This is a genomic window from Bradyrhizobium sp. TM233 (assembly GCF_036247965.1).
In the GTDB taxonomy this organism is placed as follows: Bacteria; Pseudomonadota; Alphaproteobacteria; order Rhizobiales; family Xanthobacteraceae; genus Bradyrhizobium; species Bradyrhizobium ottawaense.
Map to the genome: position 1 here is coordinate 801,085 of NZ_BTIG01000001.1, position 53,623 is coordinate 854,707.

General features: G+C 65.5%; 60 protein-coding genes, 2 tRNA genes and 1 pseudogene (2 of these 63 running past the window's edge). 14 read left to right on the forward strand and 49 right to left on the reverse strand.

The features are described 5' to 3' along the window. From AABA86_RS03765 to AABA86_RS03775, 3 genes are all read left to right on the forward strand, one after another. Positions 1–993, forward strand: the 3' portion of a protein-coding gene (locus AABA86_RS03765; protein ID WP_338305771.1) for an aldo/keto reductase. The gene continues 30 nt to the left of window position 1, outside the view; only the last 993 of its 1,023 coding nucleotides appear in the window; its start codon lies off the left edge, out of view; the stop codon is at positions 991–993. Positions 994–1,008: 15 nt separating this feature from the next. Beyond that, positions 1,009–2,322 carry a tetratricopeptide repeat protein gene (locus AABA86_RS03770; protein WP_338305772.1) on the forward strand — a complete coding sequence of 438 codons (1,314 nt, stop codon included), beginning with the start codon at positions 1,009–1,011 and terminating at the stop codon, positions 2,320–2,322. A gap of 195 nt (positions 2,323–2,517) precedes the next feature. After that, entirely contained in the window at positions 2,518–3,114 is a 597-nt protein-coding gene (locus AABA86_RS03775; protein ID WP_338305773.1) for a hypothetical protein, read from the forward strand. 16 nt (positions 3,115–3,130) lie between these two features. Here AABA86_RS03775 and AABA86_RS03780 read toward each other — a convergent pair whose 3' ends face one another. After that, positions 3,131–4,735: an oleate hydratase gene (locus AABA86_RS03780; protein WP_338305774.1), complete on the reverse strand. Its 1,605-nt coding sequence runs from the start codon at positions 4,733–4,735 to the stop codon at positions 3,131–3,133. A gap of 51 nt (positions 4,736–4,786) precedes the next feature. Next, positions 4,787–6,610, reverse strand: a complete 1,824-nt coding sequence (locus AABA86_RS03785; protein ID WP_338305775.1) for an AMP-dependent synthetase/ligase — start codon at positions 6,608–6,610, stop codon at positions 4,787–4,789. Between the two features lie 221 nt (positions 6,611–6,831). On the opposite strand from AABA86_RS03785, the pseudogene AABA86_RS03790 reads away from it, so the two are divergent. Next, a pseudogene (locus tag AABA86_RS03790) lies at positions 6,832–7,402 on the forward strand (cysteine hydrolase family protein). A gap of 167 nt (positions 7,403–7,569) precedes the next feature. Next, a complete protein-coding gene (locus tag AABA86_RS03795) occupies positions 7,570–7,893 on the forward strand; it encodes a hypothetical protein (protein ID WP_212245968.1) in 324 nt (107 codons plus the stop codon). Between the two features lie 70 nt (positions 7,894–7,963). On the opposite strand, the gene AABA86_RS03800 is transcribed toward AABA86_RS03795, so the two are convergent. The 4 genes from AABA86_RS03800 to AABA86_RS03815 form a co-directional block, all read right to left on the reverse strand. Further along, entirely contained in the window at positions 7,964–9,235 is a 1,272-nt protein-coding gene (locus AABA86_RS03800) for a flavin monoamine oxidase family protein (protein WP_338305776.1), read from the reverse strand. 9 nt (positions 9,236–9,244) lie between these two features. Next, a complete protein-coding gene (locus AABA86_RS03805) occupies positions 9,245–9,955 on the reverse strand; it encodes a RibD family protein (RefSeq protein ID WP_338305777.1) in 711 nt (236 codons plus the stop codon). A 21-nt stretch (positions 9,956–9,976) separates the two neighbouring features. Next, the gene (locus AABA86_RS03810) at positions 9,977–10,639 is read right to left on the reverse strand and encodes an FABP family protein (RefSeq protein WP_338305778.1); all 663 of its coding nucleotides are present in this window, start codon (positions 10,637–10,639) and stop codon (positions 9,977–9,979) included. 176 nt (positions 10,640–10,815) lie between these two features. Then, positions 10,816–10,995, reverse strand: a complete 180-nt coding sequence (locus AABA86_RS03815) for a hypothetical protein (protein WP_212245974.1) — start codon at positions 10,993–10,995, stop codon at positions 10,816–10,818. A 150-nt stretch (positions 10,996–11,145) separates the two neighbouring features. Here AABA86_RS03815 and AABA86_RS03820 point away from each other — a divergent pair, with 150 nt between their 5' ends. Next, positions 11,146–11,292, forward strand: coding sequence for a hypothetical protein (locus tag AABA86_RS03820; protein WP_338305779.1), 147 nt, complete (start codon positions 11,146–11,148; stop codon positions 11,290–11,292). A 44-nt stretch (positions 11,293–11,336) separates the two neighbouring features. Here AABA86_RS03820 and AABA86_RS03825 read toward each other — a convergent pair whose 3' ends face one another. The 13 genes from AABA86_RS03825 to AABA86_RS03885 form a co-directional block, all read right to left on the reverse strand. After that, entirely contained in the window at positions 11,337–11,585 is a 249-nt protein-coding gene (locus AABA86_RS03825; protein ID WP_212245975.1) for a hypothetical protein, read from the reverse strand. Positions 11,586–11,851: 266 nt separating this feature from the next. Beyond that, the gene (locus AABA86_RS03830) at positions 11,852–14,407 is read right to left on the reverse strand and encodes a bifunctional diguanylate cyclase/phosphodiesterase (protein WP_338305780.1); all 2,556 of its coding nucleotides are present in this window, start codon (positions 14,405–14,407) and stop codon (positions 11,852–11,854) included. Positions 14,408–14,761: 354 nt separating this feature from the next. Continuing rightward, entirely contained in the window at positions 14,762–15,541 is a 780-nt protein-coding gene (locus tag AABA86_RS03835) for a DUF2182 domain-containing protein (RefSeq protein WP_246550047.1), read from the reverse strand. 60 nt (positions 15,542–15,601) lie between these two features. Continuing rightward, positions 15,602–16,234: a DUF1326 domain-containing protein gene (locus tag AABA86_RS03840; protein ID WP_338305781.1), complete on the reverse strand. Its 633-nt coding sequence runs from the start codon at positions 16,232–16,234 to the stop codon at positions 15,602–15,604. Between the two features lie 249 nt (positions 16,235–16,483). Further along, a tRNA-Phe gene (locus AABA86_RS03845) sits at positions 16,484–16,559 on the reverse strand. 174 nt (positions 16,560–16,733) lie between these two features. Then, positions 16,734–16,916: a DNA gyrase inhibitor YacG gene (gene yacG / locus AABA86_RS03850; protein WP_338306143.1), complete on the reverse strand. Its 183-nt coding sequence runs from the start codon at positions 16,914–16,916 to the stop codon at positions 16,734–16,736. Positions 16,917–17,059: 143 nt separating this feature from the next. Further along, complete coding sequence (locus AABA86_RS03855) at positions 17,060–17,689, reverse strand: Maf-like protein (RefSeq protein WP_338305782.1); 630 nt, start codon at positions 17,687–17,689, stop codon at positions 17,060–17,062. Positions 17,690–18,004: 315 nt separating this feature from the next. Next, positions 18,005–18,472 (reverse strand): arsenate-mycothiol transferase ArsC, encoded by a 468-nt coding sequence (locus AABA86_RS03860; protein WP_338305783.1) that lies wholly within the window; start codon positions 18,470–18,472, stop codon positions 18,005–18,007. Positions 18,473–18,543: 71 nt separating this feature from the next. Beyond that, entirely contained in the window at positions 18,544–19,041 is a 498-nt protein-coding gene (locus AABA86_RS03865) for a UPF0262 family protein (RefSeq protein WP_104463562.1), read from the reverse strand. Then, positions 19,038–20,333: a histidinol dehydrogenase gene (gene hisD / locus AABA86_RS03870; protein WP_338305784.1), complete on the reverse strand. Its 1,296-nt coding sequence runs from the start codon at positions 20,331–20,333 to the stop codon at positions 19,038–19,040. The genes AABA86_RS03865 and hisD overlap by 4 nt, the downstream gene beginning before the upstream one ends. Before the next feature lie 145 nt (positions 20,334–20,478). Continuing rightward, a complete protein-coding gene (locus tag AABA86_RS03875) occupies positions 20,479–20,928 on the reverse strand; it encodes a DUF2948 family protein (RefSeq protein WP_212245986.1) in 450 nt (149 codons plus the stop codon). Positions 20,929–21,010: 82 nt separating this feature from the next. Next, positions 21,011–21,670 carry an NAD-dependent epimerase/dehydratase family protein gene (locus AABA86_RS03880; RefSeq protein WP_338305785.1) on the reverse strand — a complete coding sequence of 220 codons (660 nt, stop codon included), beginning with the start codon at positions 21,668–21,670 and terminating at the stop codon, positions 21,011–21,013. A 26-nt stretch (positions 21,671–21,696) separates the two neighbouring features. Next, entirely contained in the window at positions 21,697–22,635 is a 939-nt protein-coding gene (locus tag AABA86_RS03885) for an SDR family oxidoreductase (protein ID WP_338305786.1), read from the reverse strand. 84 nt (positions 22,636–22,719) lie between these two features. Here AABA86_RS03885 and AABA86_RS03890 point away from each other — a divergent pair, with 84 nt between their 5' ends. After that, positions 22,720–23,361 (forward strand): TetR/AcrR family transcriptional regulator, encoded by a 642-nt coding sequence (locus AABA86_RS03890; protein WP_338305787.1) that lies wholly within the window; start codon positions 22,720–22,722, stop codon positions 23,359–23,361. A gap of 6 nt (positions 23,362–23,367) precedes the next feature. On the opposite strand, the gene AABA86_RS03895 is transcribed toward AABA86_RS03890, so the two are convergent. From AABA86_RS03895 to AABA86_RS03915, 5 genes are all read right to left on the reverse strand, one after another. After that, complete coding sequence (locus tag AABA86_RS03895; RefSeq protein WP_338305788.1) at positions 23,368–24,192, reverse strand: alpha/beta fold hydrolase; 825 nt, start codon at positions 24,190–24,192, stop codon at positions 23,368–23,370. 129 nt (positions 24,193–24,321) lie between these two features. Further along, positions 24,322–24,831, reverse strand: a complete 510-nt coding sequence (locus AABA86_RS03900) for a hypothetical protein (RefSeq protein ID WP_212245990.1) — start codon at positions 24,829–24,831, stop codon at positions 24,322–24,324. Positions 24,832–25,122: 291 nt separating this feature from the next. Then, complete coding sequence (locus AABA86_RS03905) at positions 25,123–25,431, reverse strand: EthD family reductase (RefSeq protein ID WP_100175035.1); 309 nt, start codon at positions 25,429–25,431, stop codon at positions 25,123–25,125. 125 nt (positions 25,432–25,556) lie between these two features. Next, positions 25,557–27,263 carry an FAD-dependent oxidoreductase gene (locus AABA86_RS03910; protein WP_246550078.1) on the reverse strand — a complete coding sequence of 569 codons (1,707 nt, stop codon included), beginning with the start codon at positions 27,261–27,263 and terminating at the stop codon, positions 25,557–25,559. A gap of 39 nt (positions 27,264–27,302) precedes the next feature. Next, complete coding sequence (locus tag AABA86_RS03915; protein WP_338305790.1) at positions 27,303–27,491, reverse strand: hypothetical protein; 189 nt, start codon at positions 27,489–27,491, stop codon at positions 27,303–27,305. Between the two features lie 316 nt (positions 27,492–27,807). On the opposite strand from AABA86_RS03915, the gene AABA86_RS03920 reads away from it, so the two are divergent. Further along, a tRNA-Thr gene (locus AABA86_RS03920) sits at positions 27,808–27,882 on the forward strand. A gap of 76 nt (positions 27,883–27,958) precedes the next feature. Then, on the forward strand, positions 27,959–28,309 hold the full coding sequence (locus tag AABA86_RS03925) for a RidA family protein (RefSeq protein ID WP_212245997.1): 351 nt from the start codon (positions 27,959–27,961) through the stop codon (positions 28,307–28,309). 1,021 nt (positions 28,310–29,330) lie between these two features. On the opposite strand, the gene AABA86_RS03930 is transcribed toward AABA86_RS03925, so the two are convergent. From AABA86_RS03930 to AABA86_RS03960, 7 genes are all read right to left on the reverse strand, one after another. Further along, positions 29,331–29,807 (reverse strand): cyclic nucleotide-binding domain-containing protein, encoded by a 477-nt coding sequence (locus AABA86_RS03930; RefSeq protein ID WP_212245998.1) that lies wholly within the window; start codon positions 29,805–29,807, stop codon positions 29,331–29,333. A gap of 151 nt (positions 29,808–29,958) precedes the next feature. Then, a complete protein-coding gene (locus tag AABA86_RS03935) occupies positions 29,959–30,597 on the reverse strand; it encodes a ferric reductase-like transmembrane domain-containing protein (RefSeq protein WP_212246000.1) in 639 nt (212 codons plus the stop codon). A gap of 12 nt (positions 30,598–30,609) precedes the next feature. Further along, a complete protein-coding gene (locus AABA86_RS03940) occupies positions 30,610–31,113 on the reverse strand; it encodes a Twin-arginine translocation pathway signal (RefSeq protein WP_338305792.1) in 504 nt (167 codons plus the stop codon). A 127-nt stretch (positions 31,114–31,240) separates the two neighbouring features. After that, on the reverse strand, positions 31,241–32,005 hold the full coding sequence (locus AABA86_RS03945) for a M48 family metalloprotease (protein WP_212246003.1): 765 nt from the start codon (positions 32,003–32,005) through the stop codon (positions 31,241–31,243). A gap of 6 nt (positions 32,006–32,011) precedes the next feature. Further along, positions 32,012–32,551, reverse strand: coding sequence for a hypothetical protein (locus tag AABA86_RS03950; RefSeq protein ID WP_338305793.1), 540 nt, complete (start codon positions 32,549–32,551; stop codon positions 32,012–32,014). A gap of 87 nt (positions 32,552–32,638) precedes the next feature. Next, the gene (locus tag AABA86_RS03955) at positions 32,639–32,923 is read right to left on the reverse strand and encodes a hypothetical protein (protein ID WP_338305794.1); all 285 of its coding nucleotides are present in this window, start codon (positions 32,921–32,923) and stop codon (positions 32,639–32,641) included. 3 nt (positions 32,924–32,926) lie between these two features. Continuing rightward, a complete protein-coding gene (locus tag AABA86_RS03960) occupies positions 32,927–34,084 on the reverse strand; it encodes a hypothetical protein (protein WP_338305795.1) in 1,158 nt (385 codons plus the stop codon). A gap of 525 nt (positions 34,085–34,609) precedes the next feature. On the opposite strand from AABA86_RS03960, the gene AABA86_RS03965 reads away from it, so the two are divergent. Then, complete coding sequence (locus tag AABA86_RS03965) at positions 34,610–35,617, forward strand: LLM class flavin-dependent oxidoreductase (RefSeq protein WP_338305796.1); 1,008 nt, start codon at positions 34,610–34,612, stop codon at positions 35,615–35,617. Positions 35,618–35,695: 78 nt separating this feature from the next. Here AABA86_RS03965 and AABA86_RS03970 read toward each other — a convergent pair whose 3' ends face one another. The 6 genes from AABA86_RS03970 to AABA86_RS03995 are packed head-to-tail and all read right to left on the reverse strand — an operon-like array spanning position 35,696 to position 40,302. Next, a complete protein-coding gene (locus AABA86_RS03970) occupies positions 35,696–36,571 on the reverse strand; it encodes an amidohydrolase family protein (RefSeq protein ID WP_338305797.1) in 876 nt (291 codons plus the stop codon). 11 nt (positions 36,572–36,582) lie between these two features. Further along, entirely contained in the window at positions 36,583–36,978 is a 396-nt protein-coding gene (locus AABA86_RS03975) for a RidA family protein (RefSeq protein ID WP_212246013.1), read from the reverse strand. A gap of 25 nt (positions 36,979–37,003) precedes the next feature. Beyond that, positions 37,004–37,807 carry a 2-oxo-hept-4-ene-1,7-dioate hydratase gene (gene hpaH / locus AABA86_RS03980; RefSeq protein ID WP_338305798.1) on the reverse strand — a complete coding sequence of 268 codons (804 nt, stop codon included), beginning with the start codon at positions 37,805–37,807 and terminating at the stop codon, positions 37,004–37,006. A 3-nt stretch (positions 37,808–37,810) separates the two neighbouring features. Next, complete coding sequence (locus tag AABA86_RS03985) at positions 37,811–38,671, reverse strand: fumarylacetoacetate hydrolase family protein (RefSeq protein ID WP_338305800.1); 861 nt, start codon at positions 38,669–38,671, stop codon at positions 37,811–37,813. Positions 38,672–38,715: 44 nt separating this feature from the next. After that, positions 38,716–39,333 carry a flavin reductase family protein gene (locus AABA86_RS03990; protein ID WP_212246019.1) on the reverse strand — a complete coding sequence of 206 codons (618 nt, stop codon included), beginning with the start codon at positions 39,331–39,333 and terminating at the stop codon, positions 38,716–38,718. 3 nt (positions 39,334–39,336) lie between these two features. Continuing rightward, positions 39,337–40,302, reverse strand: coding sequence for a Bug family tripartite tricarboxylate transporter substrate binding protein (locus AABA86_RS03995; RefSeq protein WP_212246020.1), 966 nt, complete (start codon positions 40,300–40,302; stop codon positions 39,337–39,339). A gap of 127 nt (positions 40,303–40,429) precedes the next feature. Between AABA86_RS03995 and AABA86_RS04000 the strand changes: the two genes are divergently transcribed. From AABA86_RS04000 to AABA86_RS04010, 3 genes are all read left to right on the forward strand, one after another. Then, positions 40,430–41,221 (forward strand): IclR family transcriptional regulator, encoded by a 792-nt coding sequence (locus tag AABA86_RS04000; protein WP_338305801.1) that lies wholly within the window; start codon positions 40,430–40,432, stop codon positions 41,219–41,221. A gap of 384 nt (positions 41,222–41,605) precedes the next feature. Continuing rightward, a complete protein-coding gene (locus AABA86_RS04005; RefSeq protein WP_338305803.1) occupies positions 41,606–42,901 on the forward strand; it encodes an O-acetylhomoserine aminocarboxypropyltransferase in 1,296 nt (431 codons plus the stop codon). Between the two features lie 4 nt (positions 42,902–42,905). Continuing rightward, entirely contained in the window at positions 42,906–43,688 is a 783-nt protein-coding gene (locus AABA86_RS04010; RefSeq protein WP_338305804.1) for an alpha/beta fold hydrolase, read from the forward strand. Between the two features lie 13 nt (positions 43,689–43,701). On the opposite strand, the gene AABA86_RS04015 is transcribed toward AABA86_RS04010, so the two are convergent. The 11 genes from AABA86_RS04015 to phnG all read right to left on the reverse strand — a co-directional run bounded on the left by AABA86_RS04015 (position 43,702) and on the right by phnG (position 52,306). Beyond that, entirely contained in the window at positions 43,702–44,655 is a 954-nt protein-coding gene (locus tag AABA86_RS04015) for an aliphatic sulfonate ABC transporter substrate-binding protein (protein WP_338305805.1), read from the reverse strand. 22 nt (positions 44,656–44,677) lie between these two features. Further along, complete coding sequence (locus tag AABA86_RS04020) at positions 44,678–44,899, reverse strand: hypothetical protein (protein ID WP_212246025.1); 222 nt, start codon at positions 44,897–44,899, stop codon at positions 44,678–44,680. A 472-nt stretch (positions 44,900–45,371) separates the two neighbouring features. Further along, positions 45,372–45,983, reverse strand: a complete 612-nt coding sequence (locus AABA86_RS04025; protein ID WP_338305807.1) for a pyridoxamine 5'-phosphate oxidase family protein — start codon at positions 45,981–45,983, stop codon at positions 45,372–45,374. 22 nt (positions 45,984–46,005) lie between these two features. Further along, the gene (phnN, locus tag AABA86_RS04030; protein WP_338305808.1) at positions 46,006–46,602 is read right to left on the reverse strand and encodes a phosphonate metabolism protein/1,5-bisphosphokinase (PRPP-forming) PhnN; all 597 of its coding nucleotides are present in this window, start codon (positions 46,600–46,602) and stop codon (positions 46,006–46,008) included. Beyond that, positions 46,599–47,756 carry an alpha-D-ribose 1-methylphosphonate 5-triphosphate diphosphatase gene (locus AABA86_RS04035; protein ID WP_338305810.1) on the reverse strand — a complete coding sequence of 386 codons (1,158 nt, stop codon included), beginning with the start codon at positions 47,754–47,756 and terminating at the stop codon, positions 46,599–46,601. The genes phnN and AABA86_RS04035 overlap by 4 nt, the downstream gene beginning before the upstream one ends. Before the next feature lie 11 nt (positions 47,757–47,767). Then, complete coding sequence (phnL, locus tag AABA86_RS04040) at positions 47,768–48,466, reverse strand: phosphonate C-P lyase system protein PhnL (protein WP_212246222.1); 699 nt, start codon at positions 48,464–48,466, stop codon at positions 47,768–47,770. Positions 48,467–48,488: 22 nt separating this feature from the next. Further along, positions 48,489–49,286, reverse strand: coding sequence for a phosphonate C-P lyase system protein PhnK (gene phnK, locus AABA86_RS04045; protein WP_212246030.1), 798 nt, complete (start codon positions 49,284–49,286; stop codon positions 48,489–48,491). After that, positions 49,279–50,175 carry an alpha-D-ribose 1-methylphosphonate 5-phosphate C-P-lyase PhnJ gene (locus AABA86_RS04050; RefSeq protein ID WP_212246033.1) on the reverse strand — a complete coding sequence of 299 codons (897 nt, stop codon included), beginning with the start codon at positions 50,173–50,175 and terminating at the stop codon, positions 49,279–49,281. The genes phnK and AABA86_RS04050 overlap by 8 nt, the downstream gene beginning before the upstream one ends. After that, the gene (locus AABA86_RS04055; protein WP_212246035.1) at positions 50,172–51,275 is read right to left on the reverse strand and encodes a carbon-phosphorus lyase complex subunit PhnI; all 1,104 of its coding nucleotides are present in this window, start codon (positions 51,273–51,275) and stop codon (positions 50,172–50,174) included. The genes AABA86_RS04050 and AABA86_RS04055 overlap by 4 nt, the downstream gene beginning before the upstream one ends. A 4-nt stretch (positions 51,276–51,279) precedes the next feature. Beyond that, a complete protein-coding gene (gene phnH / locus AABA86_RS04060; RefSeq protein WP_338305812.1) occupies positions 51,280–51,888 on the reverse strand; it encodes a phosphonate C-P lyase system protein PhnH in 609 nt (202 codons plus the stop codon). Between the two features lie 4 nt (positions 51,889–51,892). Further along, entirely contained in the window at positions 51,893–52,306 is a 414-nt protein-coding gene (phnG, locus tag AABA86_RS04065; protein ID WP_445083429.1) for a phosphonate C-P lyase system protein PhnG, read from the reverse strand. Between the two features lie 170 nt (positions 52,307–52,476). On the opposite strand from phnG, the gene phnF reads away from it, so the two are divergent. Beyond that, the gene (gene phnF / locus AABA86_RS04070; RefSeq protein ID WP_338305814.1) at positions 52,477–53,205 is read left to right on the forward strand and encodes a phosphonate metabolism transcriptional regulator PhnF; all 729 of its coding nucleotides are present in this window, start codon (positions 52,477–52,479) and stop codon (positions 53,203–53,205) included. 121 nt (positions 53,206–53,326) lie between these two features. Here the strand turns inward: phnF and phnE are convergent, their stop codons facing one another. Then, a protein-coding gene (gene phnE / locus AABA86_RS04075) for a phosphonate ABC transporter, permease protein PhnE (protein WP_338305815.1) crosses the window boundary here: on the reverse strand, positions 53,327–53,623 show its 3' portion. It continues 549 nt past the right edge of the window; only the last 297 of its 846 coding nucleotides appear in the window; the start codon falls outside the window, past its right edge; its stop codon occupies positions 53,327–53,329.

Here is a 53,623-nt window from a genome sequence, read left to right on the forward strand (position 1 = left end):
CTGAAAGTGTCGCCGATCTGTTTGGGCACCATGATGTTCGGGGGGCCGACCGATGAAGCCACGTCAAAACGGATCATCGCCAAGGCGCGGGATGCCGGGATCAATTTCATCGACACCGCGGACGCCTATTCCAAGGGCGGCTCCGAGGAAGTCGTGGGGCGCGCCATTGCCAGCAACCGTCACGCCTGGGTGCTCGCCACCAAGCTTGCCAACCCCATGAACACTGGGATGGGCGACGATCCCAATCGCGCTGGCCTGTCGCGGCGCTGGGTGCTGCAGGCCGCCGACGAAAGCCTGACGCGGCTCGGCACCGACCACATCGACATCTACTATCTGCACAAGGAAGACCATGCGACGCCGCTGGAAGAGACGGTGCGCGCGATGGGCGATTTGATCCGCGCCGGCAAGGTGCGCTATTTCGGCGTGTCGAACTACCGCGCCTGGCGCGTTGCCGAGATCTGCAACATCTGCGACCGCCTCGGCATCGACCGGCCCGCGGTGAGCCAGCCTTATTACAACGCGATGAACCGCATGCCCGAGGTCGAGCACTTTCCGGCCTGCGCCTATTACGGCCTCGGTATCGTGCCCTACAGCCCGCTCGCGCGCGGCGTTCTCACCGGCAAGTACAAGCCGGATGCCGCCCCCGACAAGGAGACGCGCGCGGGCCGCAACGACACCCGCATGATGCAGACCGAATGGCGGCCGGAATCGCTTCAGCTCGCGCAGGAGATCAAGACGCACGCCGAGAAAAAGGGCATCACCGCCGGCCAGTTCGCCGTCGCCTGGGTGCTCAACTCCGCCTTCGTCTCCTCGATCGTCGCAGGTCCCCGCACCGAGGAGCAGTGGGACGGCTACATCAGCGCGCTCGACTACCGCTTCACAGCGGATGACGAGGCGCTGATCGACCGGCTGGTCGTGCCGGGCCATCCCTCGACGCCGGGCTACAACGATCCCGCCTACCCGATCGAAGGCCGGCGCGCGCGGACGGCGTGAGACCGGGAGATCACGATGGCGCTTGATGACCGCTACGGCCTGGCGCTCTCCACCACCTCGCACGAGGCGGCGTCCGCCTATCGCGAGGGTGTCGACCTCATGCTCGCGGGCTGGACCGGCATGGCGGAGATGCTGGAGCGCGCGATTGCGGCTGACCCGGATTTCGCGCTTCCCCATATCGCCCGCGCCCGCGTGCACGCCTTCTATCAGCAGGGCGACCTCGCCCGGGGCAAGGCGGCGCTCGCACGCGAGCTGGTCGCCAAGCGCGGCACCGAGCGCGAGCGCTCGCACGTCGAAACGCTGGCGCTTGCGATCGAGGGCCGGCTACCGGAGGCGATCGCATCCACGCTAAGGCATGTCGAGAGCTGGCCGCGCGATGCCTTGGTGCTGTCGCTGCCGCTCGGCGCGTTCGGTCTGTTCGCCTTCTCCGGCATGGCCGACCACGACCGCGCGCGGCACGAGCTGTGCGAGCGGCTCGCGCAGCATTATGGCGAGGACTGGTGGTTCCTGACCATGGCCGGCTGGGCGATGACCGAGAACGGCGATGTCGCGCGCGGCCGCGCCATGACCGAGCGCGGTTTCGACCTCCGCCGGGCCAATGCCCACGCCGCGCATGCGGTGCTGCATGCGATGTTCGAGGACGGCTCGATCGACGCGGCCGACCGCCTCGTCGACGACTGGATCCCCTCTTACGACCGCGCCGGAATTTTGCACGGCCATATCCGCTGGCACCAGGCGCTCGGCGCGCTCGAGCAGGGCGATGCGACACGCGCGCTCGCGATCTATGCCGACGTGCTCCAGCCCACGGCCACGCAGGCGCCGCCGCTCAACGTCATCACCGACGCCGCCTCGCTGCTGTGGCGCCTGTCGGCGTACGGTCACACCGTGCCGAAGGCACTGTGGGTGGAGGCCGACACCGCCGCGCAAAAACTGTTTCCGAAGTCGAGCCTGTCCTTCGCCGACGTCCACATGGCGCTGTTCGCGGCGGCGACGCAAAACCACGCGGCGCTCAGCGCGCGCCTTGCGGTGATCGAGCAGCGGCTCGCCGAGGGTAAGCTGCCGGCCGGCCCCGTGGTGCCGGCGATCTTCCGCGCGCTGGCGGCCTTCGCGGACGAAGACTACGCCTCATGCGTCAAAACGCTCGCGCCTGTCCTCGCCGAGGTCGTGCGGATCGGCGGCAGCCACGCCCAGCGCGAACTGGTCGAGGACACCTATATCGTCGCACTCGTGCGCAGCGGCGAGTTGCCCCGCGCCCGCACCCTGCTGGACGCCCGCCTGCACCGCCGGCCCTCACTTCGCGATACGCGCTGGCAGGCGGCGATGGCCTGAGTTCCGCCACGAAAAAAACACCGGCCTGACGGCAAGTGCCGGCGGACGGTTTGGGCGATTTGGACAAATCGCCGTCGGGGTGGCGCGGTGGTATTCCAGGCGGGACTTGCAGGACAAACGGGATCGCAACCAATGTGCGGTTCGATGGTTATGGTGCGGAACCTGTCCATGGTTCCCTGGCACGTGAGCCTTCCAATGCGCCTCTGCCGATCGCCGCTGGCCGCGACCCTTGTTTTCACGGCCACCCTTGCCGCTTTGGCAAGTCCTTGTTTTGCCGAGACTTCCAAACCAATTCCGGTCAACAATCCGCCGGCGCCGCAGAATGCCTTCATCGACCTGCTGGCGCTGATGTCGGGCCACTGCAAGACCTTCAAGGTCGCAGGCCGCACCTTCGCCTGCAAGACGGTGGCCTACGCCCACGGTGACAAGGGCCGGGTCAATTTCGCCGTCGCGGTCGACGATCCCACCGACGACAGCCACGTCGTGTCGTTCTCCGGCGAGAACGGCAAGCGCGCCGACGACAATTCCTACGAGCTGCCGATCGACCGCATGCTGCTCAACTCCAAGGACCGCCCCAGGGTCGACGGCCTGCCGGTGCCGGCCGAGCAGACCTCCACCGGCCTCTGCCGCCAGACCGGCAATTTCGCCGCCAGGAAGGTGACTGACGTCACCTGCTCGGCCACCGACAGCGAGGGCCGGCGCTACGAGTTGCTGTTCGTCTCCGACGGCACCCCGGTCAGCGTGCGCCGCATCCGGCAATCGGCGCCGTCGATCCAAGATCCCTTCAAGTAACCCGTTCAAGTAGCGATCACGCGAACGCCTTCTCCAGCGTCGCGAAGATCACCGCGAGCGACTTGTCGTGGCGCGTCACCGGCGGCACCGGACGATCGATCTTCATCAGCTGGTAGACCGCCATCTGCGCCGCGCGCACCGAATATTCGACGGTGAACACGACGTCGTCGGGAATCTCGACGAACTGGCTGACGAAAGCGAGGTTGACGGAGTTCTTCGGCACCGGCAGCGGCCGGTCGGCCAGATTGCGCGGCATGAACATGCTGGTGATGTAGGGCATGCGGCAGGGAACGCAGATCGCATCCTCGAACACGGCCCCGTCGAAATTCAAATGGCCACACAGCTCCTTCAGGATCTCCGCGCCGCCGCATTCGGACATCGGCTTGCCGACGAAATTGCCGACACGGTCGGGATGCAACCCATAGCCCCAGAACACCTGCAAATTGTTCGGCTGACCGACGAAATGCGGCTGGTGATAGAGCACGACCGACATCAGCCAGTTGGAATCCTTGAACGTGACGAGACCGCCGGTGCCGGCCCGGTTGCCGGAGAACGCCTCCATCCGGTCGAAGAAGAGCGGATCGCGGCAGGTGACGGTGAAGGACAGCCAATAGGATTCGGGGATCGAAGTGTTGAACGCGGAGGGATTGCCGAATTCGGGACGCTCCTTCGCGATCGTCTCCCACAGCGCCCAGCCCTGGCTGTCTTTCTTGGTCAGATGCGGCGCCGGCTCGGTCATGGTGCCGAGGCTCGAGGCGTCCGTCATCGAGCCGTTCTGGAAGAACACGAGATCGCCGTCCTCGAGCCGGACATTGGCGATGCGGCCGTCGCGGTCGAGCACGAGCTGACGCACCCGCAAGCGCCCGTCCTCGTTCTCGAGTCCCATGTCCGTGACGCGCGTGCCGCGCACGAACTGCACACCCTGCTGCTTCAGCCAGTCGACCAGCGGCCGCACGATCGCGTCATACTGGTTGTAGACCGTGCGCTTGACGCCGGCGAGCGTCTCGATGCGCGGAAACTCGCTCATGAAGCGGTGCAGATAGCGCTTCAGCTCGACCGCGCTGTGCCAGGGCTGGAACGCAAAGGTGGTCTGCCACATGTACCAGAAATTGGACTCGAAGAATTTCGGCGAGAGCCAGTCGGTGATGCGGCTGTTGCCGAGGGTCTCCTCCGAGGCCTCGGTGAGCCGCAGCAGCTCGAGCCGGTCGCGCGCGGAAAAGCCCATATGCGAGACGTCGACCTTGAAGCGGTTGCGGTCGACGAGCCGCGCCTGCGAGTGCGCCGGGTTCTCCAGATTGAACGCGATGGTCTCCTCGCGCACGCTGAGGCCGGGATGCTCGAGCGAAGGGATGCTGGAGAGCAGATCCCAGGTGCATTCGTAGTGGTCGGTGGTCAGCATGCGCCCGCCGCGCAGCGAATAGGCGCCGTTCGCGAGCAGCGCGCCGTCGAGGCTGCCGCCGACCAGCGGCTGCGCCTCGTAGATCACGATGTCACGCCCCGCCTGCTGCGCGTCGCGGATCAGGAACGCCGCGCCCGCGAGCGATCCAATGCCACCGCCGATGAAATACGCCTTCATGACTTGCCTCGATTGCCGTACGAATTTTCGCTGGCGACACTGCATCCGGAGGCGCTAACTGAAGTTGCGCTGGATCAACCGCGGGAAGAGGCGAAATCACGTCGGCGTTATCGCCGCGGGCTTCTTCGCATAGACGTGTTCGATCTCGTCCGCGAAGCGGCGTTCGAGCGCGGGCCGCTTGTTCTTCAGCGTCGGCGTGAGCAGGCCGCTCGCAATGGTCCACGGATCCAGCGTCCACCACACCGCGCGCGGCGTGGCGTAGGACGGATAGGCCTTCACGGCCGCCGCGATCCTGGCCAGCAGCGCAGCCCGTTCCGCCGCGCCGCCTTGCTTGCCGCTGGCAGCTAGCCTTTCCTTCTCCTCGACCCAGGCTTTTGCATTCAGCACGACCAGCGCGGTGAGGAACGGCCGCTGCTCGCCGACCACCAGAGCCTGCTCGAACAGGGGATCGGCGAGGATCGCGGTCTCCAGGTCCACCGGCGCGATCTTCTCGCCGGTCGACGTGACCAGGATGTCCTTGATGCGGCCGGTGATGGTGATGCGCCCGTTCTCGATGCGGGCCTGGTCGCCGGTGTGCAGCCAGCCGTCGGCGTCCTTGACACGGCGCGTCTCCTCCGGCTTGTGCCAATAGCCGAGCATCACGCTGGGGCCGCGCACCAGCAATTCGTCGTTCTCGCCTAGCCTCACCTCGACGCCGTCGAGGACGTGGCCGACCGAGTGCGGATCATTGTCATCGATGGTGTTGACGGAGACCACCGGCGAGGTCTCGGTCATGCCGTAGCCCTGGAGGACGTCGAGCCCGAGCGCGAGAAACAGGCGGATGACGGGCTCCGCGATCGGCGCGCCGCCCGAGACCGCGACGCGCAGGCGGCCGCCGAGCTGCGCCAGCACTCTGTCGGCGACGAGCCGCTTGAGAAGCGGCCAGGCCAACCGGTCGAGCAGCGACGGCGCGCCATGCCGCTGCCGCGCATCGAAACGCCGCCCGCCGACGGTGATGGTGAGGTCGAGCAGCGCGCGCTCGATCCAGCCGGCTGATGCGCGATGCTGCATGATCAGCGCGTAGATGCGCTCGTAGATCCGCGGCACCGAGACCAGCACTGTCGGCCGCACGTGCTTCAGGTCCTCCGAGAGTTGCGGCACCGAGCGGGCATAGGCGACACAGGCGCCGGCCGCGATCGGGTAGTAATAGCCGCCGGTGCGCTCGAAAGTGTGCGAGAGCGGCAGGAAGGACAGGAAGACGTCGTGCGGTTCGGCGGCGATGCGGTGCGCGATCGCCTTCACATTGGCGACGACATTGCCATGCGACAGCATCACGCCCTTCGGCCGCCCGGTCGTGCCCGAGGTGTAGACGATGGCGGCGAGATCGTCCGGTTCGATCAGGACATCGGCCAGCGCCGCGGTCGCGCCGGGTGCTTGTGCGAGCCAGTGGTCAAGCCCGACGATGCGCGCGTCCGGCGTGATGAGCCCGCCTGCATCCGCGCAGACGATGCGCTTGAGATGGTCGAGCGGCTGGCCGGTCGCCACGATCGCCTGCCACCGCTCCAGCGTATCGACGAACAAGAGCAGCGCGCCGGAATCGACAAGGACGTAGGCGATGCTGTCGGGGTTGTCGACGGCATGCATCGGCACCGGCACCAGGCCGCGCGACAGCGCCGCCTGGTCCATCGCGATATGCGCAATGCCGTTCGGCATCAGGATGGCGACGCGTTCGCCGGGCGCGAACTCCTCCGCGGCGAGCGAGCGCCGCCACAGCTCGAATTCCGCATCGATCTCGTGCCAGGATTGGCTCACCCAGCGCCGCGCGGTCGCATCGAAATGACGATAGGCCTCCGCCGCCGGCGTCGCTTTGACGCGCCAGCGCAGCAGCTCCGGCAGCGTCCTGATTCCGGCAAGTCCGTCCGGTTGACTCAGCCCCTGCATGGCGTCCTCTCGCATCTCATCGATTCCCAAACATTTGGTGCCGCGACACTAGGCCGGCCAGTCCTTGCCGCTTTGATCCTCAGCAAGCCGGCCATGCAGGGAAGAGACGCTGCGCTGCGTCCAGGGCACGAAAGCTGTCGCGAAACGAGGGAAGATCGGCATTGCGCACCGTCCCTGTCGCCTCGCATATTCGCCACCACACCCGCCCGAAAGGTCCGATCATGCCCGCCCCCTTCCCCGCCCTCATCGTCGTCGACGTCCCAGCGCGCGTTCGACGAATGGGAGGCGGCGGGACAGCGGCGCAACAATCCGGATGCGGTGGCGCGCATCGGCGATCTGCTGCAGGCGTTCAGGGCGCGCGGCGCCCCGATCTTTCATATCCGCCACGAGGGAACGAAGCCGAATTCGTCGTTTCTGCCGCAAGGCTCCGGCTACGCCGTCAAGGACGAGGCGCGCGAGCAGCCGGGCGAGACCGTGATCGTCAAGCGCGTCAACAGCGCCTTCATCGGCACCGACCTGGAACAGCGCCTGCGCGCGGCCGGCATCGGCACGCTCGTGATCTGCGGCGCGACCACCAATCATTGCGTGGAGACGACGACGCGGATGGCCGGCAATCTCGGTTTCGATGCGCACCTCGTGCGCGATGCGACATGGACCTTCGATCGCATCGGGCCCGACGGCGACAAGCATTCCGCTGAGGAGATCCACGCGATGACGCTGTCGAACCTGAACGGCGAGTTCGCGCGCATCGTCACCAGCGACGACGTGATCGCCTCATTCGCGGCCAAGTGATGGCAGCCATGCGATCAATGCGGATGATGCGACAATAAATCTCACGACCCACACGCACGCGCGCGAATCGGACGTCGCGATCCTGCGTCGTTTCGACGCCCGCACTGGCCGGAACGCGGGAAGCGCCCATCTGTTGTCACACGACATTCAACTGGAGTGATGACACCATGAAGTATCTTATTGTCGCGATGGCGGTCGGTGCTGCGGCGCTTGCCGGCGGATCGGCGGCGAACGCGGCCAATAATTCAAGCGCGAAGCAGAACGCGCCAGCCAGCCAGTCGACCGACATCAGCGCGCAGCACCGGCACCACGGCCATCGCCACCATCATCACTGGCGTCATCATCACCACCATCACGGCTACTATCGTCCGCACCATAGGAACTACGGCTACTACCCGCGGCATCACGGCTATTACGGCGGCGGGCCGTACGGTTATTACGGCGGCGGCGGTCCCGCCGTGACGTTCGGCTTCGGCGGTAGCCGCTGGTAAGAGGAAAGGCCCGCGATGCGGGCCTTTTTTCCGTCAACTCGTCATGACCCGGCCATGACGACAAACCTCCTCAAACGCGCAAAATCATCTCGGCCGTCTCCAGGCCGCTCGCCAGCGCCGCTTCCACCGTGCCCATGTCACGGCCGCGATAGAGCGCTTCGCCGGAAAACAGCACCAGGCCGTCGGCGCGCGCGAGGATCACTTGCGCCGCGCGCGTCCGCGGCGTCGCCCAGGAATAGGCACCGCGGGCGAAGGGATCATGCGCCCAGTTGGTCGCCGTGGCCGCCACGAGCTCGCGCGCGACGTCCTCGCGCGACAGCTTGAAGATGGCGGCGAGCGAATCGAGCCCGGCATCAATCAGTCCTTGCGGATCGAGGTTGTCCAGCTCCGCCGTGCGCGGGCCGCCGAACCAGCCGGTGAGCACGGCCTGCCCACTCGGATATTGCGTCCACCACACCGGGATGGTCCGGTCGGACAACAGGAAGGTCATGTCCGCGAGATCCTGTTGCCGCTCGCGCCACCATGGCTTCGCGAAGCGCAGCAGGATCTTGATGACGTTGCCGAAGCCGATGTCGCCCACCGCAGCAAGCCTCGCGCGCGCGCTCGCCGGGAAGGCCATCTCGCGCAGCAGCGGCAGCGGCACGGTGAGGATCACGCGATCGCAGCCGTAGACATCGCCGCCGCCGCAGCGAACGGACGCCGTGTCGCCGTCCTCCGCGATCGCCGAGACCACGCAGCCGAAATGGATGGTCACGCCGAGCCTGCGGCAGGCGGCCGCCAGAAAGTCGATCAGCGCGCCATAGCCGCCATCGATGCGCGCCTGCGCCGCGTGCCCGCCATCCATCCATTCCTCGCGCAGCGCCAGCGTCGAGGCACGCTCGGGGTCGGCCGCGTCATAGCCCTCGACCATCCGCTCGATCGATTGGCGCATCGGCGCATAGTCATCCCCGGCGAAATGCCGGCGCAGGAACTCGGCGACGGAGAGATCCTCCTTCAAGTCCCTCAGCACGGCCTGAAGCTCCGCCTCATGCGGATCGTCGCGTTCGTCGCGCGAGAGCTTCGTCCCGTCAAAGCTCCACTGCTCGCCTGCGATCTCGTGAAGGGCCAGCCCGGCCTCGCGCAGCAGTCCGCGCGTGACCGGCGCCTCGCCATGGACGAATTCGGCGCCGCCCGCGGCGGGGTAGCCGAACTCTTCAACCGGCAGCGGAAGGATGCGGCCGCCGCAGCGCTCGCGCGCCTCCAGCACCGTCACCTTGCGGCCGGCCCGCACCAGCGCGCGCGCCGCCATCAAGCCGGCCGCGCCGGCGCCGACGATGACGATGTGCTCTGTTATCCCGGGCATGGCCGCGCGTTACCGGCTCGCAGCTTGCGGATCGTTCTTGATCAGATAGCGCAGCAGCAGGACACCGCCGCCGAGATCGCGTGTGCTCTCGAGCGTCATCGCGGTGATCGGCGCGCGCTTGTCGCTGTCCGCCTCCGTTGACGAGAACACGAAGGGCGCGCCCGTTGCGCCATCGATCGCGGGACTGAGGATCAGGTTGAACTCGTCGATGAGACCGGCGCGCAGGAACGCGCCATTGGCGACGCCGCCGCCCTCCACCAGCAGCCGCTTCACACCGAGCTCGCGGCTGAGAATGTCCAGCGCCATCGCCAGATCGAGCTCGGACTTGCCGGCAAAGATGTAGGACACGCTCTCGCCCCGGAGCCCTGCGAGATGCGAATCCGGCACGCTCTCGGTCAGCACGACGACGATCGGATCGCCGCCGATGTCCGAGCGGCCCCAGCCGATCTTGCCCTGCGCATCGAGCACGATTCCATAGGTCTTGGCGTCCCGCCGCGCGAACCAGTTTTCACGCGGCAGCTTCGCGTCCTTCGTCGCAGGGTAAGGCTGACCCTTGGCGAACTCCGAGCCGGTGACGCGGCCGATCACCCAGGCATCGCCGCCGAGTTCGTCATGAATCTTCTCGAACCAGTCCGTGCCCGCCCCCTTCGGGCGCCAGCGGCTGGGATGGGTGCGGCCGTCGAGGCTGGAGTGCATCAGACAGATGACATAGGGCTTCATGCGATTCTCCGACGCCGCGCCTCACACTGCCGGCCCATTGTCCTTGGTGCGATCGTTCACGATCACCGCGAGCGGATTGAGCTTCGGTGGCGCGACCAGCTGCAGCGTGTTGGTGTCGCGATGATCGAACGGCGCGCCGCGGACGAACAACTCGGTCTGGATCAGATAGGTCCAGCTGCCGTCGTCGTTGAAGGTGATGTCGCAGCGGTAGGAATCGGTGCGGAAGGCCTGTTCCAGAAAGTCGGTCGAGCAGATGCCGTAGGCGGTGTCGCCCCGCTTCGCGGTAACGGAGATCGTCCTGTCGTCGGGCCCGGCCTTGCCCGAAGCCAGCAGCACCTGCCCGCGCGGAATCGCCAGCGTCTGCATGATCAGCCCGGTCGCGGGCTCCCACAGCCAATAGCCGACCTGGTCGTGGAAGGTGATGTCTTCCTCGGGCGTGTTGATGTGGATGTGATAGCGCAGCCCGTACAGCAGCTGCGGCCCGTTGGCCTGCGGATCGATCGGGTCCATGCGGATGCGCTCGATGAAGGTCCGCCGCTCCGGCCCCTCCGCCTTCGGATTGATGTCGATGCCCTTGTCCGCCTGCCAATGCCCTGCGAGACGGCGGAGCGGGCCGAGGTTGGCAAGGCCGTCGGGCGAGACGTCCTCGGGCTCGGTGAAGATATCGGCGGGAATGGGGAGCATGGCGGCCTCGCGGGAAGTTGCGGGAACAGCCATAGCATGGCGGCGGGAACCTGGCGCGTGCTCAGGCCTCACAATCGCGAATGGACGTCGGCGCTGCGTGCGCAGCGATTGTCGGGCGTTTAGGAAAAAACAACGGTGGAGCCGAGCCTGTCCGGCTCGGCTCCACCGGCACACGCTTAGTGGCGGTGGTCGCGGACCTCGGGCTGGGTGCGGTGGTCCCTGACGATGGTCTGATTGCGATGGTCGCGCACGATGGGCGGGTCGCGATGATCGCGGACGATGGTCAGCGCGCTCGCGGGCGTCACCGCGCCTGCCAGGGTGATCGCTGCGAAAGCCGCAAGGATGGTATTGCGCATAAGGCTTGTCCTCTTCCTGGTGGATCACTGCGAACCACCTGACTGCAAGCTAGATCGACCAGCTGGAATGATATGTGTCGCCGATCACGCGGCGATGATCGGGACGTCGGCGATCACGCGTCATCCGCAGCACGACGCCCGCGTGGCGGCTTGTCCGTCGAGCTCATCTGGGAAGGACGGACGCGCGACGTGATCTTCGCAACGCTCGGCGTGTCCGTCAGCACCGTGAAGAGCCATCTCATTCACGACAGGCTCCGCGGTCATCTCGAAGGACGAGGCGCGCGCTCAGCCGGCTGAGAAGGCCATATGCGATTGCCCTCCAGTGTAGCCGGAGACTGCGCTCAAGCCGCTTCCGCCACCGATTTCGCGCGCTCCTCGAGCACACCGATCGTGGAGACCAGATTGTCGCGCCGCGCTCGAAGGTTGAGTGCAAGCAACGGATAGGTCGGCTGAAGCACGTCGAACACGCCGGCCTTGGCTTCCTCCTCGAGAATATCGGTATTCAACAGCCGAACGCGCCACCACAAATCGGCGATCAGCGCATCGAGCCGGAGTTCGCCAGCAGTACCAGAACGGGACATTTCTTGCATCGCATGCCTCAACCTGAAACGGACCTCTCTGCCGAGGCCCGGCTTTGGTCATGACTGAGCAAGCAGGGTGCCAGGATCGGCGGGTGCGATGTGGCTCGGGAATTGGCTCCGCGGTGCGGTCCTTCGGCTCTCAGCGGAAGTTGAACGTGCCAGGGCGGACCACCAGGTCTTGCCCCCTTCCAAACTGTTAATAGGGAGGCTTCACCTGCTCAGCTTTCCTGCTTTTGGGCGGCGGGCGATGATGACAGACGCCGGAGGCATTCAGCTCACGCCGCCCGCTGTTTCCGTCGCGCCGGGGGGGCCTGCCACGAGAGGCCGGCGAGCGGCACGGGCTTGCTGAAGTGAAATCCCTGGCCGAGCGGGATGCCGAGTGACTGAAGCCGTTTAGCCTGCTCGAAGGACTCGACCCCCTCAGCGACGATCGAGAGCTTCAACGTCTTCGCGAGCTGCACGATGGACTTCAGCACGGCGACGGTCTCGCAGCGATCGATCCTGTCGATGAACGATTTGTCGATCTTGACCTTGTCGAAAGGAAAGGCCGTCAAATAGGACAAAGACGAGTATCCGACACCGAAATCGTCGAGGGCAATGGAGACGCCGAGCGCCTTGAGGCGCTGGAGTGTCTTGAGGTTCTCCTCGGTGTCGGCGAGAAATACGCTCTCGGTGATCTCGAGCTCGAGCCGGGTTTGCGGAAGGCCGCTCTGCGCCAACGCAAACGTCACGGTGTCGACGAGATTGGTGCCGGCAAATTGCAGGGCAGAGAGATTGACGGCGACCTTAACGTCGGCCGGCATGCTCATCGCATCGCGACAGGCCCGGGCAAGCACCTGATTGCCGAGCTCGACGATCAAGCCCCCCGCCTCCGCAACCGCAATGAACTCAGCCGGAGGAATGTAGCCCCTGGTGCCGTGATGCCAGCGCGCCAGGGCTTCGACCGATTTTACCCGGCCGGTGCCGAGCTCGATCACGGGCTGATAAAACACCTCCAGCTCCTCGCGCCAGATCGCTTCGCGCAGTTCGATCTCGAGCACGTTGCGCTGATCCGCTTCCGCCTTGAGCTCCGCTGAATAGAGGTGGAAGCAGCTTCGGCCGGCATTCTTCGACCTGTAGAGCGCAAGATCGGCGTTGCGAAGGATCTCATCGACCCGCGTGCCGTGCTCGGGCACGAGCGCAAGGCCAATGCTACAGCCGATCACGACGGGATGGCCATCGATGTGATAGGGCTCGGCAATGGCCTGGACCAGCCGCTCGGCCAGGCTTGCAGCGCCGTCGCGCATCGCGGCCACGATCACGGCAAACTCGTCGCCGCCAATTCGCGCCGCCGTATCGGCATCACGAATCTGCGCCTTGATCCGGTCGGCAACCTGCTTCAGCAACGCGTCGCCGCATTGATGGCCGAGCGCATCATTGACGGACTTGAACTTGTCGAGATCGAGCAGGAGTACGGCGAACGCAGGCTCCAGCCGGCGCGGGCTGGCCAGCGCCTCGTCGAGGCGCTCCTTGAACAGGTTGCGGTTGGCAAGGCCGGTCAGGCTGTCGTAATGCGCCAGCCGCTCGATGCGGTCCGCCGACGCCTTGCGCTCGGTGATGTCCTCATGAGTAGCGACCCAGCCGCCACCCTCGCGCCGGCCGTAGGAGATGTAGACGACCCGCCCATCGGGAAACTGCACCGTGTTCGAGATCTGCTCCGACCGGGTGAGCCGGTTCTTTAAATCGACGAGATAGGTCTCGACGTCGAGCACGGCGGTCTGTTTTGCGAATATATCCCGGAAATGCATGCCGATCCGAATGTCTTCCGGCAGGAGACCATAGAGTTCGAGCCATTGCGGGTTGAATGCGATCAGGCGGTCGCGGCCATCGAACATGCTCAAGCCCTGAGGAAGGTTCCGGAGCGCATCCTCGAACTTGCTGGCAAAATCGCGCCGCTCGCGGTGAGCGCGATCCAGCGCCTGCTGCCGTCGCCAATGGAATGTCGTCGCGGCGAGAATAATGAACGTAAGCAGCAGCGCGCCGCCGAGATAGACCTTCTGCCTGAAGGCGGAGCGGGAATAAATCTCCTGCTCCGAAATGCCGACGGTGAAGATGAGCGGAAACGCGCGCGACCTGCGCGCCGTGATCAGCCGGTCGCTGCGGTTCGGTCGGTTCTCGTTCCAATATTGCACATAGAAGCCGTCACCGAGCTCGCCCTCGACGCGGCTGGGTGTGCGTTGTCCCAGCACGGAGCCCTGGTCCACGCCCCGGGCGGCGAGCACGACGTAATTGGCATTTCTGAGCACCAGTGTTCCTCCGACGCCGAGCTTTGCCGTGTCGTAGAACCTGCCGACCACGTCGACGCTGATCGAGCCGACGATCACCCCGGCCGGATTCCCCTCGAGGTCGAACAACTTTCTTGCGAGCTGGATCGTCCATTTGTTCGAGGCCCGTCCCAGCACCGGCTTGGCGACGTAGAGGCGATCGTCGGCTTGCGCCATGACATTGATGAAGTGCTCGCGATCGCCAAGATAAAGCGGCGGACCGGAATAGCCCGCGGTCGTCTCGATCATGTATCCGCCCGATCCGATCAATGCGAGCTGAACCACGTCGCCGGTCGCAATGCGGGCCTTGTCCGACCATGACTTCAAGCTGAAGGTGAGCGGATCCTGGGCGTAGAGCGCTCGTACCACCAGCAATGACTGATCGACGCGCTCGAAGATGCGTTCGGTGTTTTCCTCGAACAGTTCGGCGACGCTGTCGCCGTGCGACCGCGCCTGCTCGACCGCGTCCATCCGCTCCGACGCGGTGATGGCGAAATAGCCGATCCAGACCAGGGGCAGAAAGAACAATGCGATCTGCAGCGGACCATTCCGCAGGATCGTTCTTCCGGCTTTGCGGACTGCCCCTGCGGGAATCACGACGCGCACCCCCGCTTCGGCCGCCAGGGCAGAACTGCGCTCGCCCGCAGTATTGGCATCGCCTTGTCTCCGCCTCGACTGCACAGGGACACCCGCGGCCGAAAGCGGCGCGGGTGCTGCTCATAGCGCAAAGGTAGCTGAAACAGCCTTAAGTTTGTGTTTGGGCAAAGCTCAATTCTTCAGCTTAAAGCATCCGTATCATCACGGAGGTCGGCTGGCCTTGAGCAATCAGGTACATGGGCATGTCGAAAGCGGCACATTTCCAGCCGCCTTTGGACCGGCTTTTCAGATTGCGCGCGCAAGAACGATCGCGCCGGACAGGATGAGGACCCCGCCTGCCGCATAGCTCAATCTTCGGCCGAACGGCAGCAGCTTCTCGCCGGCGACATAGAGCGCGATGCCGATGATCCAGGCGAGGTTCATTACGCCGCCGACGAACAGCAATACCATCAGAAACCAGCAACAGCCGACGCAGTAGCTGCCGTGGCGAAGTCCCATTCGCAATGCGCCGCGTGTGCCGGGCCGCCAATGTCGGCTGAGAAACAACAGCGGGCTCTCGCAGTAGCGCAGACACGCCTGTTTGAGCGGCGTGAACTGATAAACCCCTGCTGCAATCAGAACGCCGCCGCCCAGAAACGCGCTGGTGCTTGCCATCGCCATCGACAGCAATCCGAAGCGTTCGAACGCTCCTTGCACCAGGACCGCGGCAAGACTGAACCCCGCCCACGTCACGAGATAGCCGGCGAGAAAGATCCAGGTATCGATTGCGGCGCGGGAGGCAGTCTCCTGCTTGCGCTTGACGGTCGCATACAAGAGAAGGGTGAGCACCGCGCTCGGCGCCATCATCGCGACCATCATCACCCACCACATCACGAACAGCAGCACGCCATAGAATGGCGTCCACGGCATCGGCGCCATGTCCGGCATGTCGGTCATCATCTCGGTGTCCATGCCGGCGCCCGCGGCGAGATAGGCCCAGGCGAGCACCACCACTGCGGCAGTCCCGATCGCGACGATCAGCCGGTCGCGGTGGAGCAGGTGTTCCAGTATCGAGCGCCCCTGCATCGACTTGTCCATAGCGATGAGGAGCTGACACCGAGGTCTTGTGTCGGTGTCAGCGCCCTATCATGCGGCAACCCCCTCGGGCGTCTGCACAACATTGGCGAGCGAGCTATGCGTACCCCGGGTCTCGAACGGGATCGCGCCGGTCGAGCGGATGTTGGCGGATGCGACCTCGGCCGCCCGATGTTCGAACCCCTCGGGCATGACCACCTGGATGCGGTGCGGATCACCGGTCACCGGATTCTTGATCGGCTCGACATCGGTCTCGAGCACGCCCCTGGCGACGAGTTTTGCGACGCGTCCTTCTTTGTCGAAGGAAAACTCGAACGGCGCAAACACCGGATCGTGGATCTTGGTAACGATCATGCTGACGATCTGGAAAAGCGTGCCTTCGGCCGAATGCTTACCGGAAAAGATATCGAACAACGCCTGACGCTGCTCCGCCGTGGCGCGTTCGTCGATGATGGGCTGGATTGTCCCATTGCCCTCATGAAGCGGCCCAGGAAAGTCGACCGTGATCGCAAAGCAGAGACCATCGAGCCTGGTCCCTTCGAAATGTCCCCTGGCGATCCGCATGGCGACCATTCCCTTGCAATAGCCTTGGGTCGGCCGTGCGTTGAAATCGCAGGGACAGCCAAACGCGCAGGTGCAGTTCTTCATCCATTCGCCTTCGAGACGCCAGTCCGATGCAGCCATGGCACATCTCCCAATGTGAGCGGGGACGCGGCAGCCATTGACGATTTGTTCAGCGTTCTTGTCGAGGCAACGCGAAGAGGCGCGAGCGGGATCGAGGTCCGATCAGAAGGCCGGCATCGCAGAAAAAGTATGATGGCGAGCTGCCGTTTACCGTCCAACGATCATATCAGCGGCCGCCGGCCACGTATAGCGAACGAGGGTAGTGCCTCAGGAGCAGCCACATCTCGGGGATGTCCGACGTCAGGGGAATGGTGCCCAGGGGCGGAATCGAACCACCGACACTGCGATTTTCAGTCGCATGCTCTACCAACTGAGCTACCTGGGCATGCTCCAAGAGAGGGGCCAAAGCCCATCGAGCGGGCGGTTTATAGTGGGCTAGGGGCGGCCTGTCCACCCGGCTTCGCCAAGTGGCTTCGCCGGGCGCGGCCCGGCTGTGCACAAGCTGCCGCGGCTGGGGCGCGGCGGCTCGCGTGAGCCGCTAAACGTTTGATATTGCTGTTTATTCCAGGTCCTCCAAATCGTCGTCGCGACCGGGGATGACGTAGGAGCCTTTCAGCCAGCGGTTCAGATCGACGTCGCGGCAGCGCGGGGAGCAGAACGGACGGGTGGCCTCGGACTGCGGCTTGCCGCAGATCGGGCAGGTTTTAAGCGGGCTGACGGGCTTTTTGATGGGGTCGTCCATGATGTCGGCGGCTTGCATGGGGTGGAGGGGTTCAAGAACCTGTCGGCAAACGGGTTCCTTGGGCGGCGGCGCGTGCGCCCCGTCAGGCCATTCTACTGTGCATGGGGTTATTTTCGCGATTTTGTTGGGCCGTAGCCTTCGGCTCACACCGCGGTGGCGTTGAGCCAGCCGAAGCGGATCGGAAAGCCCTCGCCGCCGAGCAGGGTCGTGGTCTCGTAGAGCGGCAGGCCGACGACGTTGGTGTAGGACCCCACCATCTTCACCACGAAGGAGCCGGCGATGCCCTGCACGGCGTAGCCGCCGGCTTTGCCGCGCCATTCGCCGGAGCCGATATAGGCTTGGATGTCGTCCTCCGAGAGGCGCTTGAAGCGGACGCGGGTCTCGACCAGGCGCTGGCGGAAGGCCTCGCGCGGCGTCACCAGGCAGATCGCGGTGTAGACGCAGTGGTTGCGGCCCGACAGCAGCCGCAGGCACTGCGCGGCCTCGTCGACGAGATTGGCCTTGGGCAGGATGCGGCGGCCGACCGCGACCACGGTGTCGGCGGCGAGGATGAAGGCGCCGCGCAATTCGTCATCCAGCTGCACCGATTTGAGCGCCGCGTCCGCCTTGGCCCGCGCGAGGCGATTGGCACAGGCGCGCGGGAGCTCGCCCCGCTTCGGCGTCTCGTCGACGTCGGCCGGCCGGAGCGCGTCCGGCTCGATGCCGGCCTGGTTGAGCAGCGACAGGCGCCGCGGCGAACCGGAGGCAAGTACGAATTTGGGGCGGCCAAGCATCAGGTGATTTGGGGGATGAGCAGGGGGTGAATTGCGCGCGGAACCTATCGGAAGGGGGCTGATTTCACAACCCGGGAACCCGAGGTTTGGTGATTCGAGGGGATGCCGAGATGCGTGTGCCTGCGGTGTGTGACGCGGGTGTTACGGGACGTCTCGTGTCCCGGACGCGGCACGGCATGAAATGCTGCGACGCTGAGCCGGGACCCAGGAGCTTGCGCTTGCGGTGAGATGGGCCCCGGCTCTGCAGCGCCATAGCGTGTCGAAGACGCGCGTAAACGCGCTTTTAGCACGCTGCGCTGTGTCCGGGGCACGAGATCAATCTGACGCCGCACCCGTCCTCGCAAACCGCTTGCGGATACGCATCAATAGCTGGTCGCAGACGTCGCGATAGGCCGCCAGCTTCTGGTCGCGGCTGCCCTCGATGGTGGTCGGATCCTGCGTCGGCCAATATTCGACGTCGGCCGCGAGGGTCCGCGTCAGCTCCAGCGCCTTGTGGTGCGCCTCGGGCGAGAGCGTGATGATGAGGTCGAAATTCAGCCCCTCCCAATCCTCCAGCTCCTCGAAGGTCTGCGGCTTGTGGGCAGAGATGTCCTGGCCGAGCTCGGCCATCACGGACACTGCGAACGGATCGAGCTCGCCGCGCCTCGCGCCGGCCGATTTCACGTAGAGGCCTTGCGGAAACATGTGCTGCAACAGGCTCTCGGCCATCGGCGAGCGCACGCTGTTCATCGCGCAGGCGAACAGCACCGATTGCGGATCGCGTGCGCGTGGCGGCGCCGCCATCGCGCTTAGCCCTTTCTAAAAGAGGGCATGGCCTTGTCGGAAAACCGCTGCACACTTTTCCGGGCCATGCCCTAACCCTTCCAGTGCAGGACGGTAATGAGCGTGAACAGCCGGCGCGAGGTCTCGAAATCGACCCGCACCTTGCCCTTCAGCCGCTCCTGCAGCGTGCGCGATCCCTCGTCATGGATGCCGCGCCGGCCCATGTCGATGGCCTCGATCTTGTCGGGGGTCGCGGTACGGATCGCCTGGTAGTAGCTGTCGCAGATCATGAAATAGTCCTTCACGATCCGCCGGAACGGCGTCAGCGACAGCAGATGCGCGACGACGGGCGTGCCGTCCTCGCGGCGGATGTCGAACATCAGGCGGTTGCCGGTGATGCCGATATGCAGCGTGAACGGGCCCTTCCCGTCGGCGCCGTCGGGTGCGAACAGGTTCTGCTCGATCAGATCGTAAATCGCGATCGCGCGCTCATGCTCGATGTCAGGCCCGGAACGGCCGATCGATTCTTCGTCGAGCGTGACGCCGACGATGCGATTGGTCGAGTCGTCCTGTTCGGGCAGCACTGTCATGACAGATTGAGGCGCAATCCAATCGAACGCGAATGAGCGTCCAGGCCCTCCGCTTGTCCGAGCGTCATCGCGGCGGGGCCGAGCGCACGCAGTTGATCCGGGCCGCATTTCAGGATCGAGGTGCGCTTCATGAAGTCGTGCACCGACAGGCCTGAGGAGAATCGCGCCGAGCGCGCCGTCGGCAGCACGTGATTGGAGCCGCCGACATAGTCGCCGATCGCCTCCGGCGTATGGGGCCCGAGGAACACCGCGCCGGCATTGCGAATCCTCGCGGCAAGCCCGTCGGGATCCACCGTCATGATCTCGAGATGCTCGGCGGCGATGGCATCCGCGAGCGGGATGGCGTCGCTGAGGTTCTTCACCATGATGATGGCGCCGAAATCGGCCCAAGACGCGCCGGCAATCGCGGCGCGCGGCAGCGTCTTCAACTGCGCCTCGACCGCCTTTTCGACGTCGGCGGCAAGGCGCGCGGAATCGGTGATCAGGATCGACTGTGCGCTGGCATCGTGCTCGGCCTGCGCCAGGAGATCGGCGGCGATCCAGTCGGCATTGCCGGTGTCGTCGGCAATCACCAGCACCTCGGAGGGGCCGGCGATCATGTCGATGCCGACCTTGCCGAACACCAGCCGCTTGGCGGCGGCGACATAGGCATTGCCGGGGCCGACGATCTTGGCGACCGGCGCGATCGTCGCGGTGCCGTGTGCCAGCGCCGCCACGGCCTGCGCGCCGCCGACACGGTAGATCTCGGTGACGCCGCCGAGCGAGGCCGCGGCCAGCACCAGCGGATTGAGCTTGCCGTCGGGCGAGGGCACCACCATCACCAGGCGCGAGACGCCGGCGACCTTTGCAGGCACCGCGTTCATCAGCACCGAGGATGGATAGGCGGCGGTGCCGCCGGGCACGTAGAGGCCGGCGGATTCGATCGCGGTGTAGCGCCAGCCGAGCTCGACGCCGAGCGGGTCGGTGAAGCGCTCGTCCTGCGGCAGCTGCCGACGATGATAGATCTCGATGCGGTCCCGCGCGAGCTTGAGCGCATCCAGTGTCGCCGCATCGCAGGCCTTGTTCGCGGCCTCGATTTCGGCGGCCGAGACGCGCAACGAGGCCGCATCCAGCCTCAAGCGGTCGAACTTGGCGGTGGCCTCGAGCAGCGCGGCATCGCCCCGCTTCGCCACGTCGTCGACGATGGCGCGCGCGGCGGCCTCGACGTCGGCCGAGACCTCGCGTTTGGCGGCGAGGAAGGCCGCGAATCGCTGGTCGAAATCGGCGCTGCTGCGGTCGAGGCGAACGGGCATGTCTGGCTTGGCTTCTGGCTGGTCTTTGGGGCGGATTGGCGCACCAGGTCCCCTGCTCAATGGCGCGGCGGGGAAGCGGCGTCAACCCTCGCAAGGCGCCGTTCTGGCGCAGGCCTGAGCCGGCGCGGCTGGTATACAGGTCACCTCATGCCTCCCCTTCGATCTCCAACCCCGTTCCCAGCGCGTCGGCCCCGAGGTCGGTCAGCTCACATTCCAGGCATTCGACGTCGAGCCGGATGGCACCGCCCTCGGCGAACAAGAGCAGGGCGCTGCCGCCGGGCTCCTCGTCGCGGCCGTCCCGGGGATGAAATTCGATCCCGACGAGGTCCAGGACCTTGTCGGGAGCCGCAAGCTCGATGTTGCGCGACTTGCAGGCGAGCACGCGGTCGAAGCGGAGCGCGGCGACCAGCCGGCGCGGCTCGGCTTCGCCCTCCAGCGTCTGCTCCCAGTCCAGCCGGCTCATCCCGACCACAAGCCGCTTCTCGCTTTGTCGCCAGATGATGTCGGAGGCCTGGACACGGGCGTCCTGGACATGGGTCGAGATCACGGCGAGGTCGTCGGCGTCGAGTGCGATCAGTTTGAGCTGGGGCGACATCGCCGACGCTTCTCCTTCGGAATGGACAGGGCTCAACGCGCACAGGCCCCAAAATTTCCGCTCAAACTAACGGGCCGGCAGGCTAGAGGCTATTGATATCCTCCATCTCCAGCACCTTCCGCGGATACCCCTCCCGGGCGACGCGGATCATGGCGCGGCCGATCTGCTCGGTCGAGGTGACGAGCCGGGGCGAGAGCCGGCGCAGCACCGACCAGAGCGGCCCGGTTGCGGAATAGACCGCCTGCACCCAGACGGTCTTGGAACGGGCGCCGTGCAGCGGCTGGATCGCGCCGGGCCGGAACATGTAGGCGGCCCTGAACGGCAGCTTGAGGAGATCGTTCTCGGTCTTGCCCTTGATCCGCGCCCACATCCGCGAGCCCTGCTCGGTGGAATCGGTGCCGGCGCCGGTGACGTAGGTGAAGACCATCTGCGGATTGAGGCGCGCCAGCGTCGTCGCCGCCGCGAGCGTGAGGTCATAGGTGAGGTGGCGGTAGCGCTGCTCGCTCATGCCGATGGAGGAGACGCCGAGGCAGAAAAAGCAGGCATCGAAGCCGGTGAGCTGGGTTTCGATCGACGAATAATCCAGGAAATCGTCGTGGATGATCTCGGTGAGCTTGGCGTTGCGCACCCCGGTCGGGCTGCGACCGACCACGAGCACGCGGTCGATGCCGGCATCGACCAGGCATTCGCGCAAGACGCCCTGCCCGACCATGCCGGTGGCGCCGAAGATGATGACTTGCATCGGGATGTTCCTGGCAGGCTCGCGGCTCATGCGGCGGCCGCGATCTCGTCGAAGGATACACCGGTCAGCGTCGCCGAAGCATCCCACAGCATGGCGGCGGTGGCAAAATCCCTGGCGTGCGGCATGATCCGCGCCGGCGCTGGCGCCCCCTTCATCTCGTAGAATCCGTTCGGACCGTAATAGCCGCCGGGCTCCGCTGTGGGCGACGTCGCGGCGAACAGCGTCGGCAGCGCGCCCTCGGCGGCGGACTGGCTGAACAGCGGCTGGAGCAGCCGGCCGACCCGCCACTGGAACGTGTTGGCGCCGGGACCGTTCGCGATGAGATCGGTGCGCGCAAAGCCGGGATGGGCGGCAATGCTGCTCACGCCCCAGCCGGCCGCATCGCTGCGGCGCTGCAATTCGAGCGAAAACATCAGCATCGCCAGCTTGGACTGGCAGTAGGCGCGCCACGGACGATAGGAATGCCTGGCTTGCAGATCGTCGAAATTGATCGCGCCGGAGCGGTGCGCAAGACTGGAGAGATTGACGACACGCGACGCCTTCGCGCGGCGAAGCTGCGGCAACAGCTGCGCCGTCAACGCGTAGTGACCGAGATAGTTGGTGCCGAGCTGCATCTCGAAACCGCCCTCGGTCTGCTGTCGTTTCGGCAGCGCCATCACGCCGGCATTGTTGACGAGGAGATCGAGCTGCTCGTTGCCGGCGGCAAAGCGCCGGGCGAAATCGGCGACGGAGGCGAGGCGGGCGAGATCGAGAGGCTCGTAGGCGATCAGCGCATCGGGAAATCGCTCGCAGATGCCTTCGATCGCCCGCAGGCCCTTTGCGTCGTTGCGTCCGGTGAGTATGACAATGGCACCGGCGCCCGCCAGCGCCATCGCCGTCTCGTAACCGAGGCCACCCGTCGCCCCTGTCACGACGGCCGTCTTGCCGCTGAGAGAGGGGATGTCTGCCGTGGTCCAGTCGGTCATGCCATGTCTCCGTTCGGGGCTGGAACGAGGCCCGCGACCGGTCTAAATGTGCACTTAGTGCAATTTTGCAAGAGGTGAACCAGTTTGAAGGCTTCGAAGGTGGCCCGGAAACGCGTCAAGTCATTGCACGTGGACGGAAAATCCCCGGCCGTGCCCGGCCTGCGCGAGCGCAAGCGGCAAGAGACCCGCGAGCGGTTGACCCGCGCCGCGATGGCGCTGTTCCTGGAGCGCGGCTTCGAGGCCACGACCATCGACGACATCGCGGCCGCGGCGGAGGTATCGCGGCGGAGCTTCTTCCATTATTTCGCGTCCAAGGAGGACGTGGTGGCGGCCTGGCAGGAAAATGCCGCCAGCGCGCTGGTCGTCGAGGTGGTCGCGCGGCCCGCGGACGAATCCATGCTGACGGCCGCGGAGAATGCGATCGCGGCGACGGTCAAGCGGCTCGATCCGGCGGAAGCCGCGGCGATGTCGCGGCTCAAGCGCGACAATCCCGCGCTGCAGGCGCGCGATCAGCTCAAATACGAGAAGCTCGAGCGCGCACTCGCCGAGGGCCTTGCCCAGCGCGGGCGAACCAAATCCGACCGGCTGCAGGCGCGGCTCGTCGCCATGATCGCCACCGGCGCGATGCGCGTCGGCGGCGAGAGCTGGATCGGCGAAGGCGCGCGTGAGCGGCCGGAAGCTTTCGTCAAGCGCACCTTCGATGCGATCAGGGCGATCTTGAAATGAGGCGCCTCACTCCCTGAAGAACGCCAGCAGGTCCGCGTTGATGGTTTCGGCGTGCGTGGTCGGCATGCCGTGGGGGAAACCCTTGTAGGTTTTCAGGATGCCCTTCTTCAGCAGCTTGGCCGAGAGCGGCGCGGAATCGGCGTAGGGCACGATCTGGTCGTCGTCGCCGTGCATCACCAGCACCGGCACGTTGATCTTCTTCAGATCCTCGGTGAAGTCGGTCTGCGAGAACGCGACGATGCCGTCGTAATGCGCCTTGGCGCCGCCCATCATGCCCTGGCGCCACCAGTTCTGGATCACCGCTTCCGACGGCTTTGCGCCGGGACGGTTGTAGCCGTAGAACGGGCCGGCGGGGAGGTCGCGATAGAACTGCGTGCGGCTGGCCGCGAGCTGCTTCTGGAGATCGTCGAACACGCTCTTCGGCAAGCCGCCCGGATTGGCCGCGGTCTGCAGCATCAGCGGCGGCACAGCGGAAAGGATCGCAGCCTTCGCCACCCGGCTCTCGCCGTGGCGCGCGATGTAATGCACGACTTCGCCGCCGCCGGTGGAATGGCCGACATGGATGGCGTTCTTGAGGTCAAGATGCGCAGTGACGGCCGCGAGATCATCGGCGTAGTGATCCATGTCGTGGCCGTCGGAAACCTGCGACGAGCGGCCATGGCCGCGGCGGTCATGAGCGATGACGCGATAACCGTTGTTGGCGAAGAAAATCATCTGCGCGTCCCAGTCATCGGCCGACAACGGCCAACCATGGCTGAACACGATCGGTTGGCCACTGCCCCAATCCTTGTAGAAGATCTCGACGCCGTCTTTGGTGGTGATGATGGGCATGAGCGCTCTCTTTCAGTGAAGTTCAGTTGCGTTGCGCGTGAGCAAGCACGCGCCCGTGGTGCGCAGATAGTCGCGCGAGATCGCGAATGCGATGCCCCGCATCAACCGGGGACGTTGAGAATCGTGTGATCAGGCAAACGCCATCGGCCGAAAGCGGCGCCAGGCGCCGATGGTGAGCACGACGAAGAACACCAGCACGACGCCCTGCACCACCGCGAACACCGGACCAGACGGCGGCGCCGGCGCCACGGCGGGGGCGAGCGCGGCAAGCGCCGGCACCTTGAGGAACGACTGGATCACCAGCACGAAGACGTTGAAGTAGAGCGAGACCATCGCGGTCACGACATAGACGGGGCGCCAGACACCGGAGAGCTTCATGCCGTACAGCGCGATGCAGGCGATGGCGAGCAGCACCAGCGAGATGATGCCGATGATGTGCGAGGGCAGCAGCTTCTCGAACGGGAACAGGAAGCCGGTGGCGCTGGTCAGGATCGTGAACAGCAGGAAGACCGCGGTGAGGCCCGGCATCGACTTCGAGCCGAGCAGGCCGAACATCACGACGAGGCCGGCGGCGATCGCGATCAGGCTGATGATGACATGGATCATCGTGAAGGCGGGCAGGCTCAAGCCGAGGACCATGACATCTCTCCTACGCATCGAGGTCATGAGAGTAGTATTACGGTCCTCATGAGATTGCCACCTGTGTTGTCGTCACATGCATGTGCGAAGCCATGCGTCATCGTGCGAATCGACAAACGCATGGCTGAATTTTTTGCACCGCTGTCACAAACGACGGCAGATGTAGTTTGTAGCCCGGATGGAGCGCAGCGAAATCCGGGAATCGTGCCACAAGAGAGAGCGGCCCCGGATTACGCTGCGCTCCATCCGGGCTACGCTCTTGCAGGCTTTCGACGAAAGTTGAATCGAGCCTCACACTTCCTTGGTGTCGAAGATCAAGAGGTCGGCACCGCCGCTGGCGAATTTCGGCACGTCGCCTGCGGCCGCCTTGCCCGCTTCGCTGCCGAAGGCCTTCTGGATGTCGCCCACGCTGTCGAAGGTGAGAATGGCGACGAGATGAATCCCTGACGGCCCAGCGGGGGAGCCGACCGCGCCCGTGCTGACTGCGTACTTCTTCAAGCCGGGAAGCTTCTTGGCGAGCGGAATGTGGGTCTCGGCATAATGCTTGTCGAAGGCGGCAGCATCCTTGGGCGTTTTGTAGAGCACGACGAGTTCGGCCATTTAGTCCTCCCTTGGGAATCTTTGTTTTTCCGCGCGCGATTGGCCTCGCGACGAGGCGATAGTCTGTGGGGCGCGGCAAGATGGCAAGTCCCATTCGTCTTGCCAACTGCTTGTCTTCTGCTGGGCTAAAGCGCCGGTTTTGCGGCGTCGCCGAGATAGCCGTGCAGGGAGGCCACCACCTGCGCGCCCTCGCCGATGGCGCCGCCGACGCGCTTGACCGAGCCGGAGCGGACGTCGCCGACGGCATAGACGCCGGGCACGGACGTCTCCAGCGGTGCCACCAGCTTGCCCTGGTTCTGCTCGGACTGCGCGCCCGTCACGACGAAGCCGCCGCGATCGAGCGTCACGCCGCAGCCGTCGAGCCAGGCGGTGGCGGGATCGGCGCCGACGAACAGAAAGAGATTGCGGATGTCGGCAGAATCCTCGTCATCGGACAGCCGGCTCTTCCAGCGGATGCGCCGCAGCAGCGCGGCCTCGTCGCCCTCGAGCGCTGATATCTCGGTGTTGAACATCAATTCGATGTTCGGCGTCGCTTCGATGCGCTCGATGAGATAGCGCGACATGCTGGCCCCCAGGCCGCCGCCGCGGATGATCATCAACACTTTCTTGGCGTGACCCGACAGGAACACGGCCGCCTGACCTGCCGAATTGCCCGCACCGACCAGCGCGACCTCCTCGCCGGCGCAGAGCTTCGCCTCCACGGGCGAGGCCCAGTACCAGACGCCGCGCCCCTCGAATTTGTCGAGGTTTGCGATCTCCGGGCGGCGATAGCGCGCGCCGCTGGCGACCACAACCGAACGCGAGCGCAAGGGATCGCAGCCGTCGAGCGCCACCGCAAACGCGCCGTCCTTGCGCGTGCAGTCGAGCGCCTTCACCGTCACGGGAATCATGATGTCGGCGCCGAATTTCTGCGCCTGGGTGAAAGCGCGCGCAGTCAGGGCCTGGCCCGAGATGCCGGTCGGAAAACCCAGATAGTTCTCGATGCGCGCGCTGGCGCCGGCCTGGCCGCCGAAGGCGCGGATGTCGAGCACCGCGACCGACAACCCTTCGGACGCCGCATACACGGCGGTGGCGAGCCCGGCCGGTCCGCAGCCGACGACGGCAACGTCGTAGATGCGGCCGTCCTTGGCGCCGCCAATCATGCCGATGGCGCGGGCAAGCTCGGTCTCATCGGGATTGCGCAACACCGCGCCGCTTGCGGCGACGACCAGCGGCCAGTCTTCGGGCTTGGGCGAATAGCGCGCGATCAACTCACCCGCGTCGGGATCACGATCGGGATCGAGCAGATGATGCGGCTGACCGTTGCGGGTGAGAAAACCCTGCAACCGCACCACGCCGGCAGAGTTCGACGGACCGATCAGCACCGGACCGCCGATGCCGCCCTGGATCAGATTGACCCGGCGCAGGATCAGCGCGCGCATGATGCGCTCACCAAGATCGGCCTCGGCGACCAGCAGCGCGCGCAGCCGCTCCGGCGGCAACAGCAGCGTCTCGACATCGCCCTCGGCGCGGCCGTCGACCAGCGCCGGCTGTCCGGAGAGCTGGCTGAGCTCGGCCAGAAACTGCCCCGGCCCCTGGTCGATCACAGGCGTGACATGGCCGAGGCCGTCACGCTGGGTGATGGCGACATGGCCCTTCAGCACCACGAACATGCCGGGCCCGGGCTTGCCGGTCTCGAACAGGAACTCGCCATCGGCGTAGCTGCGGACCTCGCCGAAATGCCTGATGCGCTCGATCTCGGCCGGCGTCAGCGCCGGAAAGGTCTGCTCGGGGCGGGTGAAGCGCGACATCAGCGCCTCGTCACCGGTTGGTTGCTGTCCGTTCTGCCCCATCGTCATTCTCGCTCATTGCAAAATTCCAGGTGCCGGCTTTCAACCGCCGGTCTTGCCGGCGGCCCCCTCATCTAGGGAACCATCGTCGTTCTGCGAGGGGTCGGTGCTTGCGCCGCGTTCGCGTGCCTGCAGCTTCCGCCGCTTCAGGTTTTCGCGCAGCGCCGATTTCAAGCGGTCGTCGCGGGACGTCCTTGCCTGGTTCGCTCTCTTGTCGGTGTCGTCGGCCATCACGGATCCATCACATCGGTTGGCGGCAGGATGCCACCGAATGGCGACAGCTCAAGAGGCCGGCGCGATCCATTCGTGCGAAACGCGAAATGGATCGAATCCGAGGCCTGGGGCAACTGGCCAGTTGGCGGGGGATATCGGAGCCCGAATCGCCGGGAAGTCGGTGGTTTCGCGCCAAAACGGGCATTTTGGCCCCGATATCGGCCCGATTTTCTCGGTTTGACGGGTCGAGCAAGCTTGCACAGGAGGGGGGCTTGTGGCAGATATCGGCCCGCTTGGTAGCGCCCCTCGGGCGCCCGATTCTTCACCAGCACATGCTGCCGTAGCTCAGTGGTAGAGCACTCCATTGGTAATGGAGAGGTCGACAGTTCAATCCTGTCTGGCAGCACCATTTTTCCCCATCGAAGCGAGCCCTCCACTTGGCAGCCCCATTTGGCAGCGAGCCCGCAACACCCACGGATGCGATCGTGATCACACGTTCCCTGCCCTATGAAGGACTGCTCCACGAAATCGTCGAGCATAATGGCGTGCTTTATCTCGGCGGCATCGTCCCTGAAAATGCCGGGCTCGATATGACGGGCCAGGCCGACGATGTGCTGCGCCAGTTGAAGACCCTGCTTGATGGGGCCGGCTCCGATCTCTCCTGCGTTCTGCAGGTGACGATCTTTGTGGCTGATCTCGCCGACAAGGCGGCGCTCAACCAGGTGTGGAAGCGCTATTTCACTGCGGACCATCTGCCGGCGCGTGCGGCCGTTGGCGTTGCGGATCTCGGCCCGGGCGTCAAGCTGGAGCTGACGGCGATCGCCGCCCGCCGCTGATACAGGCGACACCGGCGAGGCGAGAACGCGCGGTCGTTCCAGTGTTCACACATGAAGCAACGTTCTCGCGGCGCGAAGCGTCCGAGTTTTGCTGCTTTCCTTGACCCTCTTCCTTGAAGAGGGCGCAGGGAAGACCGGGTGCCGGCTGGCACCCTTGACCCGCTGCGCGAAGAATTTGCACACGCAAATGCGCAGGCGGACAACAGGTGGGCCGGAAAACACCCGGCCTTCCCTGCGCGATGGGTTGACGGCCTATGCCTGCTCTCCCCGGAGCCGAATTCCTTCTGGCCTCCGTCGCCTCGCGACAGACGATGCACCGTCCGGTTGGCCGATGCATCTTCGCGAAAGCTTGGCTGTAGCAACGACAGCCAGGACCACATGGTTTAGCCGTACGCGACCGCCCGGCTTGGCCCAAGGGGCTTCGCCGGACACTGCGCCGTTCGTCACACGGAGAAGGACCTCACGAGGATCACCCGCCCTGGTCCCGCCTTCCCGTGCCCGACGCAGCCGCGTCCACCGCACCCCAGCCCACGTTCGTTGCGACGTACGATCGCCCCTCTCCTCGGGCCGGGATGGCGAGAATATGCCGCGAATCCGAATTTCGGTAAAGTGGAATATTTTTGCGAAGGGGGATTGACGGAGTTTGGGGTGTTTTGCCCGACGGCTCGCGACTGGGGCGCGCCGGTAAGGTTAATCCTTCCTTTCGATTGTCGGTAAAGTTTTATCTATTATCGTCTTGCCGTGGATAACCAACCAGAGGCTTGGATAGTGTTTGCGTGCTGCCTGATCGTGACCGGGATTGCGTTGCTTCTCTCCGGCATCGTTGCCTTCGGCTTTCATAGAAACTCGCTGCACTCCGTGGCGCTGCTGTAGCCTTATCAATGCGCCGGCTTGCAGGATGGGCGGAGCGACTTGTCCGCCGTTGCTCGTAGGATGGGTAGAGCGAGCGAAACCCATCGCGGGTTTATTCGGCGCCGAGGCATGATGGGTTTCGCAAGTGCTCTACCCATCCTACGCATCGTCAATTGTCGTTCTCTGCCGCGCGCCTCGCAAACCGATCATCTGCCCGGCGCAGCCGTCGGCACAGCTCGCGGTTGATGTTCTGCAGGACGATCACATAAGCGTGGATGTCGGCCTTGTAGCAGGCGTAGAGATTTTGGGCGGTCAGCTCGTACAGCACCGTCGGCGCCTCCGCGACAACCGTTGCCGAGCGATTTTGCATTTCGATCAGCGTCATCTCACCGAAGAAGTCGCCGCGCTCCAACACGGAAATCGGGATGACGCTCCCCGCATTCGTCCGTTTGCTCACCGCGAGCCGGCCGGATTTGACGATGAACATCGAACGTCCCGGCTCGCCTTCCGACACGACGGTGCTGCCTGCCTCGAAGCTTCGCTCGACCAGCATGGACATCAGGAGGTCGAGGCTCGGCTGCGGGAGACCGCCGAAAAATGGCGTCGCGAGCAGGAACGCTTCCAGATCGGGGGCCGTGACGGTCATTGCGCGAGGTTACGCCGCGTCGCCGACTGCGGCAAGCGAGGCTGCGTAGCCCGGATGGAGCGCAAGCGTAATCCGGGACCGTCAACCACGGATGCAATCATCCCGGATTGCGCTTCGCTCCATCCGGGCTACGAATCTCGGCGCGGTCGTGTCACTGCCGCTCGACGCTCTCCCCGCGCAGTGCCCTTCGCTTTCGCCACACCTGCAGGTCAATCATCGCTTTGATCGTCGCCGCGAGGACGGCCGCGCACAACACGGCCTTCGAGATCGTCTCCATCGTTCCCTCGATCAGGAGGCAATGGACCACGCTGCCCACGACGATGACGATCGCCAGCGGCATATGAATCAAGCGCCAGGTTCGCGGCCGCAGCTCTAACCGCCGGCGCAGGGACGCCAGCAGCGCAACAACGAAGATCGCCCACATCGCGGTCACGCCAAAGGGCGAGAACGGCGTCGGCGACGCGTAGGTCAAGGCGTCGATCATGTCGGGCGGACTGGTGATCCAGAGGCCGGCGACGTGGATCACCACCGCGATGACCAGCGCGCCGCCGATCCAGTGATGGGCACGCCGTCCGCGATAGGCCGACAGTGGCGGCAGATATCCCCCGATCAGCAGCGGCTGCACCAGCACGAGACCGAGTGCGATGATCCCGGCGAAGCCGGCGAGGATATAGACCGGCCCGCGCCATGCGAGCTGCTCGCTTGTCGCAGCGAGCGCGATCGGCGCGCCAATCGCGAAGGCAAGACCGACCCAGATCAGGATCGACCGCGCCGATCTCCACCCCGTCATTCGCTCGCCCGGTCAGGCCGGCTGCAGCACGAAGTGCGCTTCGAGGCTGGTGTCCTTGGCGCTGCGCATCACCGGCCGCAGAAAGACGGTTTTGAACTCGCCGCTGTCATAGGCGAGGTGACCATGCGGCTGGCCGAAGATCGGAATGATCTGCGGCATCTCGAGCCGGAACTTGCCGTCCTTGTCGGTGAGCGTGGCGCCGTGGCTCTGCGGCTCGTGCTCCTGGCCTTCGGTCGTGTGTGCCCAGATCTGGATACGCTGTCCGGCGAGCGGCGCGCCGTCGCCGGCGCGGCGCACGGTGCCGCTCATCCAGAAGCCGCCCTTGCCGATCCGCTCCACGATCGCCGCGCCCTTGCGGTAGTTGTTGGCGCCGCCCGACATCGTTTCGGTCGGTGCGAGGGCGTCGGCGCGAGCGGGCAACAGCAGGCCGGGCACGCCGGCTGCGAAAACCCCGCTCGCCAGGACGGAGCCGCCCGCGACCAGCAGGTTGCGGCGATTGAGTACGACCAGGGTCATGTCGGTTCCTCCGGGCGAGCCGTGCAGTGGCACCCATGAGACTACAGCAACAGACGCCCGACGCCCAGTTACGACGAAGGGCGTCCCGGGTCGCAATAACGCTGTTGTGAAAATAGCCAGAGCCGCGTCAGAAGTTCGCCTTGACGTACTTCTCGCCGATATTGAGGGCGTCCAGCAGCGACTTCCTGTCGTCGTGTCCGGTCTGGTAACCCTTGACGATCGCGTCCCCGCGTTCCTTCGGGGTGCCGTGATGTTTCGGGTGCTTGAGCATGTTGTCGCCCGCGTTGAATTGCGTCAGGGCGATCACGGCGGCGTTGAAGCTCGATTGCTGCAATTTGCGAACGCCTGCGAAATAACCGGCAAGAAAATCCGCATGCAGTTCCACCCGTTTGACGGTGGGCTGCCCATCGAGGAGAATTTCGTCCACCCCCACCTTCCACTGCAGGACATGTCCAAACTCGTGGGCGCAGATGCCGGCGACCGCGGCATCTCCCGCCTCGGGATCTGCCATCAATTGCTTCAGGAGCCGTTGGCCGAACAGCACTGTGCCGTCGGTCCCGGCCACGCGCTTCTCCCGCAACGCGAAGGCATTCGGCGAGTCATGGTCGTCGAAATAGGCGAAGCTGGGCGTGACGTTCAGACAATCGGAAATCCGGACCAGCGTCTCCGCCAGCGCCCGGTCGAAATCCTTGTCGCCCGACTTGGGTATCGACGGCATCTCGCGCACGTTGCCGCCATCCTGCTTGTCGCCGAGAATGTTGCTGGCTTCGCTCGCAGTCAGACTGCAGCCATAGGACGGATTGTGGCGAGTGTCGGCGGCCCTTGCACCAATGCCGCCGAAAAGAAGAAGGCCACAGCCCGCGATGCAACATCGTCGTGTCAGCATCTGCATGTCTCCCTAGCAGAGATTTGGAAACCGCTTACAAGCCTCGGAGGTGCCGCTGGTCTGGGGCGGGGGGTTCGCCGGCGGATTTGGCACGCTTCCGGGAGTCGGAGCCGCGGTTTGCGGAAGCGGCACGGGCTGGGCCGGCAGTTGCTGGGGCGTGGAGCCGATGTTGAAGTTCGCGTATTCGATCCGGTTGGTATAGAGGCTGATGCCCAAGAGCCAGGTCGACACCCCCTGCTGATGCTGCGCGACCATCGAATAGACCGGTCCCGCCGGGAGCTGAGTTTGCCCGCTCAGGACGACATTGGTCACCTGCCCGAGTTGAACCAGCGGCATGTAGACGCCGCTGTTGTTGGTCTGCATGGCGATGGTCTGCCAGAGCTGGGGACCGTACCAGGTTGGATTCGGCGTGCCCGTCTGCAATTGCTGGATGACGGCCGTCAGGATTTGCCGGGGATCCGCCTGCGCCGACGCCGTCCGCGTCACCGGCACCTGAAGCAGGCAGGCCAGCACCACCGCGATCAAGAACCGAATCCATCCCTTCAACATCATCTGCATTCCCCCTGACACTCACGCTGCGAAGCCAAAGCCGCCAAATGCTCGATGCCGCACCGGCACCTCGATCGGTCAGTCAGCCGATCACCTGTTGATCTGTCCGGCCGAGCTCCTGATATCCGGCACCGTCGGCGGCACGACGATCGGCCGCTCCGGGACTGGACGATCGACATCAGGGGCAATCCTGAACGTACTCGAACCGCCGCCCGTACCGGTTCCCGACCCAATGTCGGAGCATTGGATCCTGCACGCCATCTTGCTTCGGTCGCAGTTGCAGCCTTCGGCGATCCGGCTGGACAGCTCAGCGCGGGGCAGCGGAAGCGCGATCAGCGCCAGGCCGGCCAGCATCAGTGTCTTGCGTGTGCTCATCCTTCACTCCACAGGCCTCAATCGAACGCTCTTGAAACCGACCACGACCGGGCGCGGCAGCAGCGTATCCGGCAACAGCACGTTCGACGTCGCGCGGCGCTCGAAGGCGATCGCCCCGCCGGGCGCATCGTTCGGGCCGGCCTGCGGCGTCGGAGCGGGGGGCTGCGGCTTGCCGTCGCCGCTTGCGCCGGCAGCCGCCGGGGCCGCCTCCGCTGCGGCCGCCGGCAATACAGCCTGCCGGTTCACCCCCACGTTCCCCCGCGTACTGCCATCCTCGCCCATGCTGGTTTGAATCGAGCGGGCCAGGAACACGCGGCTGACGAGCGCGAGCTCCACCGAGAAGCGCGGCCGCTCGACGCCCGTCTTCCGATCTTTCACCTTGTCGTCGATCCTCTTGCCGATCAGGATCGAAAGCTGCTTGCGCAATCCTTGCTGCGAGCAGAACCCTTTCGTTGCGTCGTCTTCGCAGAAGTCGAGCAGCCGAAGCTCCGCCGGCACCGCCGGAACGCCATAGGTCTCGGTGGCGGAAAACCTGACCTCGACCGTTTCGGTCGAGCTGGCGTCGGCGCCGAACCCGCCGCTCAACAGCTGGGACATCGCGCTGGCGCTGCCGCTGGCCCGCTTCACATTGGTGATGGTGAAGCGCGGAAACAGCACGAGCGGAAGGGTGGTCCGGGTCGCGGGCGGCTTGAACAGCGATTCGGTGGAGTTCGCTTGCGGCCAGATCTGTCCGTCATGCTCGGGCCGCACGTTCGTGGCAGGAAACTGATAGACGGCCCGATAGGCCTCCTCGATTTCCGGCGTCAAATCGAGATGCAGCAATTTGATCGAGCGCCCCGCGAACGGCTCGTCCGTCGCCGAATCGCTGACCGCATCGTCGGAGATCATCGCAAAGACATCGCCGACCTGGATGTCCTCGACGGGTGGATAGACCGGCTCGAAGCCGAGCTTCTGGATCGCCTCGTTCCATTGCTTTGCGACCGAAAGCTTGGGCTGCTCGCCGGTCCCGGCCCAACGCACCAAAGCGAATGTCGCGGCGGCCGCAACGATGAAGCCCGCCACCACAATCCAGCTCTTGCCAATCAAGGTCTTGAGACCCTTCTTTGCCGGTGCAGGCGCTTCGTCAGCCGGGGGAGTCACTTCGCCGGGAGGACCACCCATGATCCAACTCTCTATTCCGTTATGCGGCGCAGCCTGCGGCTGGAACGCCTTGCCAATACATTTTCAGCGAGCCAGCCTTGCTGGTGCTCGCTCACGACGGCCACTCCATCGACAATCAATCTCGTCTCGGGATGCCGCTTCGTTCGCGAAAAACACGCCTTCAAACAATACGCGTCACTAAACATGAAACCCGTGCTGGTTGCCACTGGCAATTCGCACAATTCCGGAATTGGCGATGCTGCCGCGCGGCTGGGCGCCGGGTCGTAATGACGCACACAGGACCAGCCGTCGTCGCGGCTGTATCGCCGGCCTGCAGGTCCCATCTCCGCGTGGGAAAGATGGGGCACCGGCGGCAGGCGCCAAAGACGTTTGCCCGACGTCTGAAAACATCAGCTATTTCAATACGATCCATATCCATCCATGCCGGGCCGACATGGTCGGTCATTGCGCGGCGGCGCTAACATTCCGATCGACGGGCACTACATGTGAAAGCCCAATGCGCATCCCCTCACCGGTAGCCTCCCCATGATCCCCTTCTCCGTGCTCGACCTCGCACCGATCCGCCAAGGCGGCGACGCCGCGCAGGCGTTTGCCAACTCGCTCGATCTCGCCCGGCATGCGGAGAGCTGGGGCTTCAAGCGGTTCTGGCTGGCCGAGCATCACAACATGACGGGCATCGCGAGCGCGGCGACGTCGGTGGTGATCGGGCATATCGCGGGCGGCACCAGGACGATCCGCGTCGGCTCCGGCGGCGTCATGCTGCCGAACCATTCGCCGCTGGTCATCGCCGAGCAGTTCGGCACGCTGGAATCGCTCTATCCCGAGCGGATCGATCTCGGGCTCGGGCGCGCGCCGGGCACCGACCAGTTCACCGCACGGGCGCTGCGGCGCGACCTTGCGACGGCATCGGAGAATTTTCCGCATGACGTGCTGGAATTGCAGGCGCTGCTCGGCGACGTGCAGCCGAACCAGGCGATCCGCGCCGTGCCCGGCATGGGGACCAAGGTGCCGCTCTGGATTTTGGGATCGAGCACCTTTGGCGCGCAGCTTGCCGCGATGCTTGGGCTGCCGTTCGCCTTCGCCTCGCACTTCGCGCCGCAGATGATGATGCCGGCGCTGCGCGAATATCGCGCGCGCTTCGAGCCGTCGGCGCAGCTCGACAAGCCCTATGCGATGGTCGGTGTCAACGTGTTCGCGGCCGAGAGCGACATCGAGGCGCAGGGGATGTTCTCCTCGCTGCAGCAGCAGTTCATCAATTTGCGCCGCGGCACGCCGGGGCCCCTCCCGCCGCCGGTGGACGACATGGATGCGCTGTGGTCGCCGGGGGAGAAGGCCATGGTCGGCCAGTCGCTGTCCTGCTCCGCGGTCGGCTCGCCTGATGTGGTCGAGCAGAAGCTGAAGGCCCTGCTCGCCGAGACCGGCGCGGACGAACTGATCACCACGGGGCAGATCTACGACCACGCCGCACGGCTGCGCTCGTTCGAGATCGCGGCGGCGGTGCGGGATCGGCTGGCGAAGCAGCCGGCGGTGTGAGCGCGATCGAGCGCCCCGCCAGAAGTGCGCCCTCCCCCGCGTGCGGGGGAGGGAGTGCATCGCGCTCGTGGCGCGCCTCTAATCCGGAAAGCCGAACAGCTTTGCCGGATTGTGGACGAGAATCTTCTCCAGCTCCGCCTGGTCGGGCGCGTAGCGGTACATCAGCTCGAGCAGGTCGGCATCGTTCGGCGGCTGCTTGACGGAGACCGGATGCGGCCAGTCGCTGGCCCAGACGCAGCGGTCGGCGGCGGCCTCGATATAGGCGCGCGCGATCGGGATCACGTCGTCATAGGGCGCGCCGGCCTTCGAGGTCTTCTCGCCGAGCGACAGCATCACCCAGAAATTGCCCTTCTCGAGCAGCTCGAGCATCTTGCGCAGATTCGGATCGCTCTTGCCGGCCTCGGGGTCAGGGCGCGCCATGTGATCGATCAGCACGGGGACGTCGAGATTCTCGTATTTGGCGACGCTCGACATGATGCCGTCCTTCTCGGGCTGGATCTTGGCGTACCAGCCGAGCTCGCGGATGCGGGCAATCGCGCGGGCGAAATCGGCATCCGACAGCACGGCGCCGAGCTCCTGGCGGAAGCTGAAGCGCGCGCCGCGGACGCCGGCGTCATGCAGCTTGGCGAGATAGGCGTCGTTCGCCTCCGCGAACACCAGCGCGTTGGCGCAGCCGCGATAGTTCGGGCCCATCGCTTTGAGCCCGTCGAGCACGACGGCGTGGTCCGCGCCATAGGTCGTGGTCTGCACGATGATGCCGCGCTCGATGCCGAGCGTCTTGTGCACGCGCAGCGCGGCTTCCCAGGTCGCGGTCGGCATGCGGTAGGCCGCGCCGGGGCGCTCCGGATATTTGTCGATCGGGCCCAGCACGTGGAACTGGCTGTCGACGGTCTTCGGCGGCGGGGCCTTGACCGGGCGGCGCGGATTGGGATCGAACGGCAGATAGGTCGGCATGCAACGCTCCTTCAGTCGATCACGGCGGTGAAGTCGCACTGCACCAGCGCGCCGCCGTCCATGTTGTCCATCGGCAGCGCGTGACGTGCCGGGCGCGAGTGCTCGTCCGGAAACATTTTTAGCCACTCGACATTGACCGGGCCGCGCTGGGTACGGTCCTTCAGCCACACCGTCATCTTGATGATGTCGTCGGTGGTGCCGCCGGCGGCTTCCACCGTCGCCTTCATGTGCGCGAACATGTTGGCGCATTGGGCATCCAAGCTCTCCGGCATCGCGTTGGTCGCGCCATCGCGGCCGAGGATGACGCCCGACATCACGAGATTGCCGATACGGCAGGCGTTCGGAATCGGATTGACGTGCTTGAAGCCGCCGATGTGGATGCTCTTGCGCCGCGTGTGACCACTCATGGTGCGCTCCCTCTTGCTTATTGCTTCAGACGAACTGGCACGACACCGAGCCGAACGGGCCGTAGTCGGCATGGAACGTGTCGCCGCGGCGGATGTCGACAGGGCGCGTGAACGATCCCGCCAGCACGACTTCGCCGGCCTTGAGATGCTCGTCATGCGGCGCAAGGCGGTTGGCGAGCCAGGCGATGCCGCTGGCGGGGTGATTGAGCACGCCGGCGGCAAGCCCGGTTTCCTCGACCTCGCCGTTGCGGAACAGCAGTGCGCCGATCCAGCGCAGATCCGTATCCATCGGGCGGAACGGCCGGCCACCGAGCACCAGCGCGGCATTCGCCGCGTTGTCGGAAATTGTGTCCATGACCTTTCGCGTCTTGCCGGTCTCTGGATCGACGCGGTGCATGCGCGTCTCCAAAATCTCGAGCGCGGGCGTGACGTAGTCGGTGGCGTTGAGCACGTCGAAGATGGTGCAGTCGGGCCCACGCAGCGGCGCCTTCAGCACGAAGGCGAGCTCGACCTCGATCCGCGGCGCGTGGAAACGGTCGAACGGAATCGGCGTCGCGTCCGCATAGAACATGTCGGCAAACAGCACGCCGTAATCGGGCTCCGAGATGCCGACTGCGTTCTGCATCGCTTTCGAGGTCAGGCCGATCTTGTGGCCCTTGATGATGCGGCCGCGGCCAAGCTGCAGCTTGGTCCAGGCGCGCTGGACGGCGTAGGCATCCTCGATGGTGAAATCGGAATAGTCCTTCGTGAACATCGGGATCAGCGTCTTGGTGCGCTCGGCCTCATCCAGGCGCGCGGCAAGCCGTTCGATCGTGGCGGCATCCAGCATGGCCTAGTGCTCCGCCGCGACGGTGTTGCGCAGCACGCCGATCCGGCTCGACTCGACCTCGACGACGTCGCCGACCTTCAGCCAGCGCGGCGGATCGAAGCGAACGCCCGCCCCCGTCGGCGTGCCGGTCACGATCATGTCGCCGGGCTTCAGCGTCGCGAAGGTCGAGAGATAGGAGATCAGGTAATCGAACGGGAACATCAGCCGCTCGGTGGTGTCCTGCTGCCGCACCTCGCCGTTGACGCGCGTGGTGATGTCATGAGGCCCGCGCGGGTCGAGCTCGTCCGACGTGACGATCCACGGACCGATGCTGCCGGAGCGATCGAAATTCTTGCCCTGCGTGACGTTGAACTTGCCGTGACGCAGCCAGTCGCGGATGGTGCCCTCGTTGCACAGCGTCATGCCGAAGATATGCGACCATGCTTTTTCGCGCGGGATGTGGCGGCCGCCCTGCCCGATCACGATGACGAGCTCGCCTTCATAGTCGAGCTGATCCGAAACCTTGGGCTTCTCGAGCGGCTGGCCGGAGCCCGTCATCGACGATATGCTGCGCACGAACAGGCTGGGATATTTGGGCAGGTCCGAATTGTCCTTGTACTCGGCATTGCGCTCGGCGTAGTTGACGCCGATGCACCAGAGCTTTTCCGGCGCCAGCACCGGCGGCAGCAGAACGAGATCGTCGAGCGCATAGTCCGGCTTTTGTCCGGCGACGGCTTCCTGCGCGTCGGAGAGCGCGTTGGCCGCGATCAGCGCCTTCACGTCGGAGAAGTCGCGGCCGATCCGCCTGGTCAGATCGATCACGCCGTCAGCGACGGCCGCGCCGTAGCGCGGCTCTCCGTCCACGAGATAGCTCAGGAGTCGCATGGTCGGTCTCCAATTTGTGTCCGGCAGCGCGGCGGGCGGCGCGCTCAGTCTTTCGATTTGGGCGTCTGGAACACGGTGTTCAGCGTCACGATCTCGCCGAGGCGGGCATAACGGGGACCGCCGATGCGAGCGATCGGGTCGAGCGCCTTGGTCTCGACCTTGCCGTCGTTCACGAGGCCGTCGCGCAAATGGAACATGACGACCTCGCCGACGATCAGCCGGCTCTTGGCGTCACCGAACTCGAGGCACTGGCGGAAGCGGCATTCCATCGCGACCGGCGCGGCGGCAAGCCGCGGCACCTTGATGCGCTCGCTCGCAAGCGTCTCCAGGCCAAGATGCTCGACCTCGCTGATCTCAGGCGGATGCTCGACGGAACTGTCGTGCACTGCCTTCATGAGCGGCGTATCGGCGATGTGGATGACATATTCCTCGGTGTCGAGGATGTTATGCGCGGTGTCCTTGTAGTCGGCGCCCTTGCGGCCGACGCTGATGGCGAGCATCGGCGGCTTCTGCGAGACGAAGGTGAAGGCGCTGAACGGCGCGAGGTTGAGCACGCCCGTGGCTGACAGGCTCGTCACCCAGGCGATCGGGCGCGGCACCACGATGCCGGTCATCAGGCGGTAGATGCGCTCGGCGCCGAGCTCGGTGGGGTCGATCCGCATCGGTCAATCCGCCTTGATGTTGGCCTTGCGCACCACTGGAATCCACTTGGCGTCCTCGCGCTCGAGATAGGCCTTGAACTCGTCCGGCGTCATCGGCGTGGCTTCGCCGCCGAGCTTTTCGAATTTGTCGACCACGGCAGGGTCCTTCAGGATCGCGACCAGCGTCTCGTGCAGCTTGTCGATGACGGGCGCCGGCGTGCCCGCGGGCGCGAACAGGCCCGTAAAAGTCTGGCCATCGAAATCCTTGTAGCCGAGCTCGGCGAAGGTCGGCACGTCCGGCAGCGATTTCAGCCGGTGCGGGCTGGTGACGGCGAGCGCGCGGAACAGGCCAGCCTTGATGTGCTGGAGGCTGACCGTGAGCTGGTCGAACGCGAACTGCACCTGGCCGCCGAGCAGATCGTTGATCGCCGGCGCGTTGCCGCGGTAATGCGCGGTGACCCATTGCAGCTCGAGATTCGACTGCATCAGCTCGCTGAGCAGATGGTTGGTGGTGCCCGGGCCGGGCGAGGCCATCGTCAACTTGCCGGGCTCGCGCTTGGCGAGCTCGATGAATTCCTTGAAAGTGTTGGCCTGCACCGACGGATGCACCTCGAGCACCAGCGGTGTCATCGAGATGGTCGAGATCGGCATGAAATCCTTTTTCCAATTATAGGCTTCGCGCTTGTTGATCTCGGTTGCGAACAGCACCGGGCCGTTGGCGCCGACGAACAGCGTGTAGCCGTCGGGCGCGGATTTCGCGAACGCCTCGCCCGCGATCATGCCGCCAGCGCCGGCCTTGTTCTCGATGATGAAGGGCTGGCCGAGCTTTTCCTGAAGCTTGTCGGCGACGATGCGCGCGGCGCTGTCGACGTTGCCGCCGGCCGGATAAGGCACGATCAGCTTGACGCTGCGCGCCGGCCATTGCTGGCCCGACGCAGGCCCTGCCAGCATCGCGGTGGCGGCAGCTATGGCAATCCAGATTAATCTCATGTTAACCTCCCGGCAGCGCTTCCAATTCCATGTCGCGCGCGGCGATGCGCGCGGCAGCTCGATCGGGCCGCAATCTCCAGATGCGCGCTTGTCCTGTCGAGTGAATTGTGGCGTTCTTGTCCATATTATGGACAGACCCAAATTCGCCCGTCACGCGACATCACCGCGGCAGGGCGCGCAGGCGATCCGGCGCGCGCTCGCCGTGCTGCGCATTCTCGCCGCAGGCCGCGAGGCCGGTGTGCCATTGGCCGAGGTGATCCAGGCGACCGGCCTCACCCGTCCGACCGTGCACCGCATCGTCCACGTGCTGATCGAGGAAGGCATCGTCGAGCAGCACGAGCGGACCGGCCGCTACGCGATCGGCAACCAGGTGCCGGAACTGGCGCTGGCACGGCCGCGGCCGTCGCGGCTCTTGATCGCCGCCAATCCGTCGCTGCAACGCGCATCCACCGAGATCGGCGACACGCTGTTCCTGACGGTGCGCACCGGCAACGACACGCTGTGCGTCGATCGCAGGATCGGAATCTATCCGATCCAGGTGCTGTCGATCGAGGTCGGCGCACGCCGGCCACTCGGCGTCTCCAGTGCGGGCGTCGCCATCCTCGCCGCGATGCCGGCGCAAGACGCGCGAAAGATCGTCGCAGCCAACGAAAAGAGGTTCGAGGCTTACAAGACCGATGTGGCGACGGTCCTCGGCGAGGTCACCGCCGCGCGACGGCTGGGATACGGCCTGAGGGAGACTGGCCTCGTGCAGGGCACGAAATCGATCTCGACCTGGATCAAGACCCCGGATGGACAGCCGGCCGCGGCGATGACGGTCTCCGCGGTGCGAACGAGGCTCGGCCCCCGCCGCGAGCAGGAGGTCGCGGAGATCCTGCTGCGGGAGGCGCGGATCATCGAGCAGGCGATCGGGGGTTGAAGCGCGGACGGCGCCGTTTCACCTCGCCCCGCTCGCGGCAGGGCTATCGCATATGGATTTCACGAGGACCGCGGGCTTGCTCCGCCTCTCGCGCTTGCGGGAGAGGCCGACGCGCTCGCAGAGCGCGGCGGGTGAGGGTTCTCACCACTTGGGGACATCCTCCGCAATTCTCAACAATCCCAATGCGGAGACAGCCCCCACCCCAGCCCTCCCCCGCAAGCGGGAGAGGGAGCCGACTGCCAATGCCGCCGCATCGTGCACACCCTATGCGATAGCCCAGCCGCAAGCGGGGCGAGGGGGCGCACCTTCTCTGTCAATGGGCTGACTTCGTGCGCATTTTTATGGCACAACGCCCCCATCGCCGACCGACCAACGAGGCCCTGCATGCCCGCGCCAAAACCGCCTGCCTTCGAGACCCTGAGCCTGCATGCGGGCCAGCATCCGGATCCCGCAACCGGGGCCCGCGCGGTGCCGATCTACCAGACCACGTCCTACGTGTTCCAGGATTCCGACCACGCTGCGGCGCTGTTCAATCTGGAGCGCGCCGGCCACATCTATACACGCATCTCCAATCCGACCACCGGCGTGCTGGAGGAGCGGCTCGCGGCGCTGGAAGGCGGCGTCGGCGCGATCTGCACCGCGAGCGGCATGGCCGCGCTGCATCTGGCGATCGCGACGCTGCTGAGCGCCGGCGACCACATCGTGGCGTCGAGCTCGCTCTATGGCGGCACCATCAACCTCCTGGCGCACACGCTGCCGCGCTTCGGCATCACGACGACCTTCGTGAAGCCGCGCGATCTCGACGCATTCCGCGCGGCGATCAAGCCCAACACCAAGCTCGTCATCGGCGAGACCATCGGCAATCCCGGGCTGGAAGTGCTTGATATCCCCAAGGTCGCTCAGATCGCACATGAGGCGAAAATCCCGCTGCTGATCGACAACACCTTTGCCACGCCCTATCTCAGCCGGCCCATCGAGCTCGGGGCAGACATCGTCATGCATTCGGCGACCAAATGGATCGGCGGTCACGGCATCGCGATCGGCGGCGCCATCGTCGATGGCGGCCGCTTCGACTGGCGCGGCTCCGGCAAGTTCGCCGTGCTGACCGAGCCCTATGGTGGCTATCACGGCATCGTCTTCGACGAGCAGTTCGGAACGGCGGCCTTCATCATGCGCGCGCGCACCGAGGGCCTGCGCGATTTCGGCGCCTGCCTGTCGCCCACCAACGCGTTCCAGCTGTTGCAGGGCGTCGAGACGTTGGGCGTGCGCATGGACCGCCACATGCAGAACACGCATCTCGTGCTGGAAGCCCTGAAGGCCAACAAGGCTGTCGACTGGGTGCTGCATCCCTCGCTGGAGACGCACACGGACTATCAGCTCGCAAAGCAGCTGCTGCCGCGCGGCGCCGGCTCGATCATCTCCTTCGGCATCAAGGGCGGGCGGCCTGCAGGACGCAAGTTCATCGAATCGCTGCGCATGATCAGTCACCTCGCCAATGTCGGCGATGCCAAGACGCTGGTGATCCATCCGGCGTCGACCACCCATCAGCAGATGGATGCCGAGCAGCTCAAGGCGGCCGGCATCGGCGAGGAGCTGGTGCGGCTGTCGGTCGGCATCGAGACGGCCAGCGACATCATCGACGATCTGGCGCAGGCGCTGCGCATCTCGCAAAAGGTCTGACACCATGAAGCTCTCCGTCAACGGCCTTGATGTGTTCGCCGCAACCGGCGGCCGCGACTTCGACAAGTCGCTGCCCGCTGTCGTCTTCATCCACGGCGCCGGCTTCGACCATTCGACCTGGGCGCTGCACACGCGCTGGTTCGCCCACCACGGCTTTGGCGTGCTGGCGCCGGACCTTCCAGGTCACGGCCGCTCGGCCAGTCCCTCGCTCGGCAGCATTGCCGCGATGGCCGACTGGACCGCGGCACTACTCGATGCGGCAGGAGCCGCGAAGGCGCATCTGATCGGCCATTCCATGGGATCGCTGATCTCGCTGGAGACGGCGGCCCGTCACCCCGACAAGGTCTCGGCGCTGAGCCTGATCGGCACCGCAGCGACCATGACGGTCGGCCCGGATTTGCTGAAGGCCGCCGAGGCCAACTCACAGGATGCCAACGACATGGTCTCGATCTGGGGCCTCGGCTTCAACGCGGAGCTCGGCGGCAGCCTCGCCCCGGGCCTGTGGATGCATGGCGGCGCGCAGGCGGTGCTGAAGTCTTGCGAGCCGGGCGTGCTGTTCAGGGATCTCTCGGCCTGCAATGCCTATGCGAATGCGCTCGCCGCAGCCGCGAGCGTGAAGGTGCCGACGACATTGATTCTCGGCGAACGCGACATGATGACCCCGGCGAAGGCGGGCAAGGCGCTTGCGGCCGCCATCCCGCATGCGAAGACGGTCGTGGTGCCTGGCGCCGGCCACATGATCATGGCCGAGCGCCCGGATGAACTGCTGGCGGCGCTGAAGGGCTAGGACTCGCCCGGCCTCAGGACCCCGGCGTCCACTTCCAGACGATGTCGGAGACGTTGACCGGCTTCGGGATCAGGCCGAGCTTTGCAAAGCGATCGGCGACGGCCTGCTGGGTCTTGATCACCTCGGCGTCGAGCGGCACCACGCTGTAAGTCGATCGATTGACGAAGCGGCGGACGGCCTCGATGTCGACACCAGTCGCCTCGGACTGCGCCTTCGCGACCTCCTCGTGATGTGAGTTCGCCCAGGCGCCTTCGGAGGCGAAGCTGGTGTTGAGCCTGGCGACCAGCGACGGATATTTTTCGACGAAATCCGTGTTGGCGATGTAGTAGGCGTTCGGCTTGTGCACGTCCTTGTCGAACGCGATCACCCGCGCGCCCTCCTTCAGTTCGGCGAGCGCGAGATAGGGATCCCAGATCGACCAGGCGTCGACCGAGCCCTTGACGAAGGCCGCGGTCGCATCAGCCGGCGCGAGCGGTGCCGGCGTAATATCGGACCAGGACAGCCCCGCCTTCTCGAGCGATGCGACCAGCAGATTGTGCGCGCTCGATCCCTTGCCGAAGGCGACGCGCTTGCCCTCGAGATCGGCGAGCGTCTTGATCGCCGAATCCTTCGGCACGATGATCGCCTGATTGTCGCCTTCGGACTTCACAGCCGCGACGTAGCGGATCCTGGCGCCGCCCGCCTGCGCGAATATCGGCGGTGTATCGCCGACGAAGCCGAAATCGACGCTACCGACATTGATGGCCTCCAGCAGCGGCGGACCGAATTGGAAGTCGATCCACTTGACCTCGATGCCGAGCGGCCTGAAAGCGTTCTCGAGCGTCTGACGCTGCCGCACCGCCGGGAAGAAGCCGCCCTTCTGCGTGCCGATCCGGATTTCCGCCGGCTTGTCCTCGGCGTGCGCGGACACATTGAATGCGGTCGCGACGAGCAGCGCTGCGGTCAGAAGATAGCGTCGTGCAATCATGTTGCGTTCCTTTGCGTTGGATTCAGTTGGCGAAGAGTGAGGAGTTCGCGCGCCGGCTCCGCTCGGAGAGCACCGCGCGGGCCGCGCGCTCGGCCTCTCGCGCCGAGCGGAACTGACGGCCTTCGAGGCTGTCGAACAGGCGCTCGGAGGAGAAGAAGCGGAAGCCGCGGGCATCCCTCGTGACGATGCCGGCGGCACGGTCGTGGATCTCGATGATGTAGGCGTTGGACTGGGCCTGAGACATGACTGCTCGTTCGCCGGAATTCCGGCGCTCCTGACTTGCAAATTTGCGGTGTGGATGTTGCTAGGACGCGGTCAGCAACAGCAACAGGCGCCCGTCGCCGCCGAGAAACAGCGCCGCGTCATGCACGCATGCATGTCATTGGAATTGCGCTGGCGATCGGTTCTCATGGTGCGGCTTGGACTCGAGGAGCAGCTTCGATGTCGCAAATATCCGGCGATTGCCGCGATTGGTCAATGAAATGGCTATCCATATTTGCGGGCCGCGCGCGAGCGCGCTTCTCCCGTGACGAGCGGGGACAGCCGGATTCATCTCGCGCGATCAACGATCGTCGTCTGCGAGACGCCGGGCTTTCGTAGGGTGGGCAAAGCCGAGCGTGCCCACGATTTCTATCGCAGAGTTGGATAGGTGGTGGGCACGGCGCAAACGCGCCTTTGCCCACCCTACGATTCCGGACTTGCTGAGCGTACGTTGCTCACCACATCGTCGCAGCAGCCCGTTCCGGCCAGATGCGATCGTACTCTGCGCCGCCGACCTGGTTGTCGCTCATCTCGGCGAGGATCTGGCCCGGCGTCGGCAGCGTCTTCGGATCGATACGCTTGTCAGGATTCCAGAGGTCGGAGCGAACGATGGCGCGGGCGCACTGGAAGTAGATCTCGTCGACCTTCATCACCATGACGCTGCGCGGCGCCTTGCCCTCGACCTTGAACGAGGCCAGCAGCTCGGGATCGACCGAGAGATGGGCGCGGCCGTTGGCGCGAACCGCATTGCCGGAGCCGGGGATCAGGAACATCAGCGACACCCTGGGATCGCGCACGATGTTGCGCAAGGAGTCGACACGATTATTGCCGCGGCGGTCCGGCAGCATCAGCGTGTTGGGATCATGGATCCGGACAAAGCCGGGCAAGTCGCCCCGCGGCGAGCAGTCGATGCCTTCCGGCCCGATGGTGGCGAGCGCGGCGAACGGCGCCTTCTCGATGAAGATGCGGTAGAGCGGCGTGACATGGTCGGCGACTTTCACGGTCGAGGCGTCGTTGGTGGCACCGTAGATGGCCTCCAGCTGTTCGATCGTTTCGATCACCGACATTCCATTCTCCCTGCTGCAGTGGCTAATCGCGCCAGCCTTCGTTCCTGATCGCGCGCACGAGCTGGCGGGCGTGATACTCGGCGCTGCCGGCATTGAGGATGGTGACGTCCGCCTGCGCCGACCTGTCGTCCACGCTGCGGTTGAGGCGCTCGGCGATATTGCCGTCGCTCTGTCGCGCGCGCGCGGCCAGCCGCGCGGCCAGCACATCCGGTGGCGCCGTGATCGCGACCACCACGACGTCGGCGTAGGTCTGGCGCAGCGCGCCGATCACCGTGCGCGAGACGTTGGCGACGACCGTGCGGCCGGCGCGGATATCCTCGTTGATGTCGAGCGGCAGCGCATAGGAATGCCCGTGGGCGTCCCAATGCACGGCGAAGTCGCCATGCTCGCACGCGCGGCGGAATTCGTCGAAGCCGAGCGCGACATTGTCTTCGTCGGCGGAGGATTCGCGCGTCACGATTCGGCGCGGGAAGACAATGCCGTGATCGTCAGCACAGGCCGCTTGCGCCAGCCGCAGCAGCGTGTCCTTGCCGGCGCCGCTGGGACCGACCACGAGCACGAGCCGGCCGGGACCGATCGCGCCCGCATCGTCCTGCGCCACGGCCGGGATCTCGTTCATGCGACGCGGCTTCCTTCGCGCCAGACGCTGCGGACGACGGGAACACTGCCGGCAACATGCACGCGAATGAGGTCGGCGCGCTTGCCGATCGCGACCTCGCCGCGGTCGGTGAGGCCCACCGCTTCCGCGGGCGCCTTCGTCACGGTGCGGATCGCCGCGGGAAGGCCGATGGCGGGCACATGCTCGGGCAATTGCAGCGCGCCCATCAAGAGGCTCGACGGAATGTAGTCCGACGACAGGATATCGAGCAGGCCCTCGCGGGCGAGATCGACGGCGGCAATGTTGCCGGAGTGCGAGCCGCCGCGCACGACGTTGGGCGCGCCCATCAGGATGTCGATGCCGGCCTCGTGCAAGCCGCGCGCGGCCTCCAGCGTGGTCGGGAATTCTGCCACCGAGACGCGGTCGCGTACGGCGTCCGCGACGTTCTCCTCGGTGGTGTCGTCGTGGCTGGCGAGCGGAATCTGGTACTGATGTGCCAGCGACACGATCTCGCGCATATTGGTCGCGGCATATTGCTTCTGGTACTCGAAGCGCTTTGCGAACAGCTCGTCGAGCTCGGCATCGGTCTTGCCGCCGTTCTTGCCGCGGTAATAGTCGCGCAGCTTGCCTTCATCGCGAAACTGGCGCTGACCGGGGGTGTGGTCCATCAGCGACATCAGCTTGACGTCGGGGCGATCGATCAGCTCCCTGGCCTCCTCGACCACGCTCGGCATCGGGATCTCGCAGCGCAGATGCAGGAAGTGGTCGGCGCGCAGCAGGCTGGCGTCACGCGCGGTCGTGATCGCGGCGGCGAGCACGCCAGCGCGGCCGTCCACCTCCTCGGCGCCGTCCTCGCGCCAGACCCGGAGCGAATCGAACACGGTGGTGATGCCCGACGTCGCGAGCTGGCCGTCATAGGAGATCACGGCAGCAACCGGATTCCAGAACACTTTTGGGCGCGGCACGTAATGGGCTTCGAGATGATCGGTGTGCAGCTCGATCAGGCCCGGCATGATCAAATCGCCGCCAGCGTCCTCGGCACCCGCAGGCGCCCTGCCCTCGCCGATCTCGGCGATGCGCCCGTCGGCAAGAGCGACCCAGCCCTGCTCGATCACCCGGTCGGCCAGCACGATCCTGGCGTTGGCGATCACAATGTCCTTCGGCTTGGCGTTCATATCCATTTCCCTCAGGCCGCGGCGGCGAAGCTGGTGACGTCGACGATGCGGTCGGCAATCAGATGACGGATTTCGTCGTCATGGACAATGGCGACCATGGCGACGCCCTGGCGTTTCTTCTCGGCGACCAGCTCGACCACGACGGCGCGGTTGGCGGCATCGAGCGAGGCGGTCGGCTCGTCCAGCAACAGGATCGGCAGATCCGAGATGAAGCCGCGCGCGATGTTGACGCGCTGCTGCTCGCCGCCGGAGAAGGTCGCGGGCGGAAGCTGCCAGAGACGCTCGGGGATGTTGAGGCGGTACAGCAGGCTGCCGGCGCGCTGCTGCGCCTCAGTGCGTGGCATGCCGTTCACGATCAGCGGCTCGGCGACGACGTCGATGGTGGCCACGCGCGGCACTGCGCGCAGGAACTGGCTGACATAGCCGATGGTGGAACGGCGGACGTTGAGGATCTGCCGCGGCTCGGCACTGGCGAGATCGATCACCGCGCCGCGATGGCGGATGCCGATACGGCCGCTATCGCAGCGGTAGTTGCCGAAGATCATCTTCAGGATCGAGGACTTGCCGGCGCCGGATGGCCCGGAGAGCACGACGCACTCGCCGGGATTGACCTGGAAGGTCACACCGCTGACGACAGGCAATTCGATGCCGCCCTGCAGGTGCATGGTGAAGGTCTTGTTGGCGTTGGCGACGTCGATCATGGCGGTCATCGGGCGGCTCATCTGGGAAATCTCATGGCGGCAGAATCGAGGAGACGAGGAGTTGCGTATAGGGCTCGCGGGGATCGTCGAGGACCTGATCGGTCAGGCCGGTTTCGATGACGCGGCCGCCCTTCATCACCATCACGCGGTGCGACAACAGCCGCGCGACCGCGAGGTCGTGGGTGACGATGATGACGGCGAGCTGCAGCTCGGCGACGAGGCTACGCAGGAGGTCAAGCAGGCGTGCCTGCACCGACACGTCGAGGCCGCCGGTCGGCTCATCCATGAACACCAGCCGCGGCTCGGTGACGAGGTTGCGCGCGATCTGGAGACGCTGGCGCATGCCGCCGGAATAGGTGCGCGGCGCATCGTCGATGCGCGCGGTGTCGATCTCGACGCGGGTCAGCCAGTCGGACGCAGTCTGGCGGATGCGGCCATAGTGATTCCAACCCACCGCCATCAGCCGCTCGCCGACATTGGCGCCGGCCGAGACCGCCATGCGCAAACCCTGGGCGGGATCCTGATGCACGAAGCCCCAGTCGGTCCGGTACAGGAAGCGCCGCTCGGCTTCGCCAAGCGAGGCGAGATCGCGAGCGACACCGTCGCGCATCCGATAGGACACATGGCCGCCGCTGGCCGCGAGCTGGCCCGACAGGAGCTGCAGCAGCGTCGACTTGCCCGAACCTGATTCGCCGACGATCGCCAGCACTTCGCCGGGATAGAGCGAGAACGACACGTCGCAGCACGCGGCGATGCGGCCGAAGGATTTGCTGAGGGATTTTGCGACCAGCAGCGGCTCATCGGTCTCGCGCATGTCTTGATCAGCCATTTGATTCCCCCTGCGCCTTCTCCTTGTACGGCGCGGCGCTGAGGCTGCCGTGATGGCCGGCGGCCTGGCGGCCCTCGCAATAGTCGGTGTCCGAGCACACGAACATCCGTCCGCCCTTGTCGTCGGTGACGATCTCGTCGAGATAGGAATTTTCAGCGGCGCACAGCGCGCAGGGCGCGTTGAAGCGGTAGGGCTCGAACGGATGATCCTCGAAATCGAGCGACACCACCTGCGTATAGGGCGGGATCGCATAGATGCGCTTCTCGCGGCCGGCGCCGAACAATTGCAGCGCCGGGCAATTGTCCATCTTGGGATTGTCGAATTTCGGCGTCGGCGACGGATCCATCACGTAGCGCGCGTTGACCTTGACCGGATAGGCGTAGGCGGTGGCAATGTGGCCGAAGCGGGCGATGTCCTCATAGAGCTTCACATGCATCAGGCCGTATTCGGCGAGTGCATGCATGCGCCGCGTCTCGGTCTCGCGCGGCTCGAGGAAACGCAACGGCTCGGGGATCGGCACCTGATAGACCAGCACCTGGTTCTCGTTCAGTGTCGTCTCGGGGATGCGGTGGCGGGTCTGGATCACGGTTGCCTCATCCGTCGCCGTGGTCGTGGCGACGCCCGCGGTCTTGGCGAAGAATTTTCGGATCGAGATCGCGTTGGTGGTGTCGTCGGAGCCCTGGTCGATCACCTTCAGCACGTCCTGGGGACCGAGGATCGCAGCGGTGACCTGCACGCCGCCGGTGCCCCAGCCATAGGGCATCGGCATCTCGCGGCTGGCGAACGGCACCTGATAACCGGGAATCGCGATCGCCTTCAGGATGGCGCGGCGGATCATCCGCTTGGTCTGCTCGTCGAGATAGGCGAAATTGTAGGCGGGCGCGTTCATTCCGCGGCCTCCTTCATGGCGTCAGGCGCCTGGGCATCGGAAAATTCCTGGCGCAGCTTGCGGAGCAGGCCGAGCTCGGACTGGAAGTCGACATAATGCGGCAGCTTCAGATGCTCGACGAAGCCGGTGGCCTGGACGTTGTCCGAATGCGACATCACGAATTCTTCATCTTGCGCCGGGGCCAGTGCCTCCTCGCCCAGCTCGCGGGCGCGCAGCGCGCGATCCACCAGCGCCATCGACATGGTCTTGCGCTCGCTCTGGCCGAAGGCGAGGCCATAGCCGCGGGTGAAGCACGGCGCCTCCGTCGCGGAGCCCTTGAACTGGTTGACCATCTGGCACTCGGTGAGCTCGATCGACCCGAGCGGCACGGCGAAGCCGACGTCTTCCGCCAAGAATTCCACCTCGACCTCGCCGAAGCGAATCTCGCCGGCGAAGGGATGGTTGCGGCCATAGCCGCGCTGGGTGGAATAGCCCATCGCCAGCAGGAATCCTTCGTCGCCGCGCGCGAGGTTTTGCAGGCGCAGATCGCGATCCGCCGGGAAATTCAGCGGCTCGCGGGTGAGATCGCCGACGCTGGCGCCGTCCTCGGCCTGCGGCGAGGATTCGATCAGCCCGTCGCGGCCGAGAATGTCGGTCACGCGCGGCGTCGGCGCCGTCGACGCTTCCGCCATTGCCGGCGCCTCCGGCACAAAGCCTTGCGCGAGCGCGGGATCGAGCAGGCGATGGGTGTAATCGAAGGTCGGCCCGAGGATCTGTCCGCCTGGAATGTCCTTGAAGGTCGAGGACACCCGCCGCTGCACGCGCATGGCGCCGGTGTCGACCGGCTCGCTGGCGCCGAAGCGCGGCATCGTGGCGCGGAAGGCGCGGACCAGGAAGATCGCCTCGATCAGGTCGCCGCGCGCCTGCTTGATCGCGAGCGCCGCGAGCTCGCGGTCATAGAGCGAGCCTTCGCTCATGACGCGGTCGACGGCGAGCCCAAGCTGTTCCGAGATCTGGTCGAGCGTGAGCTCCGGAACGCCTTGGTCGCCGCGCCGCTTATCTGCGAGCAGGCGATGGGCGTTCTCGATGGCGCGCTCGCCGCCCTTCACTGCGACATACATGCTTCTAGCTTCCCTTGCTCACGATTCGCGTGGTGCGGGGGATCGCGACCACGGCGTCATCGGCGACCAGCACCACATCGATGCCGCGCGGAAACAGCGCCTCGTTGACCTGCAGGCGCTCGAACAGATCGAACGGCTTGACCGACACCTGGAGCATGGCGGCGCCGTCGATGCCGGGACCGCGCAGCTCGAAGCTGCGCCCTGCGTCGAGGCTGTCGACCTGCAGGATCAATGTGGTGGATCGATCCGGATATTCGCTGGTCCCGAGCGCGAAGCGTTCGAGCGGCGGCAGCGCACCGCCGTCACTGATCAGCGCAAAGCTCGCGATCGAGGAATCCTGCACCACCGGCGCGCCGGTGTGAAACTTCAGCCATTTCACCACGTCCGAGCTCTCCGCCATCCGCGCGTCGAGCCAGAGCGGCGTGTCGTGGTCGAACAGCGTCAGCGCGATCGCAGCGGTGCCGCGCATCATCGTATCCGGCTTTCCAGCCATCGGGACGATGCGCTGGACCGAGCCGGGCCGCGCCATCGCGTCCATCACCGAGCGAAAGGTCGATTGCGCCGACAGCACCTTGTCGGCGAAACCCGGTGGCAGTTCCGCAATCGTGGTCATGATCTCACCCCTCACCGCGCACCATGGTGTAGAAATCAACCTTCGTCGCGGCGGTCTCGGCCGCCGCCTGCTTCCGGCGAATCATAAGCTGCTCGCGCAACGGCGCGATTACGTCCCGCTCCACCGACGCGCCAAAATCGCGCGACTGCGCCAGCGCGTCGCACAGCGCGATCAGCCGCGCCTTCTCGCCGTCGCGCCCGAGCGTGTAGCCGAACCCGACCTCGCCGCTGGCAAGCCGCACCGCGGCGCGCGACACCGTGGCCTCGCCGAGGTTGAAGGGCGCGCCGTCGCCGCCGACCCGGCCACGCAGCATGACGAGGCCGTTTTCCGGCGCCCGCAGATCCTGATGGTCCGGAAGAGCCAAGTCGCGGAGGCGGGCGGCGATCTCGCCCGCCTCCGCGTGCGCCAGCACGGCCATGGCGGCCTGGCGCTGGGCTTGCTGGTTGTTGTGCTGGGTCACTTGATCTACCGAACTTTCCGACGAACTTGCTGCATCAAAGTTGTCTATGATAATAGACAACTTCATACGGAAGCGCCATGACTGTTTCGTGACAAAGGCGTGATTTCTGGGCTAGGCTGACCGGCGATATGAGCATGCAAGACACTGCGTCGTCCGGCGTCGCGCTATGGCGCCTCGTTGCCGACGGCATCGAGCGCGGCATCGCCGACGGCCGCTTTGCCGCCGGCGATAAATTGCCGGGCGAGATGGAGATCGCCGAAACCTATCGGGTGAACCGCCACACCGTACGGCGCGCGCTGGCGGCCCTTGCCGAGCGCGGCCTCGTGCGCGCCGAGCGCGGCAGCGGGACCTATGTCGAGGCACAGAAGCTCGCCTATCCCCTGCGCTCGCGTACCCGCTTCTCCGAGATCGTCGGGGCCGGCGGCCGCGAGCCGCGCGGTCAGTTGATCGAGGCCACGGACGATGTCGCGACCCGCGAGCTGGCGCGCGAGCTCGGCTTGAAGGCCGGCGCGCCGCTGGTGCGGATCGAGGCGATCCGTCTTGCCGACCGCACGCCGATCTGCGTCTCCACCACCTGGCTGTCGGCGGAATTATTTCCAGGTGCCGGCGCCGTGTTCGCGGCGACACGCTCGATGACGAAGCTGCTGGAACATTACGGCGTCCGCGACTATCGCCGCGGCGCGACCCGAATCACCGCCGGCATCGTCGACGCAACCGACGCCGCACGGCTCGATCTGGCGCTGGGACGACCGATCCTGGTGGTCGATGCGACCGACCACGATCTCCAGGGCAAGCCGCTGGTGACCAAGCATTCGCGGTTTGCGGCGGAGCGGGTTGAGTTTCTGGTGGAGCAGTAGGGTGGGTTAGCCTTGGGCTGCGCGAAGCGCAGTCCGAAGGCGTAACCCACCTCTTCTGTCTCCGCGGAGATCAACAGTGGTGGGTTACGCCTTCGGCTAACCCACCCTACGGCACCTTTGATCAGGCGACCGCTCTTCGCCCGATAATCGCGAACCGCAGCTTGCCCGAGATGAAATCGATCGCGGCGACCGCGACCAGGATCATCAGGATCAGGAACGACACCCTCTGCCATTCCAGCACGCGGATCTGCTCGGCGAGCTGGAGGCCGATGCCGCCGGCGCCGACGATGCCGATGATGGTGGCCGAGCGCGTGTTGGATTCGATGAAATAGAGCACCTGGCCCGCGATCACGGGCAGGACCTGCGGCAACAGACCAAAACGGATCTCGTGCAGCGCGCTGCCGCCGGAGGCGCGGAT

Excerpts from the sequence above, each read along its gene's own strand:
- AABA86_RS03770 (WP_338305772.1), top strand. The coding sequence starts at position 1,009 with ATGGCGCTTGATGACCGCTACGGCCTGGCGCTCTCCACCACCTCGCAC.
- AABA86_RS03775 (WP_338305773.1), top strand. The coding sequence starts at position 2,518 with ATGCGCCTCTGCCGATCGCCGCTGGCCGCGACCCTTGTTTTCACGGCC.
- AABA86_RS03780 (WP_338305774.1), bottom strand. The coding sequence starts at position 4,735 with ATGCAGTGTCGCCAGCGAAAATTCGTACGGCAATCGAGGCAAGTCATG.
- AABA86_RS03785 (WP_338305775.1), bottom strand. The coding sequence starts at position 6,610 with ATGCAGGGGCTGAGTCAACCGGACGGACTTGCCGGAATCAGGACGCTG.
- AABA86_RS03795 (WP_212245968.1), top strand. The coding sequence starts at position 7,570 with ATGAAGTATCTTATTGTCGCGATGGCGGTCGGTGCTGCGGCGCTTGCC.
- AABA86_RS03800 (WP_338305776.1), bottom strand. The coding sequence starts at position 9,235 with ATGCCCGGGATAACAGAGCACATCGTCATCGTCGGCGCCGGCGCGGCC.
- AABA86_RS03805 (WP_338305777.1), bottom strand. The coding sequence starts at position 9,955 with ATGAAGCCCTATGTCATCTGTCTGATGCACTCCAGCCTCGACGGCCGC.
- AABA86_RS03810 (WP_338305778.1), bottom strand. The coding sequence starts at position 10,639 with ATGCTCCCCATTCCCGCCGATATCTTCACCGAGCCCGAGGACGTCTCG.
- AABA86_RS03815 (WP_212245974.1), bottom strand. The coding sequence starts at position 10,995 with ATGCGCAATACCATCCTTGCGGCTTTCGCAGCGATCACCCTGGCAGGC.
- AABA86_RS03825 (WP_212245975.1), bottom strand. The coding sequence starts at position 11,585 with ATGCAAGAAATGTCCCGTTCTGGTACTGCTGGCGAACTCCGGCTCGAT.
- AABA86_RS03835 (WP_246550047.1), bottom strand. The coding sequence starts at position 15,541 with ATGCAGGGGCGCTCGATACTGGAACACCTGCTCCACCGCGACCGGCTG.
- AABA86_RS03840 (WP_338305781.1), bottom strand. The coding sequence starts at position 16,234 with ATGGCTGCATCGGACTGGCGTCTCGAAGGCGAATGGATGAAGAACTGC.
- yacG (WP_338306143.1), bottom strand. The coding sequence starts at position 16,916 with ATGGACGACCCCATCAAAAAGCCCGTCAGCCCGCTTAAAACCTGCCCG.
- AABA86_RS03855 (WP_338305782.1), bottom strand. The coding sequence starts at position 17,689 with ATGCTTGGCCGCCCCAAATTCGTACTTGCCTCCGGTTCGCCGCGGCGC.
- AABA86_RS03860 (WP_338305783.1), bottom strand. The coding sequence starts at position 18,472 with ATGGCGGCGCCGCCACGCGCACGCGATCCGCAATCGGTGCTGTTCGCC.
- AABA86_RS03865 (WP_104463562.1), bottom strand. The coding sequence starts at position 19,041 with ATGACAGTGCTGCCCGAACAGGACGACTCGACCAATCGCATCGTCGGC.
- hisD (WP_338305784.1), bottom strand. The coding sequence starts at position 20,333 with ATGCCCGTTCGCCTCGACCGCAGCAGCGCCGATTTCGACCAGCGATTC.
- AABA86_RS03875 (WP_212245986.1), bottom strand. The coding sequence starts at position 20,928 with ATGTCGCCCCAGCTCAAACTGATCGCACTCGACGCCGACGACCTCGCC.
- AABA86_RS03880 (WP_338305785.1), bottom strand. The coding sequence starts at position 21,670 with ATGCAAGTCATCATCTTCGGCGCCACCGGCATGGTCGGGCAGGGCGTC.
- AABA86_RS03885 (WP_338305786.1), bottom strand. The coding sequence starts at position 22,635 with ATGACCGACTGGACCACGGCAGACATCCCCTCTCTCAGCGGCAAGACG.
- AABA86_RS03895 (WP_338305788.1), bottom strand. The coding sequence starts at position 24,192 with ATGCCCATCATCACCACCAAAGACGGCGTCGAGATCTTCTACAAGGAT.
- AABA86_RS03900 (WP_212245990.1), bottom strand. The coding sequence starts at position 24,831 with ATGGTCCTCGGCTTGAGCCTGCCCGCCTTCACGATGATCCATGTCATC.
- AABA86_RS03905 (WP_100175035.1), bottom strand. The coding sequence starts at position 25,431 with ATGGCCGAACTCGTCGTGCTCTACAAAACGCCCAAGGATGCTGCCGCC.
- AABA86_RS03910 (WP_246550078.1), bottom strand. The coding sequence starts at position 27,263 with ATGGGGCAGAACGGACAGCAACCAACCGGTGACGAGGCGCTGATGTCG.
- AABA86_RS03915 (WP_338305790.1), bottom strand. The coding sequence starts at position 27,491 with ATGGCCGACGACACCGACAAGAGAGCGAACCAGGCAAGGACGTCCCGC.
- AABA86_RS03930 (WP_212245998.1), bottom strand. The coding sequence starts at position 29,807 with ATGACCGTCACGGCCCCCGATCTGGAAGCGTTCCTGCTCGCGACGCCA.
- AABA86_RS03935 (WP_212246000.1), bottom strand. The coding sequence starts at position 30,597 with ATGACGGGGTGGAGATCGGCGCGGTCGATCCTGATCTGGGTCGGTCTT.
- AABA86_RS03940 (WP_338305792.1), bottom strand. The coding sequence starts at position 31,113 with ATGACCCTGGTCGTACTCAATCGCCGCAACCTGCTGGTCGCGGGCGGC.
- AABA86_RS03945 (WP_212246003.1), bottom strand. The coding sequence starts at position 32,005 with ATGCAGATGCTGACACGACGATGTTGCATCGCGGGCTGTGGCCTTCTT.
- AABA86_RS03950 (WP_338305793.1), bottom strand. The coding sequence starts at position 32,551 with ATGATGTTGAAGGGATGGATTCGGTTCTTGATCGCGGTGGTGCTGGCC.
- AABA86_RS03955 (WP_338305794.1), bottom strand. The coding sequence starts at position 32,923 with ATGAGCACACGCAAGACACTGATGCTGGCCGGCCTGGCGCTGATCGCG.
- AABA86_RS03960 (WP_338305795.1), bottom strand. The coding sequence starts at position 34,084 with ATGGGTGGTCCTCCCGGCGAAGTGACTCCCCCGGCTGACGAAGCGCCT.
- AABA86_RS03965 (WP_338305796.1), top strand. The coding sequence starts at position 34,610 with ATGATCCCCTTCTCCGTGCTCGACCTCGCACCGATCCGCCAAGGCGGC.
- AABA86_RS03970 (WP_338305797.1), bottom strand. The coding sequence starts at position 36,571 with ATGCCGACCTATCTGCCGTTCGATCCCAATCCGCGCCGCCCGGTCAAG.
- AABA86_RS03975 (WP_212246013.1), bottom strand. The coding sequence starts at position 36,978 with ATGAGTGGTCACACGCGGCGCAAGAGCATCCACATCGGCGGCTTCAAG.
- hpaH (WP_338305798.1), bottom strand. The coding sequence starts at position 37,807 with ATGCTGGATGCCGCCACGATCGAACGGCTTGCCGCGCGCCTGGATGAG.
- AABA86_RS03985 (WP_338305800.1), bottom strand. The coding sequence starts at position 38,671 with ATGCGACTCCTGAGCTATCTCGTGGACGGAGAGCCGCGCTACGGCGCG.
- AABA86_RS03990 (WP_212246019.1), bottom strand. The coding sequence starts at position 39,333 with ATGCGGATCGACCCCACCGAGCTCGGCGCCGAGCGCATCTACCGCCTG.
- AABA86_RS03995 (WP_212246020.1), bottom strand. The coding sequence starts at position 40,302 with ATGAGATTAATCTGGATTGCCATAGCTGCCGCCACCGCGATGCTGGCA.
- AABA86_RS04000 (WP_338305801.1), top strand. The coding sequence starts at position 40,430 with ATGGACAGACCCAAATTCGCCCGTCACGCGACATCACCGCGGCAGGGC.
- AABA86_RS04005 (WP_338305803.1), top strand. The coding sequence starts at position 41,606 with ATGCCCGCGCCAAAACCGCCTGCCTTCGAGACCCTGAGCCTGCATGCG.
- AABA86_RS04010 (WP_338305804.1), top strand. The coding sequence starts at position 42,906 with ATGAAGCTCTCCGTCAACGGCCTTGATGTGTTCGCCGCAACCGGCGGC.
- AABA86_RS04015 (WP_338305805.1), bottom strand. The coding sequence starts at position 44,655 with ATGATTGCACGACGCTATCTTCTGACCGCAGCGCTGCTCGTCGCGACC.
- AABA86_RS04020 (WP_212246025.1), bottom strand. The coding sequence starts at position 44,899 with ATGTCTCAGGCCCAGTCCAACGCCTACATCATCGAGATCCACGACCGT.
- AABA86_RS04025 (WP_338305807.1), bottom strand. The coding sequence starts at position 45,983 with ATGTCGGTGATCGAAACGATCGAACAGCTGGAGGCCATCTACGGTGCC.
- phnN (WP_338305808.1), bottom strand. The coding sequence starts at position 46,602 with ATGAACGAGATCCCGGCCGTGGCGCAGGACGATGCGGGCGCGATCGGT.
- AABA86_RS04035 (WP_338305810.1), bottom strand. The coding sequence starts at position 47,756 with ATGAACGCCAAGCCGAAGGACATTGTGATCGCCAACGCCAGGATCGTG.
- phnL (WP_212246222.1), bottom strand. The coding sequence starts at position 48,466 with ATGACCGCCATGATCGACGTCGCCAACGCCAACAAGACCTTCACCATG.
- phnK (WP_212246030.1), bottom strand. The coding sequence starts at position 49,286 with ATGGCTGATCAAGACATGCGCGAGACCGATGAGCCGCTGCTGGTCGCA.
- AABA86_RS04050 (WP_212246033.1), bottom strand. The coding sequence starts at position 50,175 with ATGAACGCGCCCGCCTACAATTTCGCCTATCTCGACGAGCAGACCAAG.
- AABA86_RS04055 (WP_212246035.1), bottom strand. The coding sequence starts at position 51,275 with ATGTATGTCGCAGTGAAGGGCGGCGAGCGCGCCATCGAGAACGCCCAT.
- phnH (WP_338305812.1), bottom strand. The coding sequence starts at position 51,888 with ATGACCACGATTGCGGAACTGCCACCGGGTTTCGCCGACAAGGTGCTG.
- phnG (WP_445083429.1), bottom strand. The coding sequence starts at position 52,306 with ATGGCCGTGCTGGCGCACGCGGAGGCGGGCGAGATCGCCGCCCGCCTC.
- phnF (WP_338305814.1), top strand. The coding sequence starts at position 52,477 with ATGAGCATGCAAGACACTGCGTCGTCCGGCGTCGCGCTATGGCGCCTC.